Raw genomic sequence first — 57671 nt, 5'->3', positions numbered from 1 at the left:
TCGGCGATCTTGGTCTCCTTGGGGGCGGGCGTGCAGGCGGTGGTCAGCAGGACGGCGGTACCAAGGGCAAAAAGGGCATGAGGTATCCGTTTGTTCACTTTCGGCCTCTCAACTGACTGGGCGTAAGGGGAATCAGCTGTCGCGAATTGCGGTGATCAAGGCTTCCCGGACCGCGGTGAGCCCGGCGTCGAGCGCGCCGAGCAGCACCGCGTCGTCATCGAGGGTGGTGACCGCGATCGTGCTCTCCAGCGGCGCCGTCCGGCGGGCGGCGGCGGTCACCGCGGCCAGCAGCGTCTCGCCGCCGGCCTGGGCGATCGGGCCGGCCAGCACCACCAGGTACGGGTCGAGCACGGCGGTCACCGCGGCCAGGCCGATCGCGATCCGGTCGGCCAACGCGGGGATGAATTCGCCCGTCTTGGTGGTAGCGGCGCGTACCACATCGGCGGGCGTCTCCCCGGTGATCCCGTTGTCCCGGGCCAGTTCGAGGATGGCCGCGCCGCCGAACAGGTCCTGCAGGTCGAGCTTGCGGCCGGTGGAGTCCGGCGAGTACAGCGGCATGTAGCCGATCTCGCCGGCGCCGCCGCGGGCGCCCCGGATCAGCGTGCCGGCGATGTCGATCGCCAGACCCAGACCGTCCTGGCCGATCCAGAGCAGGGCGAAGCCGTCCGCGTCCCGGCCGGTGCCGCGCTCGCGCTCGGCCACTGCGGCCAGGTTCACGTCGTTGTCGACGCCGATGTGCGTGCCGAGCGCGGCGGCGATCTCCGGCACCAGCCCGGCGCGGGCGAAGCCGGGGACGTCCACGTGCCGGATGGTCCCGGTGCGCACGTCGTACGAACCGGGCACGCCCAGCTGCACGTGCCGGATCCGGTCGGCCGGGACGCCGGCCTCGTCGCCCAGCCGGGCCACCACGTCGACCAGCGCCGCGGCCGGCTGGCACGCGAGGAAGTCGACCCGGGACTCGAAGCGGGCCCGGACCGCACCGGTCAGGTCGCAGAGCGCGGCGGCCACCGACGGGGTGCCGCTGGTGCCGATGTCGCGCACCGAGACGGCGGCCGCGTACGCCGCGTCGGGGTTGGCGGCGTAGATCTCCGCGTTCGGGCCCGGCCGCCCGCTGTTGTGGCCGACGACGTTGACCAGGCCCGCGTCGGTCAGCCGGCGCAGCACCTCGGAGATCGTCGGGGTCGAGAGCGCCGTGAGTTTGCGCAGGTCGGACCGGGTCAGCATGCCCGGGTCAAGCAGGTGCGCGAGCGCCGCGCTCTCGTTCATGGCGCGGAGCAGCTTGGACGAGCCGGCCAGACGCGACAACGGAGCTCCCGATGGTGATTGGCAAACTGACTAACAGTTGCCTCGGACGGTAGGCACGGGCCCGACCTGTGTCAAGGCCCACTCCCGGCAGCCTAGACCTCACCATCGACCAAGATTGATAAAGAGCATTAACGATTGTTGCGGTTCCACGTCCAGGCGTAACCGGTGTCCTCCACGGCCAGCGCCGCCTCGCACAGGTCCAGCGGCCGGAAGGTGTCGACCATGACGGCGAGCTCGTCGAACGCCTCGACGCCCAGCGCCCGCTCGACCGCGCCCGGCTGCGGCCCGTGCGTGAACCCGGACGGGTGCAGCGAGATCGACCCCTGCTCGATGCCGGAGCCGCGCCGCGCCTCGTAGTTGCCACCGGTGTAGAACAGCACCTCGTCCGAGTCGACGTTGTGGTGGTTGTACGGCACCGGGATCGCCAGCGGGTGGTAGTCGACCTTGCGCGGCACGAACGAGCAGACCACGAAGTTCGGCCCCTCGAACGTCTGGTGGACCGGCGGCGGCTGGTGCACCCGGCCGGTGATCGGCTCGAAGTCGTGGATCGAGAACGCCCACGGGTACAGGCAGCCGTCCCAGCCGACCACGTCGAACGGGTGATGGGCGTACACGTGCTTGGTCCAGCCGGCCCGGTGCTTCACGTACACCTCGACGTCGGTCTCGTCGACGGTGAAAGGTGAGTCGGGCGCGCGCTGGTCGCGCTCGCAATACGGCGAGTGCTCGAGGAACTGGCCGCGCACCGAGAGGTAGCGCTTCGGCGGGCCGATGTGCCCGGTCGCCTCGATGGTGAGCATCCGCACCGGTCCGCCGCGCGGCACGATCCGGTGGATCACCGAGGTCGGAATGATCACGTAGTCGCCGGTGCCGATCTCGAGCCGCCCGAAGGCCGACTCGAGCATCGCGGCGCCCTCCTCGACGTACAGGCACTCGTCGCCGACCGCGTCGCGGTACAGCGGGGAGGGCCGGTCGGCGATCACGTACCCGATCCGGACGTCGTTGTTGACCAGCAGCGGCCGCCGGCCGAGCACTGCGTCGGCGGGGCCCGCGTCGACCTTGTGCGTGCGCAGGTGCCGCGGCATGAGCGGGAGGTTCGGAATCTGGTTGTCCGGCGACGGCTCGTAGAGCGAGGCCGAGACGATCGCGGTCGGTGCGTGCCGGTGATAGAGCAGGGACGAATCGGAGGAGAAACCCTCCTGGCCCATCAGCTCCTCGGCGTACAGGCCGCCGTCGGGGCGCCGGAACTGAGTGTGCCTTTTGTTCGGCACCTCGCCGACGCTGCGGTAGTACGGCATCGTTGCCTCCCACCTGGTTCAAAAACGACATAGCGGACGTGGTTGTCCGCTTCTCGAAGCGTCTATTAGGTTCAGTTTCGTGTCAACGCTGGTGCCTCCGCTGTTCGCCGGGCTGGTCGATGACGCGTCCCTGCTCCCGCCCAGCTTCATCAGCCTGCCCGACGCGGTGGCCAAGCACGCCGAGCATCGAGAGTCCTGGTTCGCCCGGCTTCTCGGGCCGCTGCTGGTGCCGGCGTCGGTGATCGGCGCCGAGCTGCCGGCCCGGAAGCTGCCGGTCGCGCTGGTCGGCGACGTCCCGATGAGCGCCGTCCCGGCCGCGGTGGAGAAGCTGCGCGCGTCCGGTGCGATGGTCTTCCATCTGGAGGCGCCGGTCGCCCGCCGCGGCGAGGACCCGCAACCCGGTCTCGCCGGGTTGCGCGCGCTGTCCGGCAACGACCAGGACCTCGAGGTGTACGCCGAGATCCCGCTCAGCTGGGGCCTGCTGGGCGCGTTGGACACGGTCGCCGAGTGCCGCGCCGAGGGTCTCCGGATCGCCCCCAAGTTCCGGGTCGGCGGCCTGGCGGCCGAACTGTTCCCGACGCCGGTCGAGCTGGCCGCGGTGGTCTGCGCGTGCCGCGACCGGGAGCTGCCGTTCCGCCTGGCCGCCGGGCTGCGGCACGCGATCCGGCACACCGACCCGGAGACCGGCTTCACCCATCACGGCTTCCTGAATGTCCTCTCCGCCGCGATCCTGGCGACCGAGGGCGCCGAGGTGGCCGAGGTCGCCGAGGTGCTGGCGGCCACCCACCCGGTGCCGCTGGTCGAGCCGGCCCGGGTGCGGCGCGACGACCCGCGGCCGCTGTTCGTCGGGTTCGGCGCGGCCAGCGTGGTCGAGCCGCTCACCGAACTGGTCCGCCTCGGCCTGATCAACGGGGGTCACGAATGAGCCGCTACGGCATCGAAAACCTGCCCTACGGCGTGTTCCGGCGACCCGGCGAGGCGCCGCGTCTCGGCGTACGGCTGGGATCAACTGTTGTTGATCTTTCGCCGTTGGGTGGCCTGTTGCATCAGTCGACGCTGAACCCGCTGATGGCGGCCGGTCGAGCACAGTGGACGGCGGCGCGCGCGGCGATCGTCGAGTACGTGTCGGCCGGGCCGGCGCGCATCCCGCTGAGCGACGTCACGCTGGACCTGCCGTTCGAGGTGGCCGACTACACGGATTTCTACTCGTCCGAGCAGCACGCGCTGAACGTGTCGGCGATCCTGCGGCCCGATTCGCCGGGGCTGCCCGAGCACTGGCGGCACCTGCCGATCGGCTATCACGGGCGGTCGAGCACGGTCGTCGTCTCCGGCACGCCGATCCGCCGGCCGTCCGGGCAGCTCGGCGCGGGCGTCTTCGGGCCCAGCCGGCGGCTCGACATCGAGGCCGAGGTCGGGTTCGTGGTCGGCGTCGGCGGGCGGCGGATCCACACCGACGACTTCGCCGAGCACGTCTTCGGCATCACGCTGGTCAACGACTGGTCGGCCCGCGACATCCAGGCCTGGGAATATCGGCCCCTGGGGCCCTTCCTCGCGAAATCCTTTGCCACGTCCGTTTCGCCGTGGATCGTCCCGCTGGACGCGCTCGCCCCGGTCCCCGCGAATCCCCAGGATCCGCAGCCCCTCGACTATCTGCTGCCCGCGGGCCCCGGCTTCGACCTGCGGCTGTCGGTCGAGTGGAACGACACCCGGGTCAGCGCCCCGCCCTTCGCCGCGATGTACTGGACGGCCGCCCAGCAACTCGCGCACTTGACCAGCAACGGCGCCTCGGTGCGGACCGGCGACCTCTACGCCTCCGGCACGGTCTCCGGCAACTCGCGGGACGAGGTCGGCTCGTTCCTGGAACTGACGCTGAGCGGCAAGGAGCCGGTGAAACTGTCGGATGGCAGCACGCGCGGCTTCCTCGAGGACGGCGACAAGGTCACCATCAGCGGCACGACCATCGGCGCGGCCGGCGTGGAGATCGGTTTGGGCGAAGTGACCGGAACCATCCTCGCCTAGTGTTTCGGGCCGTACCCTCGTAGCGTGTACGCGGGAGGTCACTCTATGTCGACGGTCGCGGTGACACGCTTGATCGAGGCGCCGGTCGCCGCGGTCTGGCAGGTGTTCACCGACCTCGGCCGGCGGCGGCAGTGGCTGTCCGCCGTCACCGCCGTCGAGGTGCTCACCGAGGGGCCGTTCGGGGCCGGCACCACCTGGCGGGAAACTCGCCGGATGGCCGACGGCGGCGAGATCACCGAGGAGTTCCGGGTCCACGAGTGCGTGATTCCCGAGCTGTTCGTGGTCACCTCGCCCGGCATCGGCGCCGACTACCGGATGACGTATTCGTTCGTCCCGATCGTCGCCGGCCGGCATCGCGGCGGCACGATGGTCACCGTGGTCCAGGACGGCATGGCCACCGCGCCGGCCGGCCGGTTCCTGGCTCTGATCTTCGGCGGGCTCGCGGCCGGCACCGCCGAGGGTGCCCTACGTCGCGACCTGGACGATCTGGCCGCCGCAGCCTGAACAGCGCCTGTGTCGAAGTGGGAGACGGGCTGCGGCGTGGCCCAGCCCCCGCCTGGCCGCACGCCGCGAACACCCGAATACAACCCCGGTATTCGGGCGCCTGCGGCGCGCACCCAGACGACGCCTGGACCTCGCCTCGCTCCGGCCCCCCTTCGACACAGGCGCTAGGCTTTCGGCGTGTTCCGGGTACTTCTGCGGTCGCTGTTCGCGCTGGTCGTGGCCGCCGCGGCGGTCCTGATCGGCTGGCGCGTGCTGCGCCCGGCCGAGGTGCTGGCCACCGTCAAGCCGCCCTACCCTCGGCCGCCGGCGGTCTGGCCGCATGCCTACGGGCGTACGCCGGTGGCCCCGCTGTTCGTCGACGACCGTGTGCGCGTCTACGCGTCGAAGCGGCAGGTCCGGGCGGACGCGCCGGTCAACGCCGACACGGTCCGTACCGCGATCTGGTCCTTCCGCCGCTGGCCCGAGCAGCTCAACGCGGTGGTGGCGGCCGGCCGTACGGTGATCAGCCGCTGGTCGGACGGCGAGCTGGTGGCCATCGACGGCGAAACCGGCAAGATCATCTGGCGTGCCCCGGGCCCGTCGACGTCCGGCTACGCCGGCCATCGCACCGGCGCCGAGACCGTCTGGGAGCCGGAAAACCTGCGGGTGGCCGGGCCGAGCGTGCTGGTGACGGCCGGTGGCCAGATCCTTGCGTACGACGTGAGCACCGGAACCCGCCGGTGGACGGCCCCGATCGCGTGCGGCAACGGCTTCACCACGGCCGGCGGCCAGGTGGTCTGCCCGTCCGGCGCGCTGGACGTGGCCACCGGCTCGGCGGTCGCCTCGTTCCCGGCCGGCCCGTACACGCCGGTCGGCTGCGGCCTGGCCTCGTCGGCGTGCGCCGGCATGCGCGACGCCGCCGGGCACGGGTGGCTCACCGGCGGGGCCACGCCGGTGCGGGCCGCCGCCCTCGACCGGCCGGACGCCACGGTCGCGGCCGGCCTGGTCTTCTACCCGGTAGGGGAGACGTTGCGCTCGGTCGACCCGCTGACCGGGGCGGTGCGGCACGACTACCCGGCCGGGCAGGTGCTGGGCGTCTCGGCGGGGCGGGTCGTGCTGCTGACCGGGGGCCGGACGCTGCTCGCGATCGACCCGCGGACGGGGCAGACCGTGGTGAGCTATCCCCTGACGTACGAGACGGAGAAGTTGACCTGGGATCCCGGCCGCTGGCAGGTCACCGACCGGTTCGTGGCCGTCGAGCGGCTGGCCAGGGACCGCCCGCCCGACCCGGACGTCTCCAGCTACTACTTCTCGGTCGACACGGTGGTGCTGGCCGAGCTGTGACTACTGTGGTCGCATGGCGGACCCGCGGGTGGTGCTCACCGGCCTGACGATGGGCGAGTCGGTGCGCTGGCACGAGGGGCGCCTGTGGTTCTGCGACTGGGGCGCCGGCTCGGTGATCCGGGTCGACGGCGGCTCGCCCACGGTGGTCGCTCAGTTCCGGGGCCTGCCCTGCTGCATCGACTGGCTTCCCGACGGCTCCCTGCTGACCCTGGACGGCCCTGCCGCTCGCCTGCTGCGCGATGGAGCGTTTTACGCTGATTTGTCGGATATAGACGGCGCGCACCCATGGAACGACATCGCCACCGACTCGCGCGGCAACGCCTTCGTCAACAACATCGGCTACGACTTCCCGGCCGGCGCGCCGGCCCCCGGCCTGATCGCCGTCGTGACGCCCGACGGCAAGGCCCGCCAGGTGGCCGACGACCTGCTGTTCCCCAACGGCATGGCGATCACCGCCGACGACCGCACGCTGATCGTCGCCGAGTCGCACGGCGCCCGCCTGACCGCCTACGACCTCGCCCCCGACGGCACCCTGTCGAACCGCCGCGTCTGGGCCGACCTGCCCGGCGACGCCCCCGACGGCATCGCCATCGACGCCACCGGCGCGGTCTGGTACGCCAGCGTCCCGGGGCGCCATTGCCGCCGCATCCGCGAGGGCGGCGAGGTGCTGGATACGGTCGCTCTCCCGGACGGCGCCTTCGACTGCGCCATCACCGACGACCAGCAGACCCTGTACGCGGTAACTGCCGACTTCACTGACCCCCAGGCCATGTTCACCGGCCAGACCGGCCGGCTCTTCGAAATCCCCCGCAACTGCCGGTAGGTCTTGGGCCGGGCCCGCCCGGCGGCCGGGGTCGGGGATGTTGATGCAGTCGGCGGCCCCTGGCACGCCGGGGACTCGGCTGTCGCTCGTACGGTAAAGGCGGTTGAAGTGCTGCTTTCGGCGAGAAGAGGCAAACGTCAGGGGCGGGCGCCGATCTGCAGGGTGAGCGCCGGCTTCGTCACCTCGGCGAAGAAGTCGTTGCCCTTGTCGTCGACGACGATGAAGGCGGGGAAGTCTTCCACCTCGATCTTCCAGACCGCTTCCATGCCCAGCTCGGGGTATTCCAGCACCTCGACGTGCCGGATGCAGTCCTGGGCCAGGCGGGCGGCCGGGCCGCCGATCGAGCCGAGGTAGAAACCGCCGTGGGTTTGGCAGGCCTTGGTGACCTGGTTGGAGCGGTTGCCCTTGGCCAGCATCACCAGGGAGCCGCCGGCGGCCTGGAACTGCTCGACGTAGGCGTCCATCCGGCCCGCCGTGGTCGGGCCGAACGAGCCGGACGCGTACCCCTCGGGGGTCTTGGCCGGGCCGGCGTAGTAGACCGCGTGGTCGCGCAGGTACTGCGGCATCGGCTCGCCGGCGGCCAGGCGCTCGGAGATCTTCGCGTGCGCGATGTCGCGGGCCACCACCAGCGGGCCGGTCAGCGACAGGCGGGTCTTTACCGGGTATTGGGCCAGCCCGGCTCGGATCTCGGCCATCGGGCGGTTCAGGTCGACCCGGACGACCGGGCCCTCGTCCAGCTCGACATCCGGGAGGAAGCGGGCCGGGTCGGGCTCGAGGCGCTCCAGCCAGACGCCGGACGGGGTGATCTTCGCCAGGGCCTGGCGGTCGGCCGAGCAGGAGACCGCGATGGCGACCGGGCAGGAGGCGCCGTGCCGGGGGAGGCGGATCACGCGTACGTCATGGCAGAAGTAACGGCCGCCGAACTGGGCGCCGATGCCGAAGCCGCGGGTCAGTTCCAGGACCGCGGCCTCCAGCTCCACGTCGCGGAAGCCGTGCGCGGACATCGTGCCGTGCCGGGGCAGGTTGTCCAGATATTTGGCGCTCGCGAGCTTCGCGGTCTTCAGCGCGTACTCGCCGCTGGTGCCGCCGATGACCACGGCCAGGTGGTACGGCGGGCAGGCCGAGGTGCCGATCAGGCGCAGCTTCTCGTCCAGGAACTCCATCATCCGCGCCGGGTTCAGCAGCGCCTTCGTCTCCTGGTACAGGTACGACTTGTTGGCGGAGCCGCCGCCCTTGGCCATGAACAGGAATTTGTACGCGTCCGGCTGGCCGCCCGGGTCCTCGGCGTACAACTCGATCTGGGCCGGCAGGTTGGAGCCGGTGTTCCGCTCGTCCCACATGGTGAGCGGCGCGAGCTGGGAGTAGCGCAGGTTGAGCCGGGTGTACGCCTGGTACACGCCCTGCGCGATGGCCTCCTCGTCGGTGCCGTCGGTCAGCACGTGCCGGCCGCGCTTGCCCATCACGATCGCGGTGCCGGTGTCCTGGCACATCGGGAGCACGCCGCCGGCCGCGATATTCGCGTTGCGCAGCAGGTCGAGCGCCACGAAGCGGTCGTTGGGCGACGCCTTCGGATCGTCGATGATCGAGCGCAGCTGGGACAGGTGCGCCGGGCGCAGGAAGTGGGCGATGTCGTGCATCGCCTCGGCGGTGAGCTGGGTGATCACCGCCGGGTCGACGGTGAGGAACCGGCGGCCGCCAGGCCCGTGCACCACGTCCACGCCCTCGTCCGTGACCAGTCGGTACTCGGTCAGGTCGTCGCCGATCGGCAACAGCGGCGAGTACGAGAATGCGGCGCCTCTGCTCATGACGGGCAAGCCTAGGACAGCGGCGCCTGGTGATGCGAACCGATCCGGCCGCACGCCGCATACCAGTTCGGTCAAGCAAACGGCAGGTACGCCATGTCACGCCCGTCGACGGCGATCATTCCGTGCGGTCCGGCGGCGAAAATCTTGGCACTTGTCCGTACCTCGGCCAGCACGCGGCCGTCCGTGGGGGAGATCGCGGTGACGCGGGCGGGCTTCGGCGTGACGATGATCACGGCGTACGGGGTGAGCGCGGCCGACGTCCCCGAGGCGGCCGGCCGGCTCCAGCCGATCCGGCCGGTGGCCATCGAGAAGCCCCGCAGCGTGGCCTGGTCCGCGCTGCGGATCACCGCGGACCCGTCGTCGACCGCCAGCACCTGCTCGCCCTTCGCGCCGTGCCAGAGCACCCGCCCGTCATGCGCGTCGATCAGCTCCTGCTTGCCGACCGGGTCGACGCCGAGCACCACGTCCTCGCCGCCGGCCGGGTCCCGGTCCTGCTTGCAGCTGGAGCCGTTGGCGGCGGTCCGCAGGTTGAGCCCGTCCCGCTTCCAGACCACGCCGTTGCCCGGCGGGTCGGTGGCCACCACGCCGTAGTAGCAGGTGCCGTCGGCGGACGTGCCGGTCACCGTGAGCACCCGGCCGCCGGCCACCGCGATCCGCTGGTCGTCGGCGGTCTGCGCGGTCTGCACGAGCTTGCCGCTGGCCGTGTCGATCACCCGTACGCTGTGGCCGTCCGGCAGCCCGATCAGGTCCGGCATGTCGCGCGGCCCGGCCACGTTGTCGTCGATGCCGTCGGCGCCGATCGGGTTGGTGTCCGGCAGGTCCGGGTTGGCGGCGTCGAGCACGAAGCCGATCCCGCCGGTGCCGACCCGCCAGCGGGCGTTGCCCTTGGTGTCCCAGGCGGTGAGCTCGCAGTCGCCGCCCTTGGCGCAGTGCAGGTCGAGGATGCCGGTGCGGTACGTCCAGACCGCGGTGGCCTGGTTGTCGGTGCGCTTGGCGACCCCGGTGCGCGGGTCGAGCACCTGGTAGCCCTTGGTGAGCAGCTTGCCGGTGACCACCACGGCGTCGGCGCCCTCGCCGGCCACGGCCGCCCAGTCGGCGCTGTTGTCCCACAGCTTGACGCCGGCGCCGAGCCCGTACGCCTCGACCGAGGTGCGGTACTCGACGATCACCGCGGTGCCGGCGATGGTGACGTTCTGCGGGCTGCCGCCGATCCGGGTCTGCCACTGGGACGCGCCGGCGGCGATCGGCTCGCTCGTGTTGATCCAGTCCCACACCTTGGGCCACGGATTCCAGACGTTCGTGGTGGCGAGCACGACGATCAGCACGATGGCGGCCAGCGCATAGCCGCGCCACGGACTGCCACCCGACGCCATGGTCGACAACCTAACGACGTCGATCACCCGCGCGAAGGATCTCGATATGTCCGTGTCGACGGCTTATGCGCCGGATGCGGCCCGGACCAGCGGCAACGTGCGATAGGGGATCAACTCGGCCAGGGCGATGATGGTCGACGCGCGCACGATGCCCTCGTAGCCGACGATCTGGTCGATCACCCGCTGCAGGTCGGCGTTGGACCGGGCCACGATCCGGCACAGCAGGTCGCCGCTGCCGGTGATGGTGTGTGCCTCCAGCACCTCGGGGATCTCCGCGAGGTGATCGGCGACGGCCTGATGCCCGTACCGCTGGCTGATCTCCAGCGTCACGAAGCTCATCACGCCGAACCCGATCGCCTCCGGAAGGACCTCCGGCCCGAAGCCCTTGATCGCGCCGCGCGCGATCAGTTTGTCCAGCCGGGCTTGAACGGTTCCGCGCGCGACCGCCAACCGCCGGGACATTTCGAGTACGCCGATGCGCGGCTCCGCTTCCAGCAGTTCCACGATCCGGGCATCGAGCGCGTCGAGCTGGACAACCTGCATGGTCATACCCGCAAGCTACCGTACGAGTTGCGCAGAGTGTCCAGCGAAAACGTCAACTGTTGCCCACTGTTCCCGACAGGGGCAGCCTCGGCACATGACGCAGACGATGGAACATACGACAACGACGTCCGACGTCTTCCCCGTCAAGGGCGTCGACTACCTCCAATTCCTGGTGGGCAACGCGAAGCAGGCGGCCCACTACTACTCGACCGCCTTCGGCATGACCTGTGTCGCCTATCGCGGGCCCGAGCAGGGTTATCGCGACCACGCGGAGTACGTGCTGGTTAGCGGCGCGGCCCGATTCCTGATCACGGGCGCGGTGCACACCGGGGCGCCCGGCGCCGAGCACGTCGTCAAGCACAGCGACGGCATCTACGACATCGCGCTCGAGGTGCCCGACGTCGACGCCGCGTACCTGCACGCGATCAACGCGGGCGCGCGCGGGGTGAGCGAGCCGTACGACGTCAAGGACGAGCACGGCACGGTCCGGATCGCGGCGATCGCCACCTACGGCGACACCATCCACTCGCTGGTCGACCGCTCCGGCTACGACGGCCCCTTCCTGCCCGGCTTCGTGACCCGCGCGCCGATCGTCTCCCCTCCGGAGAAGCGCTACTTCCAGGCCGTCGACCACGTGGTCGGCAACGTCGAACTCGGCAAGATGGACGAGTGGGTGGAGTTCTACGGCCGCGTCATGGGCTTCACCAACATGGCCGAGTTCATCGGTGACGACATCGCCACCGACTACTCCGCGCTGATGTCCAAGGTCGTCGCCGACGGCAGCCGCAAGGTCAAGTTCCCGTTGAACGAGCCGGCCGTGTCGAAGCGCAAGTCGCAGATCGACGAGTACCTCGAGTTCTACGGCGGCCCGGGCGCCCAGCACATCGCCATCGCCACCAACGACATCATCCGCAGCGTCGACGCGATGGTGGCGGCCGGCTGCGAGTTCCTCGACACGCCGGACTCCTACTACGACGACCCGACGCTGCGGGCGCGGATCGGCAAGGTGCGGGTGCCGATCGAGGAGCTCAAGAAGCGCAAGATCCTGGTCGACCGGGACGAGGACGGCTACCTGCTGCAGATCTTCACGAAGCCGGTGCAGGACCGGCCGACGGTCTTCTTCGAGCTGATCGAGCGGCACGGGTCGCTGGGCTTCGGCAAGGGCAACTTCAAGGCGCTCTTCGAGGCCATCGAGCGGGAGCAGGAGCTTCGCGGCAACCTGTAACACTGAGCGCGTGACGCAGTCTCCGGGGTACGGGCCACCGTCGGGTCAACCGGCGGTGCCCGGCGGCCCACCCCAGCCGATTCGGCCGCCTTATCCGCCTTATCCCGGTTATCTGCCGCCGCCCGGGTATTACTGGCCGATGCGGCCGCTGCCGGTCAGCCCGGCCGGCGTGCCGCTCGCCGACTTCGGGACGCGCCTCGCCGCGTACCTCATCGACGGGGTCATCCTCGGGTTCGGCAGCATGATCGTCCTGGTGCCGGCCGTCCTGGTGGCCGCACACTGGTGGCTGCCCGGCCACGGCGTCGAGGACAACGCCTCCGGCGAGGTCTTCTTCCGTGACTTCCTCCTGCCGTTCCTGCTGTTCGAGGCCGGCTTCTTCGTCTTCATCCTGCTCGTCTACTACGGGTACTTCGTCGAGTACATGCACCGGAAAGGCGAGACGCTGGGCAAGAAGATCATGAAGATCCGGGTGGTGCCGATCGATCCGTCGGCCCGGCTGACCCGCGGTATGGCGGCCAAGCGCTACCTCGTCCAGTTCATCGCCGGCACCTTCGTCCCGTTCTTCAACTATCTCGACGGGCTGTGGCAGCTGTGGGACAAGCCGTACCTGCAGACCCTGCACGACAAGGCGGCCCATACCGTGGTGGTTAAGGTTTCCGCATGAGTTCGTTGCCCGCCGGCTGGTACAAGGATCCGGCCGACACCACCACCCAGCGCTACTGGGACGGTGAGGGCTGGATCGGAAAGGCCATCCCGGCCGACGCGGTCCCGCCGGACGGCCCGCCCCCGGTCGAGGAGCCGCCGCCCGCCACCCTGGTCGGCGCGCCCGCCGAGGCGCCGGTCGAGACGCCGTCCTGGATGCCGCCGCCGCAGCAGCAGGCCCCGCCCGGCTGGGGTCCGATGCCCCCGCCCCCGCCCGGCTGGCAGCCCCCGCCCGGCTGGCAGCCCCCGCCCGGCTGGCAGCCCCCGCCGGGATGGCAGCAGCCGCCGGCCTGGCAGCAGATCGGGGCGTATCCGTATCCGGTCGAGGCCCGCCCGCACGGCTTCGCGCTGGCCGGGCTGGGCCCGCGCCTGGTCGCCCGGCTGTTCGACATTGCGGCGGTGCTGCTGCTCAACGTGGTGGGCAACGGCTGGTTCGCGTACCAGTGGTGGCAGGAGTTCCTGCCGCTCTACCGCGACACGATGAATACGATGGCGAACGGCGGCAGTGCCTTCGCCACGCAGTCCGCGGCCTTCTCCCGGATGGACGGGCTGCTCTTGGCCATGCTGATCGTGGCCACCCTGTTGTGGTTGCTCTACGAGGCGCCGGCGACCGCCGGCAGCGGGCAGACCCTGGGCAAACGGATCATGCGGATCAAGGTGGTCGCGCTGGAGAACACCGAGCCGCTCGGCTTCGGCCGCGCCTTCGGCCGCTGGGCTCGGCTCGGCCTGTGGACCCCGGCGTGGAGCTGCTACGGGATAGGGCTGGTCCTGCAGTTCATCGACTCGCTCTCGCCCGTGTTCGACCAGCAACTCCGGCAGGCGTACCACGACAAGACCGCGCGTACGGTCGTCATCGCCCTGCCCCCGCACAGCAGGCAGCCCGCCGACATTTCGGCAACCCAAGACCAGAACGAGGGACGACGATGACCCGCCTCACCCGCGCCGACCTGGACGGACTGCCCGCCTACGTGCCCGGCCGCAACCTCGCCGACCTGACTCGCGAGCTCGGCATCGCCGAGGCGATCAAGCTCGCCAGCAACGAGGTGCCGTACGGGCCGCTGCCCGGCGTCGTCGAGGCGGTGACCGAGGCGATGCTCTCCTCGCACCGCTACCCCGACATGGGCGCGGTCGAGCTGCGTGAGGCGCTGGGCGAGCGGTACGGCGTGACCGCCGACCGGATCGTCACCGGCTGCGGCTCGGTGGGGCTGACCGAGATCCTGGTCAAGGCCACCTGCCTGCCGGGCGACGAGATCGTCTACGCCTGGCGGTCGTTCGAGGCGTACCCGATCATCTCGGCCGGCTCCGGCGCGAGCAGCGTGCGGGTGCCGAACACCGCGGGGCACGCGCACGACCTCGGCGCGATGGCCGACGCCATCACCGACCGGACCAGGCTGGTCTTCGTCTGCAACCCGAACAACCCGACCGGCACCGCGGTACGCCGGGCGGAGCTCGACCGGTTCCTCGCCGACGTGCCGTCCGACGTGCTGGTGGTGCTGGACGAGGCGTACCGGGAAATGGTCACCGACCCGGAGGTGCCGGACGGCATCACCACGTACGCCGACCGGCCGAACGTGCTGGTGCTGCGCACGATGTCGAAGGCGTGGGGCCTGGCCGGCCTGCGGATGGGCTTCCTGGTCGCGCAGCCCGAGGTGGCCGCCGCGATCCGCAAGGTGCTCACCCCGTTCTCGACCAGCCTGGTCGCGCAGGCCGCGGCGCTGGCCGCGCTGCCGCAGGAACCCGAGGTCAAGCGCCGCTGCGCGCTGGTCGTCGCCGAGCGGGCCCGGGTCACCGAGGCGCTGCGCAAACTGCACGTGGACGTGCCGGAGAGCCAGGCCAACTTCGTCTGGCTGCCGCTGGGCGACCAGGCGGCGCAGTTCGGCGCGGCCTGCGAGGCGCGCGGGGTGATCGTGCGCCCGTTCCAGGGCGATGGTGTCCGGGTCACGATCGGCACGCCGGAGGAGAACGACGCTTTCCTGGCCGCCGCCGAGGTCGCCCTCGACCTAGCCTGAGGTGCCGCAGTAACCGGCGACCGGGGTCAGCCACTCGGTGAACTGCGCCTGGACCGTCCTGTTGAGGTCGGCCATCGACTTGACCTGGTCCATGTAGCGGTGGTCGGCGGCGCTGCTCTCCAGCTTCGCCGCGGAGACCCGGCCGGCCGCCTGGAACTGCGGGTCCTCGGCCTCGGCCGTCGCCGTGCGGATCTTCGTGGCCGCCGCCTTGAGCTGGCCGGCCGCGGTGGCCTCGGCCTTCTCCGCGTCGGCGGTCTGCTTGGCCTCCTTGTAGGTGACCATGCGGCCCATCGCGGTGCCGAACGCGCGCAACTCGTTGGTGTACAGCGACTGGAGCTTGCCGCAGACCAGCTTGGTGCTGGCCGAGTAGTCGGGCGCCGGCTCGCTGCTCGGCGCCGCGGTAGCGGCGCTCCGGGCGGGGTCCGCGGCCTGGGTCTTGGCCTTCGCGTCGCTGTCGCAGGCGGCGCCGGCCAGCAGGGTGCCGCCGGCGATCACGGCCAGGATGGCGCGTCGCATCAGGAAGATCCTTCTCGTCGGGGACGGGCGAACCTTGCCGACGTTACGTTCCGATGCCGGTGTCGTCCAACCGAGAGTGATCATCGCGATACGAACAGCCCGCCCGTGCTCACCGCCCGGGCGGGCTGCACCTCCCCCGTTGGGTACTGCCACGAAGCCCCACCGCGCTGGGGCGATGCCTTGGGAACATCCACGGTGGGGCGACGTTCGCCTAGACTGCCGTGTCGCGCTATCGGATCGCTGTCGATCCGCTATCGCCGGCCCGGCTAGGCTCGGGCACTTACGGATCGGAGTCGCGCACATGCGATACCGCATTCTAGGGCCACTGTCCGTCACCGAGGATGGACAGCCAGTAGCGATTACTGCGGGGCGTGATCGGATCCTGCTCGCCGCGTTACTCCTGCACGCCGGTCGGGTGGTCGACCACGCCACGCTCGCCGAGGCGCTGTGGGGTATCGGGCCACCCTCGACCGCCCGCAGCCAGCTGCAGATCTGCGTGTCCCGGCTGCGCCGCCGCCTGCCCCCGGAGACGATCGGCAGCGACCCGGCCGGCTATCGCCTGACCTGCGCTCCGGACGATCTGGACGTCGCCCTTTTCACCCGTCTGGTGGCCCAGGCCCGGGCCGGCCGCGACGCGGCGCTCTATCGCGAGGCGCTGGATCTGTGGCGCGGCGAGGCGCTGGTCGGCATCGACAGCCAACCGATCCGGGCCGGCGCCGCGGCCCTCGACGAGCAGTACGTGGCGGCCGTGGAGGAGTGGGCCGAGCTGGAGCTGGCGGCCGGCCGCGACCGCGAGCTGATCGGCCCGCTGGGCACGGCGGTCGAGCGGTTCCCGCTGCGCGAACGGCCGCGCGGCCAGCTGATCCGGGCGCTGGCGGGAGCGGGCCGGGTCGCCGACGCGCTGGCCGAGTTTCGCCGGACCCGCGACCTGCTGGTCGAGGAGCTGGGCATCGAGCCGGGCGTGGAGCTGCAGGACGTACACCGGCGGGTGTTGAACGGCGGGGAGGCGGCGCAGGTCCGCAGCCTGCCCCGGACGGTCGGCGATTTCACCGGGCGTGCGGACGTGGTCGCCCGCCTGCTGGCCGAGCTGGACCGCGGCGACCCCGCGATCGCGGTGATCGACGGCATGCCGGGCAGCGGCAAGACCACCCTCGCCCTGCACGTGGCGTCGCTGGTCGGCCCCCGCTATCCGGACGCCCATCTCTTCGTCGACCTGCACGGGCACAGCGCCGAGCAGCCGCTCGAGCCGGGCGCCGCGCTGCTGATCCTGCTCCGGCAGCTGGGCATTCCGGCCGCCGCGATCCCCGCCGAGCTGCCTGACCGGATCACCCTGTGGCGTAACGAGCTGGCCGCGCGACGGGCCCTGGTGATCTTCGACAACGCGTACTCCAGCGCGCAGCTGGCCGAGCTGCTGCCCACCGGGCCGGGCAGCGCGGCGCTGGTGACCAGCCGGCGGCGGCTGATCGGCCTGGACGGCGTGCACCCCGAGTCGCTCGCCGTGCTCTCGTCCGAGGATGCGCTGGCGTTGCTGGCCCGGATCGCCGGCGGCCGGATCGCGGCGGAGCCGGCGGCGGCGGCGGAGGTGGTGCGCCGCTGCGGCGGGCTGCCGCTGGCGTTGCGGCTGGCCGGGGCACGACTGGCGCATCGGCCACGGTGGCGGGTGGCCGATCTGGTCCGGCGGCTGGGCGAGTCGGCGCTGCCCGAGCTCGCCGCCGAGGACCGGTCGGTGGCGGCCGCGTTCGCTCTCTCGTACGGCCAGCTGGGCGAGTCGGCGCGGCGGCTGTTCCGGCTGCTGGGGGCGTACCCCGCGCCGCTGTTCGACGGTCTCGCCGCGGCGGCCCTGGCGGGGTTGCCGCTGGACGAGGCGCAGGACCTCCTCGACGACCTGATCGACGGACACCTGCTGGACGAGCCCGAGCCCGGCATCTTCCGCCTGCACGACCTGCTCCGCGAGTACGCGGCCGCGCTCGCCGGTGAGCTGCCGCCGGAGGCTGCCGAGGCGGTTCTGGACCTGCAGACGCACGCCTTCGCGGCGGCGTTGCCACCCCGGGACCGGACCAGGCTGCGACGGGACATCGGCACGCACGAGCCGATGCGCCCCGATCTGATCGCCGCGCTGACCGATCCGGTGGCTCGCTTCGAATGGGAGCGACCGCAGCTGGGTGCCTGCGTCGAGATGGCTGGTGACTCCCGGTACGCCTGGTGGATCCCGCGGGCGGCGTGGTGGTTCCTGTTCAACGGCGGCTACAACGACGACCTGCGAGCGGTTTTCGAGCAGAGCATGCGCGGCGTCGAGAAGACTGGCGATCGGCAGGGCATCGCCATCGTTGCGAACTACCTCGCGTCCGCGTACATCCGGGTGTTCGACTACCCGCGCGCCCTGGAGATGGTGGACCGCTCGATCCGCCTGCACGAGCAGCTGGGCAACTGGCGTGCGGTCGCGACCACGCTCGGCAACCGGGCCGGCGTCTGTGCCGCAGCCGGCCGATTCGCCGAGTGCGTCGCCGCGGGACAGGAGACTTTGCGGCTGCGCGCCCTTTACCCGGATGCCACCTACTCATCCTCGGCACTCACGCATCTGGCCTTTGGATATGCGCGGCTCGGCCAGTACGCGGAGGCGCTGCGGTACTGCCGGCGCGCGCTGTTCCTCTCGGTCGAGCAAGGCGACACCGGTTTTACCGCCATCGCCTTGCTCAATATCCAGAAGTACAAGCGGGAGGCCGGCCTGGGCTCCCTGGCGGCCGCCGATCGATACGTCGCCGCTGCCCTGCGGCTTACGCGTTTGAGCGGCAACCGGGCGATCGAGGCGGAGGTGCTGAACGAGAAGGCCATCGTGCTCCGTTACCGGGGCCGGCACGACGACGCCATGGCGATGCACGAGGCGGCGATCTCGATCGTTCGGCGGACCTCGGACCGGCTGTACGAGGTGGAGTTCCTCCAGGATCTCGCGAGCACCCGCGGGGCGGCCGGGGACCGCGTGGGCGCACTCGAGCTGCACCGGCGGGTACTGGGGTACGCCCAGAAGCACGGGATGGCCTATCTGGCCGCGCGCGCCGACGCCGGGATCGCCGAGTGCCTCGCCGGTGGTGATCCGGAGCAGGCCCGTCGCTCGTGGCTGGTGGCGTTGGAAACATTCCGCGAATTGGGCGTGCCGGAGCGGTTCGAGGTGGAACGGCGGCTCGCGGCGGCGTCGTGAAGTACCGCAGCTCGGCCTCGGCGACTGTCTCGCCGGCACCGATCCCGGAGCCGCCCGCAAGCAATGGCGCCTAGCGCTGGGGATCTTCACCGAGATTCAGGTGCCGGCGCGGTTCGACGCCCGGCGCCGGCTGGGTGGCGAGGATCAACTGCGGGCCGCCGCGGGGCGAGGGACGATGGAGCGGTGACTACCGAGCAGAGTGGCTACCGGGTCGAGCGGGACACGATGGGCGAGGTCCGGGTGCCGGCCGACGCTCTCTGGCGGGCGCAGACCCAGCGGGCGGTGGAGAACTTCCCGATCTCCGGCCGTGGGCTCGAGCCGGCCCACATCGCCGCGCTCGCCCAGATCAAGGGGGCGGCCGCGCAGGTCAACGCGGCCCTCGGCGTACTCGATGAAGATCTTGCCAAGGCGATCGCGACGGCGGCGGCGCACGTGGCCGCCGGGGGTTACGACGACCAGTTCCCGATCGACGTGTTCCAGACCGGGTCGGGCACCTCGTCGAACATGAACGCCAACGAGGTCATCGCCACCCTCGCGGCCCGCGAGCTGGGCCGCCCGGTGCACCCGAACGACCACGTCAACGCCTCGCAGTCGAGCAACGACGTCTTCCCCTCGTCGATCCACCTGGCCGCGACCCAGGCGGTGGTGTCCGACCTGATCCCGGCCCTGGAATACCTGGCCGGCGCGCTCAGTGCCAAGGCCGAGCAGTGGGCCACCGTGGTCAAGAGCGGCCGGACGCACCTGATGGACGCCACCCCGGTCACCCTCGGGCAGGAGTTCTCCGGGTACGCCCAGCAGGTCGCCAACGGCGTCGCCCGGCTGCACGCCGCCCTCCCGCGGCTGGCCGAGCTCCCGCTGGGCGGCACCGCCGTCGGCACCGGCGTGAACACCCCGCCCGGCTTCGCCCCCGCGGTGATCGCGCGGCTGGCCGAGACCACCGGCCTGCCGCTGACCGAGGCGCCCAACCACTTCGAGGCGCAGGGCGCCCGGGACGGCCTGGTCGAGACGTCCGGCCAGCTCCGGACGATCGCGGTCGGGCTCTACAAGATCGTCAACGACATCCGCTGGATGGGCTCGGGGCCGCGGGCCGGCCTGCGCGAGCTGCGCCTGCCCGACCTGCAGCCCGGCTCCTCGATCATGCCGGGCAAGGTGAACCCGGTGGTGCCGGAGGCGGTCCGCCAGGTCTGCGCCCAGGTGATCGGCAACGACGCGACCGTGGCCTTCGCCGGCACCCAGGGCGACTTCGAGCTCAACGTGATGCTCCCGGTGATGGCCCGCAACCTGCTCGAGTCGATCCGGCTGCTGGCCGCCGTGTCCCGGCTGCTCGCCGACCGCTGCATCGCCGGGCTGGAGCCGAACGTCGAGGTCGCGCTCGGTTACGCGGAGGGATCGCCGTCGATCGTCACCCCGCTCAACCGGTACATCGGGTACGAGGAGGGCGCGGCGATCGCGAAGGCCGCGCTCGCCTCCGGGCGGACGATCCGGGAGCTGGTGATCGAGCGCGGGCACGTGGCTGACGGACATCTGACCGAGGAGCAGTTGGACCAGGCTCTCGACGTGCTCCGGATGACCCGTCCGTGAGCAAGCTCGCTACCCTTGTACGGTGACGCTGCGCTTGTACGACACCGCGACCCGATCCGTCCGGGATTTCGTCCCGAAGACGCCCGGTCAGGTCGGGATCTACCTGTGTGGCCTGACCGTGCAGTCCGTGCCGCACATCGGTCACCTGCGGTCCGCGGTGAACTACGACGTGCTGCGGCGCTGGCTGCTGCACACCAACCACGAGGTCACCTTCGTCCGCAACATCACCGACGTCGACGACAAGATTCTCGACAAGGCCAACGCGTCGGGCCGGCCGTTCTGGGCGATCGCCTTCGCGAACAAGCTGGTGCTGGATGCGAACTATCGCGATCTCAACGTCCTGCCGCCGACCTACGAGCCGCTCGCGACCGGCCACATCCCGGAGATGCATGAGCTGATCGCCGAGCTCATCTCGCGCGGTCACGCCTATCCGGCGGCCGGCGGCAACGGCGATGTCTACTTCGACGTTCCGTCATATCCGGAATATGGCGCCCTCTCCGGCCAGAATCCCGATGACATGCGCCCGCCGACCGACGGCGGCGAGCCGGACAAGCGGGACTACCGCGACTTCGCGCTGTGGAAGGGCATCAAGGCCGACGAGCCGGCCGATGCCTCGTGGCCGTCGCCGTGGGGCCGCGGCCGTCCCGGCTGGCACATCGAGTGCTCCGCGATGGCCCGGCGCTACCTGGGTGACGAGTTCGACATCCACGGCGGCGGCCTCGACCTGACCTTCCCGCACCACGAGAACGAGATCGCCCAGTCCCGCTCGGCCGGTCTCAAGTTCGCCCGGTACTGGGTGCACCACGCGCTGCTCAACCTCGGCGCGGCCAAGATGAGCAAGTCGCTGGGCAACGTCATCGACGTGGCCGCCGTGCAGGCGATGGGCCTGCGCCTGGTCGAGCTCCGGTACTACCTCGGCACCCCGCATTACCGCTCGCGCATCGACTATTCCGACGAGGCGCTGCGCGAGGCGGCCGTGGCGTACCGGCGGATCGAGGGTTTCGTGCAGCGGGCCGCCGAGATCGTCGGCCCCGGCCGGCCCAAGGACGTGCCGCCGTCGTTCGCCGCGGCGATGAATGACGACCTCAACACGTCGGCCGCGCTCGCCGTCGTGCACGACACGATCCGCGAGGGCAACACGGCGCTGGCGGCCGGTGACGAGGCCGGCATCCGCGGCGCGCTGACCGCGGTGCGGGCCATGCTGGGCGTGCTCGGGCTCGACCCGCTCGACCCGGCCTGGAACGCCGGCGAGGCCAAGAGCGACCTCAAGCCGGTGGTCGACGCCCTGGTGAAACTCGCGCTCGAGCAGCGGGCGCAGGCGCGGACGCGCAAGGACTGGGCGGCCGCCGACTCGGTCCGTGACCAATTGAAGAACGCGGGAATTCAGGTGGAGGACACTCCGGCCGGTCCGCGCTGGACGGTAGGAGAGCACTGATGCCGGGCAATTCCCGAAATGTCAGCAAACGGGTCGTCGCCAAGAAGGGCGCGGTCAAGGGTTCCGGAGGCAAGAACAAGGACAGCCTCAAGGGCCGTGGCCGCACCCTGCCGGCCGACGAGCGCCCCTGGCACAAGGGCTACTCGGGCACCGAGAAACTGCCCAACAAGACCGCCCGCAAGCAGGAGAACGAGCGTCGCGCCGCGGCCTCCGAGGGCCGCGCGCCCAAGGTCGGCCAGCCCGGCAGCAAGGACACCACCTGGGGTCGCGGCGGCGGCCGTGGCACCCCGCAGGGCGGCCGGGGCACCCCGCAGCGCGGCCGTGGCGCCCAGTTCCGCACCGGGCCGCGGATCGCCCCGGGCCGCCGCTCCAACCCCACCAAGGAGGGCCCCGAGCTGCTGCTCGGCCGCAACCCGGTGGTCGAGGCGCTGCGGGCCGCGGTGCCCGCTACGGCGCTCTACGTGGCCCAGGGCATCGACATCGACGAGCGGGTCACCGAGATCGTCCGGACCGCCGGCGACCGCGGCATCCCGATCCTGGAGATCGGGCGGAACGAGCTCGACCGGATGACCGGCGGCGTGCTGCACCAGGGCATCGGCCTGCAGGTGCCGCCGTTCGCGTACGAGGACTTCGACGACCTGATCGCCGCCGCGCTGGAGCAGACCGCGCCGCTGCTGGTCGCGCTGGACGGGGTGACCGACCCGCGCAACGTGGGCGCGGTCATCCGGTCGGTGGCCGCGTTCGGCGGGCACGGCGTCTTCATGACCGAGCGTCGCGCCGCCGGCATCACCGCGACGGCGTGGCGGACCAGCGCGGGAGCCGCCGCCCGGGTCCCGGTCTCCCAGGTGGTCAACCTGACCCGAGCGATCAAGACGGCACAGAAGGCGGGCTTCACCGCGATCGGCCTCGACGCGGACGGCGAGACGGATCTCTACCAGCTCGAGGCCGCGATCGGCCCGCTGCTGGTCGTGGTCGGCTCCGAGGGCCGCGGCCTCTCCCGCCTCGTCGGCGAGACCTGTGACCTGCGGGTGAGCATCCCGATGGCCTCCGACGTGGAGTCGCTGAACGCGAGCGTGGCGGCCGCCGTCACCCTGGCCGAGGTGGCTCGCCGCCGGCTTTACGACCAATAAGATCCCGATACCGTACGGTTCGGCCGAGTCCCCATTGGACACCGGAGAGCCGGGTGGGTGGTTGCGCCCTCACCCGGCTTCCGGGCTGTGCGTCGCTGGTCGCGCTTCCATCCGATCGGGGACCCGACGGCCGACCGAGACGTTGATCGCCACCAGGGCAACGAGCAGACCGGCCAGCAGCTCCATGGTCGCCGGGACCAGCGGCGTGCCCAGTGCCAGCACCGCGGCCAGCGGGAAAGCCACCTTCGTCGGCCCGCTTTGGTGCGGCCGGATGTGCAGCAGCCAGACGAAGAACAGGTACACCGCCACCGGTACCGCGATCGCGTAACCGGCCAGCCGCGCGGAGATCTCGGTGTGCCCGATGGCCTGGTCGACCGCCACACCCAGGCCCGCGCCGACCGCCGCCGCCGAGGCGAAGATGAAGTAGTGGCCGTAGCCCCACATCATCGAGGTGCGCAGCGAGGTCAGCAGGTTGTGCGCCGACCGGTCGAAATACAGCCACCACAGCGAGAAGACCATCACCAGCGCGGCCACGGCCAGCCGGATCAGCGCGCCGGTGTGCGCGCCGCCCTCGTCGAGCCCCCCGTGGAAGGCGATCGTCGCGGCCGACACCGACTCGCCCAGCACGATCAGGGTGAATAGGCCGTACCGCTCGGTGATGTGGTGCGGGTGGTACGTGGTCGGGCCGCCGGGCGCGCGCTCGGCCCAGATCGGCACCGCCAGTTCCAGCGCCACCAGCAGATGGAAGGCCGGCAGGAACGACCAGGACATCGGGAGGGCCAGCCGGAGCAGCCAGAGCACCTGGACCGCGGAGACGCCGATCGCGTAACGCAGGGCGGTCGGGCGGCGCCGCGGGTCGGACTTGGCGGCGCGCAGCCACTGGGTGACCATCGCGAGCCGCATGATCACGTACCCCGCGGTGATCACTCGGAAGTCGTTGTGCTCGAACGCCCGCTCGATCCCGGCCGCCAGCACCAGCGCCCCGGAGATCTGCACGAACGTGGTGATCCGGTAAACGTCGTCGTCGGTGTCGTACGCCGAGGCGAACCAGGTGAAGTTCATCCAGGCCCACCAGATGGCGAAGAAGACCGTCAGGTACCCGGTCAGGCCGTGCCCCACCTCGTGCACGGCGATGCTGTGGTGCAGCGGCGCGGCGGCCTGCGACACGGCCACCACGAAACACAGGTCGAAGAAGAGCTCGAGCGGGGTGGAGACGCGGAACTGCTCGTGGGCGGAGCGGCCGACCATCGGCGCCAGGAACCGCCGCTTCGGCTCAGCCATCGGTGAGGCCGTCAATCAGATCCCAGCTGAGCAGCGTGAACGGGGCCTCCTCGGCGGCGCCGGCCCGGCGGTACGTGGCCAGCGCGGCGTCGTTGTCCACCTCGGTGCCGACCCACATGCCGTAGCAGCCGCTGCGCCGGGCGATCACCGCGAGCTCCGCGACCAGCCGCTTGCCGATGCCACGCAGGCGGGCGGCGGGCGCGACGCCGAGCTCGTAGATGAACATCTCGGTGCCCTTGTCCGGATGGGTCATCTCGACCCCGGAGATCATCCCGACCGGCCGGCCGTCGTCGTCGTACGCGAAGAGCAGGTGATGCCCCGGCTGCGTGAGGAATCGCTCGGTAGCCGCCGGAATCGGCGGCGCATCAAAGAGCTCGGCCGCGGCGAGCACCGCATCCGAGCTCAAGATCCGTTCGATGCGCATGCCGAGCACTCTATGGGCCGATGGTCACGGGGCGGTCATGCTTGCGCCATCGCCCGGGCGATGGCCAGCGTGTCCTGATACTCCCGCCAGTGCACGACCTTGCCGTCCCGGACCCGCAGCACCGCGATGAGGTCGGTCGCGCCCCGCTCGCCGGTGGCCGGTTTGACGCCGGCCAGCCGGTACTCCACCACGATCACCTCGGGGTCGGCGGTCTCGTGCACCGCCTCGACAGTGCACTCGTCGATCCGGATCGGCATCGCCGCCCGGGCCGGCCCGGCCATCGCCAGGAACGCGGCCCTGCCCTCGATCCGGCGCGGCCGCCCGGCCGCCGCGAACGGCCACTCGATCACCACGTCGTCGGCGAGATGGTCGCCGCTCACCTCGCCGGCCAGCGCCTCCGGTCGCATCGCCCGCTCGAACACCTCACGCGGCGTCATGCCTGTCCTCTCTTCGATAAGCTGAGTCGTGACTCAGGTAAATTATGAGTCGTGACTCATTTTGTCAACCGGGAGTGCTCATGTCGCCACGTGCCGACGCGGTCCGCAACCGGGCGAAGATCCTCGAGGTCGCCGCCCGGGTCTTCGCCGAGCGGGGCGCGGCCGCCTCGACCGAGCAGGTCGCGGCCGAGGCCGGAGTGGCGATCGGCACGATCTTCCGGCACTTCCCGACCAAGGCCGACCTGCTCGCCGCGATCATGAAGGAGAGCCTGGCCGGGCTGGCCGAGCGGCTGGCCGCGCCGGAGGCCACGCTGTTCGGCGCGTTCACCGCGCTGGTCGCCGAGGCGGCCGCCAAGCGCTCGGTGGTCGACCTGCTACCCGGGCTCGAGGTGGCCGAGTCGGTCGCGCGGTTCCGGGCGGTGGTGGCCGGCCTGCTCGCCAAGGCACAGGCGGCGGGCGAGGTCCGCGCCGAGATCGGGCCCGACGAGGTGATGGCGCTGCTCGTCGCGGTCTGCCAGGGTGCGTTGCGCGGGGGGTGGCCGCCCGCGCTGCAGCGCCGCGCCCTGTCGATTGTCTTCGACGGGCTAAGGGCCGCGCCCGTCGCCGAGTTGTCGTAGGCGGGTCGTAGCATGGCGGGGCCGAGGTGATAGCGGAAGGGCTTGGCGGCTGAAGGGGATGGCAGCGTGACCGAGATCGACGGGCCGGCCACGGCGGCGACCGGCGCGGACCCGGCGCCCCCGACGAAGACGACGCCCACCGGGCCCGACCCGGTGCCACCGATCACCGACACCCGAGCCGATCCGGCGGCCGCCACGCCGCCGCCGATCACCGACACCCGGGCCGAACCCGCAGCTCCCACGCCTCCCCACCCGGCCGGCCCCGGCGCTGGCGGCGGCCCTGGCGCTGCCGCTGGCCCCGGTTCTGGCGCTGGCCCCGGTTCTGGCGCTGGCCCCGGTTCTGGCGCTGGCCCCGGTTCTGGCGCTGGCATCGGCCCCGGCTCTGGCGCTGGCGTCGGCCCTGGCGCTGCCGCTGGCCCCGGCTCTGGCACTGGCCCCGGTTCTGGCGCTGGCATCGGCTCTGGCGCTGGCGTCGGCCCTGGCGCTGCCGCTGGCCCCGGCTCTGGCGCTGGCGTCGTGCCCGGCGTTGGCGCTGGGCCGAGCGGGGGAGGGCCAGGCGCCGGGCCGAGCAGCGGAGGACCCGCGGCGGGTTCGGCGTATGTGCCGCCCATGCGGACGCCGGAGGAGGCCGCCGACGAGCGGCTGAAGTCGGCGCCGGTCGACCCATGGGCGACCGCGGAGGCCGTCGCACTCGCCGCCGGCCATCTCGCGCCGGATTCCCTTCCGCCGCCGCCCTCGCCGCCGCCGGTGACGCCCTCGCCGCCGCCGTTCGGTGCTCAACAGTCACCAGCCGGCTGGGCTTCACCCGGTCCGGCTTACCCGACGAGCCCGCCCTACGGCCAGCTGTCGGCCGGGCCGGTGTCGGGTCAGCCGAGCGGCTCGCCCTACCCGCAGCCGGTGGGTCCGGTGTCGGGCCAGCCGTCGGGGGCGCCCTACCAAGTGCGTACCGATGGGCCGGGTGTTGGTCCTGGCCATGCAGGACAGCCCGGCGGCTGGGGTCGGGGAGCAACCACCCACGAAGCGGCCCGGAAACGCCGAGTACTGGGCAAACGCTCGTACGTCTGGATTGTTGCGACGGCCGTGACGATCGCGCTGGCCGGGGGGATCACCTGGTATTTCTGGCCGTCGGATCCGGCGCTGGACTATCAGCCGCTCAGTGAGCCGCGGCGGATAGCGCCGATCGTGCCGATCAGTTCGGACTGGTCGGATGCGGAGATTCTGGGCGGGCGGGTCTATTTTGCCAGCTCCGACTCGGCCAGCGGGAACGTCGGTGTGGTCGCGATCGGAGTCGGCGACACGAAGCCGGTCTGGACCAGCATGAAGGCCGGGCAGGCCGACCGGTGGAAGACGATGATCGCGTTGCCCGAGGGGGTGGCGCTGATCAGCGACCAGCAGGGTACCGACTCGACGCGGCGGCTGGCGGTGCTCGGCGCGAAGGACGGCTCGCTGCTCTGGTCGCGGACGCTCAGCAGCAACGACGTCGTGCTGTTCGCCGGGAGCACCGCCGTGATCGCCGACCGGAAGAGCAAACAGCTGGTCGGCGTGCGGATCAGCGACGGTGACCAGCGATGGGCGCTGCCCGACCCGAAAAGCGCCTACAGCGGCGACACCAACGTCGTCGCGGTGACCACGCCCAAGGATCTGGACGGGCCGGCCACCGTGTTCGGCCGGCCGTTCGAGCCGGACTTCGGCGACGACCCGCGGATCGTGCAGATCGGGGTGGACAAGTCGGCCCGGGTGATCGACGCCGACTCCGGCAAGATCCTCACCAGCCGGTACAACGTCGCCGACCCGGACAACGAGGTGATCGCGCACAACGGGCGGCTGATCGTGCTGCAGCCCGACAACCAGCAGATCGTCTCGTACGACCTGAAGAAGTTGGGCGAGCCGAAGGTGCTGTACACGACCCAGGCGCAGAACAGCCAGATGAAGGACCTCACCCCCTGCGGCGACGACCGGGTCTGCTTCGACGAGCAGGTCGGCTACGACTCGAAGTCGGCCACCGTGGTCGCGCTCGACGTGGCCGGCGGCAAGCAGCTGTGGCGCTACCCGCTGGCCGACACCGAGACGATCGTGCCGGTCGGCGAGGCGGTGCTGGCCAGCACCGCGAAGGACCTGACGCTGCTCGACGCCAAGGGCGCGAAGATCTGGACGCACACCGGCGAGGCGGCCCGGCTCGACGACGGGAACCTGCTGGAGTTCTCGAAGCCGCTCACCCGCTCGCCGGAGGAGACCGCGCTGTACGGCCGGCACCTCGGCGACGAGGCGGTGCCGCTCGGCTCGTTCGACGACATCCGCGCCGACACCTGTGGGTGGGACAAGTCGATGCTGGCCTGCGTCGGCGACAAGGACTTCGAGCTGCTGCGATTCGCCAAGTAAGCACCGAAACGAACGGGCGGCCCTCCCGAGGGAGAGCCGCCCGATCAAAGCGTTGCCGGCGTCAGATGCGCACGCCGGTCTCGGCGTTGAATACGTGCAGAGCGTTGACCTGCGGCTTCACGAACACCGTCTCACCCATCGACGGCATGTGCCGCCGGTCGGTCCGCACCACGAAACGCTCCGGGCCGCTGTCGAGCTCGGCGTGGCCGTAGACGTTCGCGTCCGAGCCGAGGTCCTCGACCAGGTCGACGACGATCGGGAAGCCGCCCTCACCCTCCGACACCAGGTCGGCGGCCTCGGGCCGGAAGCCGATGGTCACCTTGCCGTCGCCGCCGCTCTTCGCCGCCGCGATCTGCTCGCGGGTAAGCGGAACGGCCAGCGTACCGAAATGGCCACCCGCCTCGGTCAGCGGGACGGTCTTGAGGTTCATGGCCGGGGAGCCCATGAAGCCGGCCACGAAGACGTTGCCGGGGGTGTCGTACAGCGCCCGCGGCGTGTCCACCTGCTGCAGCACGCCGTCCAGCATGACCGCGACCCGGTGGCCCATGGTCATGGCCTCGACCTGGTCGTGGGTGACGTAGACGGTGGTGACGCCCAGTTTGGCCTGCAGCGTCGCGATCTGCGAACGGGTCTGGACGCGGAGCTTGGCGTCGAGGTTCGACAGCGGCTCGTCCATGAGGAACACCTGCGGCTCACGCACGATCGCGCGGCCCATCGCGACACGCTGGCGCTGGCCACCGGAGAGCGCCTTGGGCTTGCGCGACAGGTACTCGTCGAGCTGCAGAAGGGCCGCCGCCTCCTTGACCCGCCGGTCGATCTCCGCCTTCGAGGTCTTGCGGAGCTTCAGGGCGAAGGCCATGTTCTCGTACACCGACATGTGCGGGTAGAGGGCGTAGTTCTGGAAGACCATCGCGATGTCGCGGGACTTGGGCGGCAGGTTCGTGACGTCCTTGCCCTCGATCAGGATGCGGCCCTTGTCGACGTCCTCGAGGCCGGCGAGCATGCGCAGGCTGGTGGACTTGCCGCAACCGGAGGGGCCGACCAGAACCAGGAACTCGCCGTCGCCGATCTCGAGGTTGAGCTCGTTGACGGCGGGACGCTCGGACCCGGGGTAGATCCGGGAGGCGTGGTCATAAGTGACGGTGGCCATGGTGCAACCAACTTCCTTTCCACCGGCAGGAACGTGCCGGACGATCCGAGTGGAGGAACAGCGCTGTAAACGTAAAGCTTTTTACGCCATGTGCCAAGGCGGGACCTAACCGATGGGACGTTATGCTGGCGTCCATTGCCTCCTTAGCTCAGTTGGCCAGAGCACCCGTCTTGTAAACGGGAGGTCGTCGGTTCGAGCCCGACAGGAGGCTCGCTTCTGCCGGGTTTGTCCGGTGCGTGCCCGGAAAGGCGAATGCCCGCCCGGGACCGGGCGGGCATTCGGGCAACTGTTTCTCAGCGGTACTGGTCGTCGATTCCGGCTACCGGGCGGCCGTTGGGGGAGAACTCGCGGCGCGGATCGGTGGGCAGAGTCGCGCTCGGTGTCGCGTCGGTGTCGAGCGGCTCCTCGTGCAGCCGCGGGTCGTCCGGCGTGACCGCCGGCTTGGGCTTCCCGTGCGCCGGCGCGGCGACGGCCGGGGCGACCGTGAACCCGCCGGCCGGCAGGCCGGATACGTTCGGTACGCCGGGAACCTCCGGCAGCTGGTTCGCCGGCAGCCCGCCGCCGAGCCCGCCGAGCAGCGGCATCCCGCCGTCGAAGAGCTCCGTCTGCCGGTCGGTCGGCCGCTGCAGCAGGCTCGGCGTGCCGCCGCTGGGCAGCAGGCCGCCGAAGAGCTGGCCGACGACCGGTAGGCTCTGCAGCGGCAGGTTCTGGTGCACCTTGGTGCGCGTGGGCAGGGCGTTGCCGAGCCGCTGCGGCGCGCCGATCACGTCGGCGTCGGGCAGCTCGGTGTTGCCCAGCGCCGGGCGCGGCAGGTGGCCGGACTCGCCGGGCAGCACCGGGTTGAGGTCGGGCGTGTTCTGCCCGGACTTGAAGTTCATCACCGGCTGGGAGCCCAGCGGCGTGTTGCCGATCGTGCTGTACCGCAGCGGATTCTCCACATTGAGCCCGTTGCTCTGACCGAGCAGGTCGGTCAGCTGCTCGTCCGCCTGTTGTTCCGCCGTGCCGGTTCCGGGCAGCAGGTCGGCCTGCGCGGGGACGGCGGCCCCGAACAGGAAGATCCCGCCCGCGACGACCGCACCGGCGTACCACAACTTGCGCACTGATCTCCTCCTGGCAATTCGGGACTACCACAACTGTGCAAACTCGGACGAATAGCGTCGGAAGGGGCAACGAGCGGCCCCGCGACCGGGTTCCGGCTGGCTACCATCGCGAACGTGGCCAGCGAACCGGTGAAAGACGTTTCGCGCCGGTCCCTGGTGTCCCGGCTGCGCGAGCGCAACGGCGACGACCGGCCGCACTACCTGGTCTGCGGCGCCGATCCGCTGGTCTACACGCTGGCCGAGGAGCTGATGAGTTCCGGTCGCAGCCTGCGCCTCACCGTGATCGTTCCGCCGGACCTCCGGGGCGACGTCCCGGCTTTCGACGATCTCAAGACCCGGGGCGTACGCGTGATCACCGCTGCCCGCCTCGACGAGCGGACGTTCCGCTCCGCCGGTCTGGCCGGAGCCGTGGCGCTGGCCCTGGTGATGCCGGACGACATGATCAATTTGCATGCGGCGCTGTGTGCCCGCGCGGTCGAGGGCGATCTGCGGCTGGTGATCCGGATGTTCACCACCGGGCTCGCCCAGGGTGTGCGCCGGCTGTTCACCGACTGTGCGGTGCTCTCCGACGCCGGCATGGCCGCGCCCGCGTTCGTCGCCGCGGCCCTCGGCGGCGTCGCGCCGACCCATTTCCGGTACGCCGGCCGCACGCTCTATGTGGCCCGCCGCGGCGAGGTGGCCGAGAACCACGTGGTACTGACCCTGACCGCCCCGGCCGGCGGCGGCCAGATCGCGGTGCTGCCCGCCGAGCCCGCGCCCGGCGACCGGCTCCCGGCCGACCTGGTGCTGGCCGAGGCGGTCGGCCGGGTCGCCGAGCCGGCCGTGACCGCCCGCCGGCTGGCCCGCTCCGGCCGGCGCCGGCGCCCGCTGCTTCCGCTACGCCGGGCCATGCGGTTCGGGGTGACCCGCAAGCTGGCGATCGCCGTGCTCATCGCCCTGGTGATCACGGTGGCCTCCGGCGCCATCATGACCAGCTACACCGACGTGCACGGCGTCTGGGAGTCGATCTACACGATCCTGCTGACCATGGTCGGATCGTCCGATGTGGAGCCGCACAACCGCCCGATCGCGCAGGTCGCGCAGGTGGTGCTCAGCATCGCCGGGGTCGCACTGCTGCCGCTGATCACCGCCGCGATCGTCGACGGCGTGGTGAAGACCCGGCTGGCCCGCGACCGCGGCGAGGTGCTCGACGGGACCGCCGACCACGTGGTGCTGGTCGGCCTCGGCAACGTCGGCACCCGGGTGCTGCGCCAGCTGAACGATCTCGGCCTGGAGGTGGTGGCCATCGACCGGGCGCCGGACGCGCGAGGCGTCCGGGTGGCCGAGGAACTGGGCGTCCCGCTGATCGTCGGCGACGCGTCCCAGGGCGAGACGCTGCGGGCCGCCTCGATCGACACCTGCCGGTCGCTGCTCGTGGTCTCCACCGACGACGCCGTCAACCTGCAGGCCGCGCTGCACGCCCGCGCGGCCCGGCCGGACGTCCGGGTGGTGCTGCGGCTGTTCGACGACGATTTCGCCCGCCGGGTGGAGCACGCCTTCAACATCAACATCTCGCGCAGCGTCTCCCGGCTCTGCGCGCCGGTGTTCGCGGCCTCCATGCTCGACCGCGAGGTGCTGGCCACGATCCCGGTCGACCGGCACGCGGTGCTGGTCGCGGCCGTCCGGGTGCTGGCCGGGTCGGCCCTGGACGGTGTGCCGGTGAGCAGCGTGGACCGGCCGGAGAGCGCCCGGGTGATCAGCATGCGGGCGGCCGGCGAGGAGTGGGTCGACTGGTCGCCGGACCCGCGGCGGGTGCTGGCGGCCGGCGACGAGGTGGTGGTCGTGGCCCGCCGAGGCGGCCTGCGCGTCCTGCTGGAACAGGCCACCCCGATGAGCGAGGGCCAGTTAGACGCCGCCGGCCAGTGAGCCGACCTCGATGCCGAGGACGGCCTGCTCGTCCGGCTTCTTGGCCAGCACGTCGGTGAGGTAGGACTGCACCGCCGGGGCCATCCCGACATCCCGGCCGGCCCGCTCGGACAGCAGCCACTTGTGCTGGATGATCTGCGTGAAGATCTCCTGCGGCTCGAGCTTGCGGCGCATGCCGGCCGGCACGGCCCGGACCACCGGCTCGAAGACCTCGGTCAGCCAGCGGTGGGCGGCCTGCTGCTCGTCGGTGAGATCGCTTTCCGCCCGGTACGTGTCCAGGTCGTTGAGCAGCTGCCGGGCCTGGTTCTCCTCGGCGTCCAGCCCGGTCAGGCGCAGCAGGCGACGGGTGTGATACCCGGCGTCGACCACCTTCGGGCGGACCCGGTAGCCGCCGTCCACGGTGGACAACGCCACCTCGGCGACGTCGAAGCCGAGCTCGTTGAGCCGCCGGATGCGCCGCTCGATGCGGTGCCGGGCGTCGCTCTGCGCGACCTCCTGCTCGTACGTGATCTCGTGCCACAGCCGGTCGTAGCGGGCCACGATGTCGTCGACCACCGCCTCCGGGTCGATCGACTCGTGCAGCAGCTCGGCGGCCTGCAGGTCGAGGCACTCACCGAAGATGTTGAGCCGGAGGATCTCGATGTCCTCGCTGCGCTGCCCCTCGGACAGCTTCGGGTAGAGGTTGCCGGTCTCGGCGTCCACCAGGTACGCCGCGAACGCGCCCGCGTCCCGCCGGAACAGCGTGTTGGACAGCGAGCAGTCGCCCCAGGAGAAGCCGGTCAGGTGCATCCGGACGATCAGGGCGACCAGCGCGTCGAGCAGCCGGTTGAGCGTCTCCGGCCGGAGCACGTGCGAGAAGAGCGCTCGGTACGGCAAGGAGAACTGCAGGTGCCGGGTGATCAGCACGGTCTCCAGCGGCTCGCCGTCGGCGTCGACCCGGTCGGTGACGGTCGCCACCGCCTCGACCGCCGGGAAGTCGATCCGCTCGAGCGCGCGCAGCAGGTCGTACTCCTTTTCGGCGATCCGTTCGCGGGTCTCCTTCAGGGCGTAGACGGTCTCGTTGAGCTTGACGAACCGGACGATGTGCCGGGAGATGCCCTGCGGCAGAGCCACCAGGTGGTCGGCGGGCCACTCCTCGAGCGGGACGCCCCACGGCAGGTCCAGCAGCGCCGGGTCGATGAGGGCGGAGGTGATGCGCACCGAACCAGTGTGCCCGGGTCCACGGCGCGTCGCGGTCGCAGGTGGCTCGTTACACAGGAGCGAGAACGCCGGAATAGTACATATGTCCGTGATATGACGTGAATGGCGGTTGAGATGCGACGAAAGGCAGGCATCGCCTTCGGGGCGTGCGCCGTCCTGGTGCTCGGCACGGTGGCGGGGGTGACGGCGTGGACCACCCGGGGCGAACGCACGGTGGGCACCTGGCACGAGCCGGTCGTCGCGCGCACGCCCGTCGCCGCGGAAGTGGCGCAGCAGAGCGACCTACGGCCGCCCGCGGCGCCGCGGGCGGAGGTCACTCCGGTGCCCACCCCGACCCGGCCCAGCCTCAGCCCCAGCCGGGCCCCGACCGGCCACCACGGCCCGGTCGAGTCGGCCCACGCCGCCGACGGCCGGCAGCGCGTCGGTGAGCTGCTGCACGTCGACCGGATCCTCGGCTACCTGGGCAAGGGGCCGCAGCGGGAGTCCTTCCGCTACCCCGGCGCCTCGTACGTGAAGCTGCACTTCGACCGGATGGCGATGCTGCCCGGCGACTACCTGACCGTCTCGAACGCCGACGGCACCGAGGCCTACCGGTACGACGCGCCGAGCGTGCTGGAGACCGGGTCGGTCGACAAGTGGGCGATGTCGGTCACCGGCGACACCGCTGTCCTCGAGATGCACCGCACCGCGGATGTCCTCGGCGTCGGCAACCTGCTCGGCACCCTCGGCGTGAACGTCGACCAGGTGGCCCGCGGGTTCAGCCGTACCGAGCAGGCCCGCCGGCCGGAGAGCCAGCTCACCCGGCCCGGCACCACCGGGCGGGAGGAGTCGGTGTGCGGCGCGGACACCTCGGCCGACGCCGTGTGCTACCGCTCGGCCGACCCGGTCGCGTACACGAAGTCGAAGGCCATCGCCCGGCTGCTGATCAACGGGACCGAGCTGTGCACCAGCTGGCGGGTCGGCCCGAACAACCGGATGCTCACCAACAACCACTGCTTCACCACCTCGGCCGAGGCGTACGACACCGAAGTTTGGTTCAACTACCAGTGCGCGACCTGCGGCGGGTACGACGTCTTCCAGCCGACCAAGGTCTGGGGCAGCAAGGTGCTCTCCACCGACCACGTGTACGACTACACGCTGTTCTCGGTGGACGACTTCAGCGCCGTCCAGAAGTTCGGCTACCTCCTGCTGGACACCACCCGCCCGGCCAAGGGGCAGGAGCTCTACGTGCCGCAGCACCCGGCCGGCGAGCCCACCCGGATCGCCGGCTCGCTCGGCGAGAAGGCGGGCAACTGCTCGGTCGCCGACCCCAACTACACCGGGTACGCCACCGGCTCGGACGTCTCGTACTACTGCGACACCGAGGGCGGCTCGTCCGGGTCGCCGGTGCTGTCCCGGGCGACCAACAAGGTGGTCGCGCTGCACCACTTCGGCGGCTGCCCCAACTCGGGGGTCCGCGGCGACCTGCTCGCCGCGCGGTTGCGCAGCCTGCTTTAGTTTTGATGGCGTGACCCAGACGATCCCGGCGCCCGTCCACACCCGCCCGCTGCTCGGGTGGTGGCTCGATGCCGTGCTGGTCGCGGCGTTCGCCGGGCTGACCGTGGCGCTCGCCAAGGGCCACCTGCTGGCGCTCGACGAGCGGGTGGCCGACTGGTCGCTGGCGCACCAGCCGGCCCCGCTCCACTGGACCGCGCGGGCCTTCAACTACCTGGGTCAGGGCGGCAAGCTGCTGATGCCGGTCGCGCTGATCCTGACCGGCATCCTGGCGTACCGGACCCGGTCGTGGCGGGTGGTGCTGCCGTTCGCGGCGGCGTTCGGGCTGACCTACGTCACCATCGGGCCGCTGAAGATCTGGGCCGACCGGGCCGCGCCGACGTTCCTCGGGCCGGAGAAGGCGGTGCTGTTCAACCCGTACGCGAGCGGCGACAAGGCGATGAGTTACCCGTCCGGGCACATGGGCAACTCGCTGGTCTGGTATGCGGTGATCGCGCTGCTCATCGCCCTGCTGCTGGAGCGGCCGCTGCGGCCGTGGGAGGCTTTCGCCGTACGCGTGGTGCCGGTTGTGATCTTGTTTGTTACGACGGTCTACACCGGGTTCCATTGGCTGACCGACTCGATCGCCGGGGTGCTGCTCGGCCTTTTCCTGGCTCGGCTGATCGAGCGGGTGCCGTGGGAACGGGTCATACCCAGGCGCCGGCCCGCATCACCCGCTTGACGGTCAGGTCCGCGTCGAGCACCACGAGATCGGCCCGCAGGCCCGCCTCCAGCGCGCCGACCTCGTCGTCCAGCCCCAGTGCCCGGGCCGGGGTGGTCGAGGCCATCGCCGCCGCGTCGGCCAGCGGGATGCCGGCGTCGACCGCGTTGCGCAGCGCCACATCCATGGTCAGCGTGCTGCCGGCGATCGAGCCGTTGCGGGCCAGCCGGGCCACCCGATCGGCCACCACCACGTGCTGGCCGCCCAGCTCGTAGTCGCCGTCCGGCATGCCGGCCGCGTCCATCGCGTCGGTGACCAGGGCGGCCCGGTCCGGACCGGCCGCCCGGGCGGCGAACGCCAGCATCCCCGGGTGCAGGTGGATGTTGTCGGCGATCAGCTCGCACACCGCCACCGAGTCGAGCAGCGCGACCACCGGGCCCGGCTCGCGGTGATGCGGCGGGCGCATCCCGTTGAACAGGTGGGTGCCGACCGTCCCGCCCGCCGCGATACCGGCCCGGGCCTGCTCGTACGTGGCGTCGGTGTGCCCGATCGCGGCCAGCGCGCCGTGCTCGCGCAGCAACGCGATCGCCTCGGCGGCGCCGGGCAGCTCCGGGGCGATGGTCACCATGCGGAGCGCGCCCTCGCCCAGCTTGATCAGTTCGGTGAGCTCGGCCACCGACGGGTCACGCAGGAACTCCGGGTTCTGGGCGCCGCAGCGGGCGTCGGAGAGGTAGGGCCCCTCGTAGTGCACGCCGGCCAGCACCCCTTCCCGGACCAGCGGCAGATAGCCGGCGGTGGCGTCGCGCATCAGCTCGAACGGGGAGCTGACCAGGCTGGCCAGCATCGTGGTGGTGCCGTGCCCGAGGTGGAACGCGGCCGCGCCGCGGGCCTGGCCGACGTCGCCGGTGGTGAAGGTGTGCCCGCCGCCGCCGTGGCAGTGCAGGTCGACGAAGCCGGGGACGATGATGTCGTCGCCGGCCCGGTTGCCGGCGACCACGTCGATGATCGTGGGGCCGTCGATCTCGAGGTGCCCGGGGACCACCGCGCCGGGGCGGACGATCCGGCCAGTGATCTTCACGCGCTGTGCTCCAGGTGGTCGAGGGCGAGCAGGGCGGCGCCCTTGCAGCCGGCGGTGTCCCCGAGGGCGGCCTTCACGATCTTGGGCATGCGGTGGAAGGTGACTCGCCTCTCCATCGCGGCCTTCAGCGGGCCCAGCAGGGTGTCGCCGGCCTCGGCCAGGCCGCCGCCGAGCACGAGGACGCTGACGTCGAAGAGCGCCTGCGCGGTGATCATGCCGTCGGCGAGGGCCTGAATGGCCTCGTGCCAGACCTGTCTCGCGGTTTCGTCCGAATTTATGCGGCTAACGACGTCGAAGGCGCTCGCATCGCTCAAGCCGGATAATTCGCGGTATCTGGCCCCGATCGCCCGGGCCGACGCGATCGCCTCCAGGCAGCCATGCTGCCCGCACGGACACGAGGGGCCGCCGGGCCGCACGATGATGTGCCCGAGCTCGCCGGCCGCTCCATGCGCGCCGTTGTAGCCCGCGCCGTTGACCACCAGCGCGGCCGCGATGCCGGTGCCGATCGCCGCGAACAGCACGTGCCGTTCGCCCTTTCCGGCGCCGAGGCGGGCCTCGGCGATGCCACCGACCCGAACATCGTGGCCGAGCGCGGCCGGCAGCTTCAGCTTTTCTTCGATCAAAGACCGCAGCGGTACGTCGCGGAAGCCCACGTTGGAGGACCAGACCGCGACACCGTTCTCCTCGTCGACCACGCCCGGGACGGCGACGCCGACGGCCACCGGTTCGAGCGCGTCGGCCCGTGCCTTGGCGGCCAGACCCGCGGCGATCTCCAGGATGTTCTCGGTGACCGCCTCTGGCCCGCGGGCGGCCAGTGTGGGGTGCCGCTCCTCGTGGTGGACCGTTCCGTCCGGGCGTACCAGAGCGCATTTCATGCCCGTGCCGCCGACGTCGAGGGCAACGACGACGTGCTCGGTCACGCCAGCACTACCGACCGGGAGAGGTTGCGCGGGTTGTCCGGGTCGAGGCCCTGGGTGGTGGCGAGCAGCACCGCGAGCCGCTGGGCCAGCACCAGGTCGGCCATCGGGTCGATCGGGGCCCGGCCGCCGCACCAGCGGCCCAGCGCGGCGTACCCGCCGTGGTGCCGGCTGTGCACGAACAGCGCGCCGGTGGCCTCCACGTCGTCGGCCAGGCCCGGCGGGATCTCGCCGAGCGCCCACACCACCCGGCGCGGCCCGGCCAGCGAGATCGGCCCGTGCCGGTAGTCCATCGCCGGGTACGCCTCGGCCCAGTACGCGGCCGCCTCCCGGCACTTCAGCGCGGCCTCGTGCGCCAGCCCGATCGTCCAGCCCCGGCCCAGGAAGGTGATCTGCTCGGTCAGCGCCGGGTGCACCGGCAGCGGCAGCCGGACCGCGACCTCGGCGTCGGCGCACACCGGCTCGAGGTCCTCGCCGAGGTGGGCGCGGAGCAGGGCCAGCGCGCTGGTGGCGAACCGGGTCTGCACCACCGCCCGCTCGTCGGCGAAGTCCAGCACGATCGCGTCGGTGGCCAGCGCGGCGGCCGGCTGCCCACCATCGGCGGTCAGCACGGTCGTCGGCGTGCGGCCGTCGAGCGAGTCCAGCAGGTCGACGATCTCGGTGGTGGTGCCGGAGCGGGTGATCGCGACCACCCGGTCGTAGCGCCGGTCGTGCGGGAACTCGGAGGCCTGGAACGCGTCCGTCTCGCCGTGGCCGGACCGTTCGCGCAGCGACGCGTACGCCATGCTCATGAACCACGACGTGCCGCAACCGACCACCGCGACCCGTTCGCCGCGGGCCGGCAGCCCCGGCGAGTCGGCGAGCTTCGCGGCGAGACTCCAGCATTCCGGCTGGCTCGCGATCTCCGCCTTGACGTGCGTCATGGGCCACCCTTCACACCGTCGCGGATGCGCATAAGCGCTCGCTACCCCGCATTTTCGAGCGCCATTCTGCGCGGAACTTCCCTGCGTACGCAACCGTCGTCCCGCCACCAACGCCGCACCGAGCAGCGCGGAGCTTTGCTTCCCGGCCTTTCGCGCACTAATGTGCACACACTTATCACAGAACGTGCATTGGGGCGGCTTGGTGGACCGGTACGCGCGGTGGAATGCCCTGCTCGAGTTACTCGCCGAGAGCGGCCGGGTCAGCGTCGAGGACGCCGCCGAGCGCCTGGACGTCTCCCAGGCCACCATCAGACGCGACTTCGACCAGCTGGCCCAGCAGCAGATGATCACTCGGACCCGGGGCGGCGCGGTGGCCAACGGCGTCTCGTACGACCTGCCGCTGCGCTACAAGAGCGCCAAGCACTCCGCCGAGAAGCAGCGCATCGGCGAGGCCGCGGCCGGCCTGGTCACCCCCGGCACGGTGGTCGGCCTCAACGGCGGGACCACGGTCACCGAGGTGGCCCGCGCCCTGGCCGTCCGCCCCGATCTCAACGCCGGCGGCGAGGGCAGCCAGCTGACGGTGGTCACCAACGCCCTGAACATCGCGAACGAGCTGCTGGTCCGCTCGCGCATGAAGATCGTGGTGGCCGGCGGCGTGGTCCGGCCGCAGTCCTTCGAGGTGGTCGGCCCGCTCGGCGGCGCCCTCCTCAAGGAGGTGACCCTCGACATCGTGCTGCTGGGCGTCGACGCGGTGGACGTCGAGCTGGGCGCGGCCTCGCACCACGAGGGCGAGGCGGCGATGAACAGCCTGATGGTCGCCCGCGCGAAGCGGGTGGTGGTGATCGCCGATTCGTCCAAGCTGGGCGGGCACGCCTTCGCCCGGATCTGCCCGATCACCAAGATCGAGACGTTGGTGACCGACTCCGGCGCCCCGGCCGCCACGGTGGCCGCGTTCCGCGAGGCGGGCGTCCACGTGATCACGGCCTGATCGAGGAGTGACGCAATGTGGGCAATGGGTAATCAGGAAATAACGTAAGGTAACGTCGAGGTGCCGTGCGCGCGGGCGGCGGGGAGACCTATGCTGCTCGCGGCCCCACGCCCTCGCTTTTGGAGTGCCATGCAGCCCGCCGCCGCGGATCCCCCAGCCGACGAATCAACCGCCCAGCAGATCCCCACCCAGCGTGGCATCGAGGCCAAACCCGGGCTGACCGAGCGCGAGCTCGAGATCCTCGCCTTCGAAGCCCGCTGGTGGAAGCACGCCGGCGCCAAGGAGCAGGCCATCCGGGACACCTTCGGCCTCTCCTCGACCCGCTATTACCAGCTGCTCAACGGCCTGCTCGACAAGCCCGAGGCCACCGAGCACGACCCGGTTCTCGTCGGCCGCCTGCGGCGCCTCCGGGCCACGAGGGCACGCACGCGCCGTCGCTAACTCGCGCTTGGTTGGTGTTCGTGGGCGTACGCGGAAAGCCAGGCCACCTGGGCCGGGTCCAGCGACGCCCGCACCCGCTCGCGCGCGGTCGTCACGTTGGCCGCCGTGACGGTGGTCGCCTCCAGCGAGTCGCGCATCGCGGCCAGCGCCGACTCGCGGATCAGCGCCGCGCAGTCGGCCGCCGAGAAGCCGTCGAGGTCGGCCCCCAGCGCGTCCAGGTCGACCGACGCGTCCAGCGGCACCTGCTTCGACGAGGCCCGCAGGATCGCCGCCCGGGCCGCGCCGTCCGGCGGCGGCACGTAGACCAGCCGCTCCAGCCGCCCGGGCCGCAGCAGCGCCGGGTCGATCAGGTCGGGCCGGTTCGTCGCCCCGATCACCACCACGTTGCGCAGCTCCTCCACCCCGTCGAGCTCGGTGAGCAGCGCCGCCACCACCCGGTCGGCCGTGCCGCCGTCGGTGGCCTGCCCGCGGGTCGGCGCGAGCGCGTCCACCTCGTCCAGGAAGACCAGCGTCGGGGCGGCCTCGCGGGCCCGCCGGAACAGCTCGCGTACCGCCCGCTCGCTGTCGCCGACCCACTTGCTGAGCAGCTCGGCGCCCTTGACCGAGAGCACGTTGGCCTTGCCGGTGCCGGCGATCGCCTTGACCAGGTACGTCTTGCCGCAGCCGGGAGGGCCGTAGAGCAGCACGCCGCGCGGCGGGGAGACGCCCAGCCGGGCGAACGTGTCGGGGTAGGTGAGCGGCCACAGCACCGACTCGGTGAGCACCTGCTTGACGTCCGCCAGGTCGCCGACGTCGTCCAGGGTCACCGCGGCGACCTCGAGCATCGAGTCGGCCATCGAAGTCGGCCGGACCACGTCGAGCGCGGCCTCGAAATCGGCCATGGTCACCGTGGGCGACTCGGCTTCCTTCTGCCGTAGGGCCGCGCGAACCCCGGCCTCGCGGGCGAGCGCGCCGAGGTCGGCGGCGACAAATCCGGGTGTACGCCCGGCGACGTCGTCCAGCCGCACGTCCTCGGCCAGCGGCATGCCCCGGGTGAGCACCCCCAGCTGTTCCCGGCGCATGGCCGCGTCCGGCAGCGGCACCGCCAGCTGCACGGCGAGCAGGTCGGGCGCGCGCAGCGACGGGTCGACCGACTCGGGCCGGCTGGTCGTGCAGACCACCGCGACCCCGGCCCGCACGGTCTCTTCGAGCATCTGGTGGAACACGGTCGCCAGCGGCCCCGGCTCGTCGCGCGGGGCGAGCGCCTCCACATCCGAGAAGAGCAGCACCGACGGCGCCGAGCCGCGCGCCTCCTGGGCCAGTCTGCGCAGCTGCTGGGCGGCCGCGTCGTTGGTGAGCGCGGCCAGCGACGGCGCCCAGGCCGGCAGGACGTGGGCGCCGACCTGCGCGGCCACCGCCCGGACCAGGGCCGACTTGCCCGAGCCGGACGGGCCGGAGATCAGCACGCCGAGCGACACCTTGGTGCCGAGCCGGGCCAGCACCTCGCCGTGGTGGAAGCCGAGGTCGAGCAGCTCCTCCAGCTCCTTGGCCTGGGCGCGCAGGCCGGGCAGGTCGTCGAGGCTGGGCGGCGGCACCTCGGGGTCGGTGGTCGCCGGCGCGGTCGACCGTACGGCCGGGGTGGCCGCGGTGCCACCGGTGGTCTGGTAGCCGTCCGCCCAGCCGACCACCGTGTCCATGGTGACCAGCGCGGCGTCGGTGTCGTCGACCGCGGTCACGGTGAGCAGGGCGCTGGTCCAGCCGTAGCCGACCCGGTTGGCCAGGCTGCGCCGGGCGGCCTCGACCAGCGAGCGGTGCGCGGCGGCGGGCAGCACGTCCTGCGGCAGCAGCGAGACGTCGTCGCCGGCGCTGACCACCTTGCCGAGCAGGGCGAGCCGCAGCATCTCCGGGGAGACCACCGCGACGATCTCGGCGGGGCCGGTGAGCGTGACCCGGCGGGCCGCGACCACCGGCAGCGGCGCGATGGTGACCTGGCCGCCGTCGCGCATGCCGAGATTGCCGATGACCAGGTCGTCGGCGTAGAGCAGGGCGCGGCTGGCATCCGCCTCGGCGCGGGCGGCGACCCCGGCGGTGGTCCGGCTGCCGGCCAGGCGTACCGGATCGCCGGGGTTGATCGCGAGGGCGGCCATCACCTCGGGGTGGAGCCGGACGATGCCGCGGCGGGCGTCGAGGGCGGCCGGCCGCAAAGTTACGGTCAGCGTGAGTTCATCGGCCACCGCGGGATGCCTCCGTCTTCGTTTCCGGCCATTCCAGTGGTACACGCTATCGCCGTCATGCCCCTGAGATGACTCACAGCAGCGCCTCAGATCGGGCCGGATAGCTTTGGCTGCATGTCATTGCCGGGCCGCCTCCGTAAAGCGGTCACTCGTCGCCGTCTCCTCGCCGGCTCGGTGGTCCTCGTGCTCGTCGCCGGGCTGGTCGGCTGGGCGGTCTGGCCCGACACCCCCGGGTGGAAGGCGACCGACCAGCGGATCACCGTGCGCACCGGCCCGGCCGGCGATCAGCCGGTCGAGCTCGACACCCGCTTCTACCTGCCGCGCGACCGCAGCGGCCGGGTTCCCGCGGTGCTGCTCGCGCACGGCTTCGGCGGTACGAAGGATTCGGTCGCCTCCGACGCCGAGTCCCTCGCCGACCGGGGTTACGCGGTGCTCACCTGGACCGCCCAGGGCTTCGGCCGCAGCGGCGGCCAGATCCACCTGGACAGCCCCGACTACGAGGTGCGCGACGCCCAGCGCCTGCTCGACTGGCTGGCCGCCCGCCCCGAGGTGCGCCTCGACGCGCCCGGCGACCCGCGGGTCGGCGTGGTCGGCGGCTCGTACGGCGGCGGCCTGGCCCTGCTGCTCGCCGGGCAGGACCCGCGGGTCGACGCGATCGTCCCGTCGATCACCTGGAACGACTTCACCAACGTCTTCCTGCCGCAGTCCGCCGGCACCACGGCCACCGGCGTCTTCAAGAAGGGCTGGGCGGGCCTCTTCTTCGGCAACGGCGCGGCCACCGGCCAGTCCGCGCTGGGCTCGACCCTGGGCGCCGGTGGCGACGCGGGGGCCGGCGGCGGGGCCGGCGCGACCGACCCGGCCTGTGGGCGCTTCGCGGCCGACGTCTGCCAGGCATATCTTCAGCTGGCGACCACCGGTGTGCCGGATGCGGCGACCAGCGCGGTGCTGCGGAAATCGAGCCCGGCCACCGTGCTCGACAAGATCAAGGCGCCCACGCTGCTGATCCAGGGCGAGGTCGACACGCTGTTCCCGCTCTCCGAGGCGGATGCGAATGCCCGCGGGATCGCCGCCAACGGCACCCCGGTGCGGGTCGCCTGGTTCACCGGCGGCCACGACGGCGGCGCCGGTCCGAAGACCGATCAGGACAGGGTCAAATACCTCACCCTCCAGTGGCTCGACCACTACGTGAAGGGCGACGGCGCCGCCCCCGCGAACAGCTTCACCTACTCCCGGGTGGCCGGCTTCAGCGCGCTCGACCGGGGCCTGGTGACCAACGGCTACTCGACCGACGCATACCCCGGCCTGACCGGGACCGGTAGCACCCAGGTCGCCATCGCCGGCCCGGCGCAGCCGATCGCCAACCCGCCGAACGGCAATCCGGGCGCGCTCTCCTCGCTGCCCGGCTCCGGCGGCCGGCTCAGCGAACTGCTCGGCGGCGTCGCCGGCGACGTCCCGGGCCAGTTCGCGACCTTCGACTCGACCCCGGTGACCGGCGCGATCGAGGTGGCCGGCGCGCCCACCGTGCGGCTGCGGGCGGCCTCGCCGACCGGCGAGGCGACGCTCTTCGTCAAGCTCTACGACGTCGACCAGTCGGGCGCCGAGACGCTCAGCGCCGGCCTGGTCGCGCCGGTCCGGCTCACCGGCCTGCCGGCCGACATCGGCAAGGCGAGCGAGGTCACGGTCACCCTGCCGGCGATCGTCCGGCGGATTGACGCGGGCCACACCGTACGGGTCGTGGTCGCCGCCAGTGACCAGGCGTTCCTCACGCCCGCCCGGCCGGCCGTCTACACCGTGCAGGCCGGCTCGGCGATCACCCTGCCCACCGTGGTCGGCACCCCGATCGCCAACCCGCAGACGATCTGGCGCTACGTGCTGGCCGGCCTGGTGCTGGCGATCGTCCTCGGCCTGGCCGTGGTGCTGCTGGTCCGCCGGCGGCTGCGGCGGCGCCGGCACGACGAGGTGATCGAGGAGTACGCCGACACCCCGCTGGTCGTGCGCGACCTGCGGAAGGCGTACGGGGACGGCTTCGTCGCGGTCGAGGAGATCAGCTTCACGGTCGAGCGCGGCCAGGTGGTCGGCCTGCTCGGGCCGAACGGCGCCGGCAAGACCACCACGCTGCGGGTGCTGATGGGCCTGACCATGCCGAGCGGCGGCGACGCCCTGGTCTTCGGGCACAAGCTCGGCCCGGGCGCGCCGGTGCTGTCCCGGATCGGCGCGCTGGTCGAGGGCCCCGGCTTCCTCCCGCACCTGAGCGGGCTCGACAACCTGCGCTCGTACTGGCGGGCCACCGGCCGGCCGGAGGCGGACGCGCACTTCGAGGAGGCGCTGGAGATCGCCGGCCTCGGCGACTCGATCCACCGCAAGACCCGCAAGTACAGCCACGGCATGCGGCAGCGGCTCGCCATCGCCCAGGCCATGCTGGGCCTGCCCGAGTTGCTCGTGCTCGACGAGCCGACCGACGGTCTCGATCCGCCGCAGATCGCCGAGATGCGCCGGGTGCTGCGGCGGTACGCGACCGACGGCCGGGCGGTGCTGGTCTCCAGCCACCTGCTCGCCGAGGTGGAGCAGACCTGCACGCACGCCGTGGTGGTGAACAAGGGGCGGATTGTCGCGTCCGGCCCGGTCGACGAGATCGTCGGCGACTCGCCCTCGGTGCTGCTCGACGTCTCGGACGTGCCGGCCGCGTCGAAGGTGCTCGAGGGCCTGGGCGTGCGCTCGGTGACGCCCGACGGCCCGTCCGGCCTGATCGTGGACATGAACGGCACGCCGCGCGCGGAGGTGGTGGCCTCGCTGGTGCGGGCCGGCGTCGACGTCGACCGGGTGGTGCCGCGCCGGCGGCTGGAGGACGCGTTCCTGGCCCTGGTCGGCGACAACTCGCGGGGGAGTGGAGACAGATGAGCGCCGTCGAGGAAAGGCCTGCAGTCCGGTCAAGGGCGGCGGGCGGGGCGGTTGGCTGGAGGGCGGCCGCCACGCTGCCGGTGTGGGCCGAGGTGAAACGGCAGGCCACGCGTCGGCGTACGCAATTGGCCCTGGGTTTCATGGTTTTGTTGCCGGTCATCATCCTGATCGCCTTCGAGTTCGGCTCGAACAACAGCGACAACAACGACCAGAACGGGGGCGGCGCGTTCGGCAGCCTGGTCGACCTGGCCACCTCGGGCGGGCTGAACTTCGCCCTGTTCTGCCTCGCGGTCTCGGCCGGGTTCCTGCTGGTCGTGGTCGTGGCGCTGTTCTGCGGCGACCCGGTGGCCAGCGAGGCGAGCTGGGGCAGCCTGCGCTACCTGCTGGCGATCCCGGTGCCCCGGGTCCGGCTGCTCGCGGTCAAGCTGGTGGTGGCGCTCGCGTACTCGCTGCTCGCGCTCTTGATCTTGACGGCGACGGGCCTGCTGGTCGGCACCCTCCGGTACGGCTGGCATCCGCTCGGCAGCACCGTGGCCGCCGCGATCCCGCCGGGCCAGGGGGTGCTGCGGCTGCTCGCGGTGGTCGGCTATCTGGCGATCATCCTGATGGTGGTGGCCGGCCTGGCCTTCCTGCTCTCCACGCTGACCGACGCGGCACTGGGCGCGGTCGGCGGCGCCGTGCTGCTCTGGATCCTCTCCAGCATCCTCGACCAGATCACCGCGCTGGGCAGCATCCGGGTCGGCCTGCCCACCCACTACAGCGACGCCTGGCTCGGGTTGCTCTCCACCCCGCCGCAGGTGGATGACCTGGTCAAGGGCGCGATAGCCGCGGTCTGTTACGCCACGCTCTTCTGGTCGCTGGCGTTCTGGCGCTTCACCCGGAAGGACATAACCTCGTAGCTTCGCTCACACCTCGGGATGAGATGCGAACGATCAGCGGGGCAGGACGTAGTGTGTTGGAAACACAACTGAATACCTCATCCAGAGGGGCAGAGGGAACGGCCCGTTGAAGCCCCGGCAACCACCGCGAAGTCTCGATGAAGAGGCCGCGCGCGGCAGGTGCTAATTCCGTCCCCGTCCTGGCAGGCCGCCGGCGGGGAAAGATGAGAGGAAGGCCTCGATGACGTCTGCCGTCAGCACACCCTCGACCACCGACTCCCCGGCCCGTGGCCTCGTCTGCCGCGCGTGCGGCGCGGAATACCCGCTGATCGCCCAGCATGCCTGTTACGAATGTTTCGGCCCGCTCGAGGTGGCCTACGACCAGGCCGCCCTCGCGCGGGTGACCCGTGAGCAGATCGAAGCCGGGCCGAACAACATCTGGCGGTACGCGGGGCTGCTCCCGGCCGGACAGGACCCGGCCACCCGGGTCACCCTCGACCCCGGCCTGACCCCGCTGGTCAGCGCGCCCGCCCTGGCCGCCGCCGTGGGCCTGCGCGCGCCGCTGTGGGTCAAGGACGACTCGGCCAACCCCACCCACTCGTTCAAGGACCGGGTGGTCTCGGTCGCCCTCACCGCCGCCCGCGGCCTCGGCTTCACCCGCTTCGCCTGCGCCTCCACCGGCAACCTGGCCAACTCGGTCGCCGCCCACGCGGCCCGGGCCGGCGCGCCGAGCATCGTCTTCATCCCGTACGACTTGGAGCAGGGCAAGGTCGTCACCACCGCGGTCTACGGCGGCGACCTGGTCGCCATCGAGGGCTCCTACGACGACGTCAACCGGCTCTGCGGCGAACTGGTCGAGACCGACGAGTTCGAGGACACCGCGTTCGTCAACGTGAACGTGCGCCCGTTCTACGCCGAGGGCTCGAAGACGCTCGGCTACGAGGTCGCCGAGCAGCTCGGCTGGCGCATCCCGGCCCAAGTGGTCATCCCGATGGCCTCCGGCGAGCTGCTCACCAAGGTGGACAAGGCGTTCCAGGAGCTGGTCGAGATCGGCCTGGCCACCGCGCCGGAGGGCGGCTGGACCGTCTTCGGCGCCCAATCGGCCGGCTGCAACCCGATCGCCGTGGCGCTGCACAAGGGCACCGACGAGATCATCCCGGTGAAGCCGACCGGCATCGCCAAGTCGCTCAACATCGGCGACCCGGCCGCCGGGGCGTACGCGATCGAGTCGGTCCGGCGCACCGGCGGCTGGATGGATTACGCCGACGACGACGAGATCCGCGCCGGTATCCGGCTGCTCGCCGAGACCGCCGGCGTCTTCGCCGAGACCGCCGGCGGCACCACCGTCGCGGTGTTCAAGAAGCTGGTGGCGAGCGGAAAGCTCGACCCGGAGAAGGAGACGGTCGTCTTCAACACCGGCGAGGGCCTCAAGACGCTCGACGCGGTGTCCGGCCTGGTCGGGCCGACGCATCAGATCAAGCCGTCGCTGCGCGGGGCCCGCGAAGCCGGCCTGCTGGGATAACGGACGGTAACTGTACCTCTGCCTTAAGTTGAAGATTCCATCCTCGGAGGACTTGCGCCGGGATCTCGGTATCGGCAGGATGCTCTCTGCGGGAGGGCCGACGCCGTACGAGGCCCCTCACCTTTCGAGCTTGGCGACAATCTCTCGAGGTGCCCAACGACCCCAGTGCCGGAGGCGCTGTGCGTCAGCTCCTCCCGACCAAAAGCTCTAGCGCTCATGGTCGCCGCCTGCAACGGTGGCGGCCATGAGCCTTTTGGTGGGTCCTCTCGTCGCGCCGGCCGACGCGTACGAGATCTTCCGGGCCTGCGAGGTTCACGACAAGCCCGATATTCCGGTCATCTCCCGGGACAACTTCGTCGCCCGGCTCGTCCACCCGTGGCCCGGTTCCGATCATGAGCACTATCTGGCCTACGTGGACGGGGCGCCGGTCGGATATGTCGACATGGAAATCCCTAATCTCGACAATCTGGGCGACGTTCAGGTTCAGCTGTCGGTGCTGCCCGGGTACCGCCGCCGCGGGGTGGGCCGGGCGCTGATCGACATGGTCGTCGAGCGGGCCCGGGCGGCCGGCCGCAAGAGCGTGGTCGGCCGGGTGCTGTCCCGGCACCCGGACGGGTCGATGTTCGCCGCCGCGATGGCCGCCAAGCCCGGCCTCGAGGAGGTACGCAGCCGCCTCGACCTGCGCCGGGTAGACCAGACACGGCTCGATCGCCGGTATGCGGAGGCCTGGCGGCACGCCGCCGGGTATCGCCTGACCCACTGGACCGGGGTGCCGCCCGCGAAGATCATCCACGACGTCGCGTACCTGGACAGCCTGCTCGACGATCTTCCGCCGGCGCCGGCCCGGCCCGACGCCGAGAGGATCCGCGAGGGCGAGCTGCGCGCGGCCCGGCGCGGGCGGATCAGCTACCACGCCGGCGTGCTGTACGGCTCGCGGCTGGTCGCCTGGACGAAGATCGCCGGCGACGCGGTCGGCGAGGCGCACGCCTGGCAGAACATCACGATGGTCGAGCCCGCGCACCGCGGCCGCCGGCTCGGCACGCTCGTGAAGATCGCCAACCTCGGGCACGTCCGCTCGCTGCGCCCCGGCCTCGAACGGATCGACACCTGCAACGCCGCCTCCAACGAGCACATGCTGCGGATCAACCGGGCGATCGGCTTCCGGCCGATCGACTCGCTGACCTACTGGCAGATGACCCTCTAGCTAGATGGGCCGGCGCATGCGCAGCTCGGTCAGTGCGGGCAGCACCGGATGCGGCACCCGCTCGCCGGTGTCCTCGAAACCCAGCTTTTCGTACGCCCGGACCGCGCGCCGGTTGCCCTCCACCACCTCGAGCATGAGCCGCTCCCGCCCGCTCGCCCGGGACCATCCGGCCACCGCCTCGACCAGCTCGGCCAGCACCTTGCCGCCGCGGTGCTCGGGGGTCACGTAGACCGCGAAGACCACCGTCTCGCCGGGGGTCTCGGGCAGGACCGTGCCGCCGGCGTGCCCGATCAGCCGGGCCCGGCCGCCCGGGTCGGCGACGAACTGCGCCAGTCGCCCGCCGTGCGCCGCCTGGGCCAGCCGCTGCCGGAACGCCTCGTGCGGGCGGGCCGCCGCCTGGGCCAGCGTCTCCAGGAAGGCGATCGGATTGTCGGCCAGCATCTCCAGCCGCAGCGCGCGCATGCGGGCGGCGTCCTCGACGGTCACCCGGTGCACGCGCCAGCTGTTCACGCTGTTCTCACTACCCTGTGCCGCGCTGACCTGGCAACCCGGTTGCGCAAACCGGACGGGGTGGCCGAGCCGGCCCCGGTTGAGGCAAAGTGTGTCGATGGATTCGGGCGAGGGCCATATGCGCATGGTCCAGGGCCCGGTGGTGGAGGCCGCCGACCCCTGGGACCCGGAGTCCCGTACGGCCGAGCTCAACCGCCCCGGCGAGCCCGTCCCGCCCCTCGACGAGCCGGATACGGATGATCCGATCGTCCCGCCGCGCGACGCCGGCCTGCCCGGCTGGTTCGACCGCTGGCGCGGGGTGCTCCGCCGCTGCGCCCCCGGCCTGCTGCCGATCGGCCTGATCGCCGCGCTGCCGATGCACTTCTTCGTGGGCCGGGTGGATGACACCGTGGTGGCCGCCCCGGCCCTCTCCGACCTGCTGGGCGGCTTCGGCCTGCTGTTGCTCCCGCTGATGTGGCTGGCGTATTTCGCGGTCTCCGCCCTGCCGCTGGTGCTCGCGCTGGCCGGCACGGTCGCGGTGGCCGTTGCCGAGGCCGCGTCCGGCGCCCGGCCGGGCCCGCGCCGGGTGTGGCGGCTGGTGGCCAACCGGCTGCGCCCGCTCTGGCTCTGGTTCGCCGCGTTCAGCCTGCTGACCCAGGCGCTGCCGCTGCTGCTCACCGCCGACCGGCTGGGCGCGGCCGTGGCGGTGCCGCTCGCGATCGGGCTGGGCGCGCTCTCCACCGCCGTGCTCACCTTCATCGGCGTGCTGGGCTGCGTCGTGCTGATCGAGCGGGAGCACGGCCGCCGCCGGGCCCAGCACCTGTGCTCGCGGGCCCGGCTGGGCGGCCTGGCGGCGGCCGCGCTCGGGGTCACCGTGCTGCCCCGGCTGACCGACGCGGCCTGGGGCGGCCTCGCGGGCGGGATGGCCTCGACCGCGGTGGCCGTGGCGACCGTTCTGCTCTGGGCGATCGCCGCCCTGGTGACGTATGCGCAGGCTCGCCGGGCCGACAGCCGGGTGACCAGCGAGTCGCTGTTCGCCGAGCTATCCGCGCCCGAGCCGGAGTGACCGCGGGCCGCCTGCGCGCAAGGTGGCGTTTCCTTGCACTCGCCCCCCGGGAGTGCTAAACAGGTCATTGGCACTCGCGACCGCTGAGTGCCAAGCAGGTCGGGACGGTGGGGTTCCGGTCGCGGTGCCGCCATCGGCGCCGGGGCACGGGGCCGGTCGTCGCGGGCTATCCGGCTCGGCCTGAGGACGTCGCATCGCCAGGTGGCGACGTCCGCAGAGTTCCGCGCAGAGTTTCTTTCTGCATCGTGTCCAGGAGGACAACGCCGTATGGCCAAGATCATCGCATTCGACGAGGAAGCTCGTCGGGGCCTCGAGCGGGGTATGAACCAGCTCGCCGACGCCGTCAAGGTGACGCTCGGCCCCAAGGGCCGCAACGTCGTGCTGGAGAAGAAGTGGGGCGCCCCCACCATCACCAACGACGGCGTATCGATCGCCAAGGAGATCGAGCTCGAGGACTCCTACGAGAAGATCGGCGCCGAGCTGGTCAAGGAGGTCGCGAAGAAGACCGACGACGTCGCCGGTGACGGCACGACGACGGCGACCGTCCTGGCCCAGGCGCTGGTCCGGGAGGGCCTGCGCAACGTGGCCGCCGGCGCCAACCCGATGGCCCTGAAGCGGGGCATCGAGGCCGCCGTGGCGAGCGTCTCCGAGGGTCTCTCGCAGATCGCCAAGGACGTGGAGACCAAGGAGCAGATCGCCTCCACCGCCTCCATCTCCGCCGGTGACTCCACGGTCGGCGAGATCATCGCCGAGGCCATGGACAAGGTCGGCAAGGAAGGCGTCATCACCGTCGAGGAGAGCAACACCTTCGGCCTCGAGCTCGAGCTCACCGAGGGCATGCGCTTCGACAAGGGTTACATCTCGGCGTACTTCATGACCGACGCCGAGCGGATGGAGGCCGTCTTCGACGACCCGTACATCCTGATCGCGAACAGCAAGATCTCCGCCGTGAAGGACCTGCTCCCCGTGCTGGAGAAGGTCATGCAGGGCGGCAAGCCGCTGATCATCATCGCCGAGGACGTCGAGGGCGAGGCCCTGGCGACCCTGGTGGTCAACAAGGTGCGCGGCACCTTCAAGTCCGTCGCCGTCAAGGCCCCGGGCTTCGGTGACCGCCGCAAGGCCATGCTGGAGGACATCGCCATCCTGACCGGTGGCGCCGTCATCAGCGAGGAGGTCGGCCTCAAGCTCGACAACGCCGACCTCAGCCTGCTGGGCACCGCTCGCAAGGTCGTCATCACCAAGGACGAGACCACCATCGTCGACGGTGGCGGCAACGCCGAGCAGATCCAGGGCCGGGTCAACCAGATCCGCGCCGAGATCGAGAAGTCGGACTCCGACTACGACCGCGAGAAGCTGCAGGAGCGTCTGGCCAAGCTGGCCGGCGGTGTTGCGGTCATCAAGGTCGGCGCGGCCACCGAGGTCGAGCTCAAGGAGCGCAAGCACCGCATCGAGGACGCCGTTCGTAACGCGAAGGCGGCCGTCGAGGAGGGCATCGTGCCCGGTGGTGGCGTCGCCCTGGTGCAGGCCGGCAAGACCGCGTTCGAGAAGCTCGACCTGGTCGGCGACGAGGCGACCGGTGCGCAGATCGTGAAGCTCGCGCTCGACGCCCCGCTGCGTCAGATCGCCGTGAACGCCGGCCTCGAGGGCGGCGTCGTGGTGGAGAAGGTGCGCAACCTCGACGCGGGTCACGGCCTCAACGCCGCGACCGGCGAGTACGTCGACCTGCTGGCCGCGGGCATCATCGACCCGGCCAAGGTCACCCGCTCGGCGCTGCAGAACGCCGCGTCGATCGCCGCGCTGTTCCTCACCACCGAGGCCGTCGTGGCCGACAAGCCCGAGAAGACCCCGGCCCCGGCCGGCGCTCCGGGCGGCGGGGACATGGACTTCTGAGTCCAGCCCCTCAGCAACAACCGGAAGGCGGGTCGCTTCGGCGGCCCGCCTTTTGCGTGCCCGGGGCGCCGGCTCAGGACCGCCGCCGGCGACGTCGTGCCGGCGGCGTCGCGGTGGGGTTCCGGCTGGGTCCGGCGAGCCGCGTCCCGGCGGGGTCCCGGTGGCGTCCGCCGAGCCGCGTCCCGGCGGGGTCCCGGTGGCGTCCGCCGAGCCGCGTCCCGGCGGGGTCCCGGCGGCGTCCGCCGAGCCGCGTCCCGGCGGGGTCCCGGCGGCGTCCGCCGAGCCGCGTCCCGGCGGGCTCCCGGCGGCGTCCGCCGAGCCACAGTCCGGCGCCGGTGAGGATGGCCAGGAAGCTGGCCCGCGCTACGGCCAGCACGTTGTGGCCGGTGGTGGGCAGGGCGGCGACCGGCACTATGTGGATCCGCACGCTCGCGGTGGCCCGGCCGCCGTGGCGGTCGTCGACCGTGTAGCCGATGGCGTCGCTTTCCGCGGCATCGGTGCGCGCGGCATTGTTTCCCACGGCGTTGGTTCCCACGGCCTCGGTACCCGGCGCGTCGGTGCCCGGCGCGTCGGTGCTATGGGCGTCGGTGCCGGCGGCGTCGGCGCGGTAGGTGATGGTCGACGCGGTCATGACGGCCGTGCCGTGCCGTGGGGGGCGGATCGCGACCAGCCGGAGCGGGTCGCCGTCCGGGTCGTGGTCGTTGAGCAGCGGCCGGATCACCACGGTGTCGCCGGCGACGAGCGTCACGGAATCGTCGGCCGCTGTCGGGGGCCGATTGCGATGAGCCGGGGGCGCGCCCGCCGGGGGCTTGGGCGACGGCGAGAGGGACGGCGAGAGCGACGGTGACGGCGAGACCGATGAGGAGAGCGACGGGGACGGAGACGGCGATGGGGACGGCGTCGGGGAGGCCGGGACCACCACGCGGACGATCGCCAGAGCCACGTTGCCGTTGGCGTCGATCACCTCGTACGTGAAGCTGTCGGTCCCGGCGAAGCCCGGATCGGGGACGTAGGTGACCGTCCCGTCCGGGTTGAGCACCGCCGTGCCGTGCGCCGGGCGGCCGACCCGAAGCGGGACGACCGTACGCCCGTCCTGGCCGGTGAGTGGCAGCGAGATGTCGACGTTGCGGCCGTTCACCACGGTGACCAGCTTGTTCGGCACCGAGGGCGGCACCCCGACGAGGATCTCGACCGTGGCCGCGGTGCGGTGCCCGGCGTCGTCGGTCGCCGTGTACGTCAGTGTGGCCGGGCCGGCGAACCCGGCCGGCGGCGTGTAGATCACCGTGCTCGCCGTGAAGCCGGCCGTGCCGTGGTCGGGCGCGCCGACCGAGGTGACGGCCAGCGAGCCGGCCGGGTCGAGGTCGTTGGCCAGCACGTTGATCACGGCCGGGTGTTCGTAGGGGGTCGTGACCGAGTCGGGCACCGCCACCGGTATGCCGTCGGAGACCGTGATCGTGACCGTCCCGGTCGCCGTGCCGCCGTTGCCGTCGTCGATCTCGTACGGGAACGTGTCCGGCCCGACGTAACCGGCCGCCGGCGCATATTCGACCTTGCCGGCCGTGATCGAGGTGGTCCCGTGGCCGGCCGGCCCGGCCGAGTCCAGGGTGATCGTCTGGCCCGGGTTGGCGTCGCTGTCGTTGGCGAGCACGTCGACCAGCACGGTCCGGTCGGAGAGCAGCGCCGCCGTGTCCGGCCGGGCCACCGGCGCCGCGTCCGCGACCTGCACGGTGACCCAGGCGCTGTCGGTGTTGCCGACGTCGTCGACGATCGTGTACCCGAAGACGTCGGTCCCCATGAAGCCGGGATCGGGCCGGTACTCGACCGTCTGGTTCGGGTTGAGCCGGGTGGCGCCGTGCCCGGGCCGGCCGGCCGAGGTCACCGTGAGCGGCCCCGACTCCGGGTCGGTGTCGTTGGCCAGTACCGGGATGTCGACCGCGGTGTCGGCCGGCACCGCCACGGTGTCGTCGACCGCCGAGGGCACGCCGTTGATGGCGATCGTGACGTGCGCGGTGTCGGTCGCCCCGAGGTCGTCGCTGATCACGTAGTCGAAGCCGTCCGGGCCGGCCGTGAACGGGTTGGCCCGGTAGGTGAGCGCGCCACCGGCCAGCGTGAGCGTGCCCATGGCGGGCGTGGTGACCGAGTCGATCTTGATGGTCTGCCCGGTGTTCGGGTCGTGGTCGTTGGCCAGCACCGGGAGCGCGACCGGGACGCCGGGCCGGGCCGCGAAGTGGTCGTCGTGCGCGACCGGCGCGCCGTTGCGGACCGTGACCGTGACCATCGCCGTGTCGGTGAGGCCGGCCGGGTCCCGGATCGAGTAGACGAAGAAGTCGTCGCCCAGGTAGCCGCTGTCCGGGTCGTACGTGATCGTGCCGTCGTTGTTGGCGGTGACCGTCCCGTGCCCGCCCGTCGCGACCGCGGAGAGCGTCACGAGGTCGCCGTTGGGGTCGCCGTCGTTGGCCAGCACCGGCACGATGACCGCGGTGTTCGTGTCGGTGGTCGCCGCGTCGTCCCGGGCCACCGGCGCGGTGTTCACGACGGTCACCGTCACCGTGGCGCCGACCGGGGTGCCGTGCCCGTCGTCCAGCGTGTAGTGGAACGTGTCGTTGCCGAGGAAGTGCGCGGCCGGGACGTACGTGATCCGCCCGTCCCCGCCCACCGCCGCGCTGCCGTGCCCCGGCGGAACGTCGACCGCGACATCGAGGGTCTCGCCGTTCGGATCGTCGTCGTCGTTGGCCCGCTCATTGATCACCAGTGGGGTGCCGCCGATCCCGGTCACCCAGTCGTCCCGGGCCACCGCCAGCCCGTTGTCCACGGTCACCGCGACGGTCTCGGTGTCGCTGCCGCCGTTGCCGTCGTCGATCGTGTACGAGAACGAGTCCGCCCCCGAGTAGCCGACATCGGGCAGGTAGGTGAGCGTGCCGCCCGGGTCGCGGGTGACCACCCCGTGCGCGGCGGCGGTCGTGCCGGAGACGTGCAGCGTGTCGCCGTTCGGGTCGGTGGCCACGGCCAGCACGTCCAGGGTGAGCGCGGTGCGGTAGCCGGTGGTCTCGGTGAACGGCTGGGCGACCGGCGGCGCGTCCGCGACGGTCACCGTGACCTGGGCGGTGTCCGTGCCGCCGTGGCCGTCGCTGATCGTGTACGAGAAGGTGGCGTCGCCGGAGAAGCCCGCCGGTGCGGTGTAGGTGACCACCCCGCCGGCCAGCGCGCCCGGCGAGCCGACCGCGGTGACGGTCAGCGTGTCGTGGTTCGGGTCGGTGTCGTTGGCGGTCACCGGCACCGTCACGCCGGCCCGTGCGGCCGCGTACGACACGCTCAGCCCGTCGTTCGCCGCCGTGGGCGCCGCGTTCTCCACGTCCACCGACACCGTCGCCGTGTCGGTCAGGCTGCCGTCGCTCACCGTGTAGCCGAAGGTGGCCGTCCCGGCGAAACCCATGGTCGGGGTGAAGGTGACCCCGGTACCCGTGAAGGTCACCGTGCCGCCGCCCGCCGGCTGGGTGACCCCGACGACGGTGAGCGGGTCGTGGTTCGGGTCCACGTCGTTCTGCCGTACGTCGAGCGTGACCGCGGTGTTGGTCGGCGTATTGATCATGTCGTCCTGGGCGATCGGCGCCGCGTCCTGCGTGGTCACCCTGACCGTCGCGGTGTTCGAGCCACCGTTCGGATCGTCCAGCTCGTAGGTGAACGTGTCGGTGCCGGCCCAGTCCGGGTCGGGGGTGTAGGTCACGGTCTGGTCGGCGTCCACCACCGCGGCGCCGTGCGCCGGGCCGCCGGCCACCGAGACGACCAGGCTGCTCGCCGGGTCGTCCGGGTCCGAGTCGTTGGCGCGTACGTCGATGATGACCGGGGTGGCGAACGGGGTGCTCGCGCTGTCGTCGACGGCCTGCGGCGAACTGTTGACGGCGAGCGCGGCGGAGCCGGTGTCGTTCGCCGCGTTGGCGTCCGAGCCGGTGCCGGAGGCGGTGACCGACGCGACCGCGCTCGCCGCGGCGGTGTTGTCCACCGTCGCCGGCACGACGGCGCTCGCCGAGCTGCCAGCCACCAGCGGGCCGAGCGCGCAGGTGACGACCTGGCCGGCGACCGAGCAGTCGGGCGGCATCGTGTCGGCCGAGACGCCGGTGGGCAGGGTGAGCGTGGCGACGGCGGCCGGCTCGAGGTCGCCGCTCGCGTTGGTGACGGTGGCCGTGTAACTCACCGCCACCGGGGTGGCGGAGCGCGACACGAACGACGGGGCCACGGTCAGCCCGGCGGCCAGATCGTCATGCGGCTGCAGCACGGTGGTGGCGGACGTGCCGCCGGCCGCGGCGACGCTGACCCCGGTGGTGCGCCCGGTGTAGCCGACGTTCACCAGGTTGGTGATCGCGTACCCGACCGGAACGCCGGTCTGCACCACGACCCGCAGCGTCACCCAGGTGGTGCCCAGATAGGGGATCGAGCCCAGCGTCCAGCTCGCCGCGCCGGAGCCGTACGAGCCGGCGTCGCCGTCGCCCGCGTCGGTGACCGGCGTGCCCTGCACGGTCAGCGAGCCCGGCACGTAACTGGTCCAGGGCGGGATGGCGTCGTCCAGGCGTACGGCGTCGGCGGTGTCGCTGCCGTCGTTGCTCACGGCGATCTTGTATTCCAGGATGTCGCCCGGCAGCAGGTCGCCGCCGTTGAGATCGGTGCCGGTGAGGGTGGTGGTGATCTTGGGGGCGTAGAGGTCGATGGTGAAGGTGAGCACGCCCGGGTAGTACTGATCGCCGCTGGTGGTCAGGGTGAGCGTCGTCGAGGTGACGTTGTTACCGAACATCCCGGACGCGTCCACCTGGTCGACGTCGAAGCCGAGCAGGTTCGAGTAGCCCGGATTGCGCCCGCCTACCGCAGTGGCCGAGTCGCTCACCGTGCTGTTGAAAAAGTTGTTCGACGGGTTCTGGCCGTCGCTGAGCGGCTGGCCGTCGACCTCGAGGCTGTCGCCGGTCGTGCCGCGATCTCCCTCGTACGTGACCGCGCCGATCTTCGCGTGCACCGCGCCGGCGTGCGGGGTCTCGAAGCCGGTCACCGGGATGTTGGTGTTGCCGCCGGAGACCTGGCCGAAGCCGTCGTACACGCGCAGCGCCCGCATGTCGTCGGCCGAATTGTGGTAGGCGATCACCAGCGCCCAGCCCGCGTACGACCCGGCGGCCGTCGACGCCTGGATGTTCGCCACCCCGTACACCCCGTTGCCGACCGCCGCCACCTGCGCGGTCACGTCGGCGAAGCCCTGGTAGATGCTGCCGTTCGGAAAGAGCGTGCTCGCCGTGACCGGGGCGTAGGTGGCACCCCCGTCCGTGCTGAACTTCACCTGGTTGCGCAGTGCCGAGGCCGAGTCGGCGCCCCAGTACAGCCCGGCGAACAGCACCGTGCTGCCGACCGGCATGGTGATCGTCGCGGTGCTGTCGTTGAAGGTGGCCGGGTTGCCGTCCGCGTCGGTGTAGGCCATCGCGTACGTGTTGTTGTTGAGGTTGGCCCCGACGGCCGTGCCGTTCCGCGCCGAGGTGCAGTTGGCCAGCGCGGTCACGCAGGTCAGGTTCGAGTTGCCGCGTAGCAGGATCGCGCCGTTGGTGTTGGTCTGGAACCGGATGCCGAACGGCGTCGTGATGCTCGCCTCGGCGCGGCCGGCGACCAGAACCGTCCCGGTCAGCAGTACGGCAAGCACGACCGCCAGGGCCGCGACGGCC

The 57671-nt window shown here is 71.7% G+C and carries 45 protein-coding genes, 1 tRNA gene and 1 riboswitch (2 of these 47 cut by a window edge); of the genes, 27 read left to right on the top strand and 19 right to left on the bottom strand.

Features of this window, described 5'->3' with window-relative positions:
• From IH26_RS0138320 to IH26_RS0138310, 3 genes are all read right to left on the bottom strand, one after another.
• Window positions 1–98, bottom strand: partial view of an ABC transporter substrate-binding protein gene (locus IH26_RS0138320; RefSeq protein ID WP_030441189.1) — the 5' portion only. It extends 1219 nt beyond the left edge of the window; 98 of the gene's 1317 nt are visible here — the first part of the coding sequence; its start codon is at window positions 96–98; its stop codon lies beyond the left edge, outside the window.
• 34 nt (window positions 99–132) lie between these two features.
• The gene (locus IH26_RS0138315) at window positions 133–1305 is read right to left on the bottom strand and encodes an ROK family transcriptional regulator (RefSeq protein ID WP_030441188.1); all 1173 of its coding nucleotides are present in this window, start codon (window positions 1303–1305) and stop codon (window positions 133–135) included.
• A 128-nt stretch (window positions 1306–1433) separates the two neighbouring features.
• Entirely contained in the window at window positions 1434–2600 is a 1167-nt protein-coding gene (locus tag IH26_RS0138310) for a homogentisate 1,2-dioxygenase (RefSeq protein WP_030441187.1), read from the bottom strand.
• A 79-nt stretch (window positions 2601–2679) separates the two neighbouring features.
• Between IH26_RS0138310 and IH26_RS0138305 the strand changes: the two genes are divergently transcribed.
• The 5 genes from IH26_RS0138305 (at window position 2680) to IH26_RS0138285 (ending at window position 7269) form a co-directional block, all read left to right on the top strand.
• Window positions 2680–3525, top strand: coding sequence for a hypothetical protein (locus tag IH26_RS0138305; RefSeq protein ID WP_030441186.1), 846 nt, complete (start codon window positions 2680–2682; stop codon window positions 3523–3525).
• Entirely contained in the window at window positions 3522–4619 is a 1098-nt protein-coding gene (locus tag IH26_RS0138300; RefSeq protein ID WP_030441185.1) for a fumarylacetoacetate hydrolase family protein, read from the top strand. Before IH26_RS0138305 ends, IH26_RS0138300 begins: the two co-directional genes overlap by 4 nt.
• 45 nt (window positions 4620–4664) lie before the next feature.
• A complete protein-coding gene (locus IH26_RS0138295; protein WP_030441184.1) occupies window positions 4665–5123 on the top strand; it encodes an SRPBCC family protein in 459 nt (152 codons plus the stop codon).
• A 177-nt stretch (window positions 5124–5300) separates the two neighbouring features.
• The gene (locus tag IH26_RS0138290; protein WP_030441183.1) at window positions 5301–6446 is read left to right on the top strand and encodes an outer membrane protein assembly factor BamB family protein; all 1146 of its coding nucleotides are present in this window, start codon (window positions 5301–5303) and stop codon (window positions 6444–6446) included.
• 13 nt (window positions 6447–6459) lie between these two features.
• Window positions 6460–7269 carry an SMP-30/gluconolactonase/LRE family protein gene (locus IH26_RS0138285; protein ID WP_030441182.1) on the top strand — a complete coding sequence of 270 codons (810 nt, stop codon included), beginning with the start codon at window positions 6460–6462 and terminating at the stop codon, window positions 7267–7269.
• A gap of 137 nt (window positions 7270–7406) precedes the next feature.
• Here IH26_RS0138285 and IH26_RS0138280 read toward each other — a convergent pair whose 3' ends face one another.
• From IH26_RS0138280 to IH26_RS0138270, 3 genes are all read right to left on the bottom strand, one after another.
• Complete coding sequence (locus IH26_RS0138280) at window positions 7407–9074, bottom strand: fumarate hydratase (RefSeq protein ID WP_030441181.1); 1668 nt, start codon at window positions 9072–9074, stop codon at window positions 7407–7409.
• A gap of 71 nt (window positions 9075–9145) precedes the next feature.
• Window positions 9146–10447 carry a PQQ-binding-like beta-propeller repeat protein gene (locus IH26_RS0138275; protein ID WP_030441180.1) on the bottom strand — a complete coding sequence of 434 codons (1302 nt, stop codon included), beginning with the start codon at window positions 10445–10447 and terminating at the stop codon, window positions 9146–9148.
• Window positions 10448–10510: 63 nt separating this feature from the next.
• Entirely contained in the window at window positions 10511–10996 is a 486-nt protein-coding gene (locus IH26_RS0138270; RefSeq protein WP_030441179.1) for an Lrp/AsnC family transcriptional regulator, read from the bottom strand.
• An 88-nt stretch (window positions 10997–11084) separates the two neighbouring features.
• Here IH26_RS0138270 and hppD point away from each other — a divergent pair, with 88 nt between their 5' ends.
• The 4 genes from hppD (at window position 11085) to hisC (ending at window position 14926) form a co-directional block, all read left to right on the top strand.
• Window positions 11085–12215: a 4-hydroxyphenylpyruvate dioxygenase gene (hppD, locus tag IH26_RS0138265; RefSeq protein ID WP_030441178.1), complete on the top strand. Its 1131-nt coding sequence runs from the start codon at window positions 11085–11087 to the stop codon at window positions 12213–12215.
• A 139-nt stretch (window positions 12216–12354) separates the two neighbouring features.
• Entirely contained in the window at window positions 12355–12879 is a 525-nt protein-coding gene (locus IH26_RS0138260; protein ID WP_034216801.1) for an RDD family protein, read from the top strand.
• The gene (locus tag IH26_RS0138255) at window positions 12876–13844 is read left to right on the top strand and encodes an RDD family protein (protein WP_030441176.1); all 969 of its coding nucleotides are present in this window, start codon (window positions 12876–12878) and stop codon (window positions 13842–13844) included. The genes IH26_RS0138260 and IH26_RS0138255 overlap by 4 nt, the downstream gene beginning before the upstream one ends.
• On the top strand, window positions 13841–14926 hold the full coding sequence (gene hisC, locus IH26_RS0138250) for a histidinol-phosphate transaminase (protein ID WP_030441175.1): 1086 nt from the start codon (window positions 13841–13843) through the stop codon (window positions 14924–14926). Before IH26_RS0138255 ends, hisC begins: the two co-directional genes overlap by 4 nt.
• On the opposite strand, the gene IH26_RS0138245 is transcribed toward hisC, so the two are convergent.
• Window positions 14918–15442: a hypothetical protein gene (locus IH26_RS0138245; protein WP_030441174.1), complete on the bottom strand. Its 525-nt coding sequence runs from the start codon at window positions 15440–15442 to the stop codon at window positions 14918–14920. The genes hisC and IH26_RS0138245 overlap by 9 nt on opposite strands.
• A gap of 301 nt (window positions 15443–15743) precedes the next feature.
• Here IH26_RS0138245 and IH26_RS0138240 point away from each other — a divergent pair, with 301 nt between their 5' ends.
• The 4 genes from IH26_RS0138240 to rlmB all read left to right on the top strand — a co-directional run bounded on the left by IH26_RS0138240 (window position 15744) and on the right by rlmB (window position 22784).
• A complete protein-coding gene (locus IH26_RS0138240; RefSeq protein WP_030441173.1) occupies window positions 15744–18638 on the top strand; it encodes an AfsR/SARP family transcriptional regulator in 2895 nt (964 codons plus the stop codon).
• A gap of 225 nt (window positions 18639–18863) precedes the next feature.
• The gene (locus IH26_RS0138235) at window positions 18864–20219 is read left to right on the top strand and encodes a class II fumarate hydratase (RefSeq protein ID WP_051809261.1); all 1356 of its coding nucleotides are present in this window, start codon (window positions 18864–18866) and stop codon (window positions 20217–20219) included.
• 22 nt (window positions 20220–20241) lie between these two features.
• A complete protein-coding gene (cysS, locus tag IH26_RS0138230) occupies window positions 20242–21654 on the top strand; it encodes a cysteine--tRNA ligase (RefSeq protein ID WP_030441171.1) in 1413 nt (470 codons plus the stop codon).
• Window positions 21654–22784, top strand: coding sequence for a 23S rRNA (guanosine(2251)-2'-O)-methyltransferase RlmB (gene rlmB, locus IH26_RS0138225; protein WP_030441170.1), 1131 nt, complete (start codon window positions 21654–21656; stop codon window positions 22782–22784). The genes cysS and rlmB overlap by 1 nt, the downstream gene beginning before the upstream one ends.
• Window positions 22785–22853: 69 nt before the next feature.
• Here rlmB and IH26_RS0138220 read toward each other — a convergent pair whose 3' ends face one another.
• The 3 genes from IH26_RS0138220 to IH26_RS0138210 are packed head-to-tail and all read right to left on the bottom strand — an operon-like array spanning window position 22854 to window position 24926.
• The gene (locus IH26_RS0138220) at window positions 22854–24065 is read right to left on the bottom strand and encodes a low temperature requirement protein A (RefSeq protein ID WP_034216798.1); all 1212 of its coding nucleotides are present in this window, start codon (window positions 24063–24065) and stop codon (window positions 22854–22856) included.
• Window positions 24058–24489, bottom strand: coding sequence for a GNAT family N-acetyltransferase (locus tag IH26_RS0138215; protein ID WP_030441168.1), 432 nt, complete (start codon window positions 24487–24489; stop codon window positions 24058–24060). Before IH26_RS0138215 ends, IH26_RS0138220 begins: the two co-directional genes overlap by 8 nt.
• 35 nt (window positions 24490–24524) lie before the next feature.
• A complete protein-coding gene (locus tag IH26_RS0138210; RefSeq protein WP_030441167.1) occupies window positions 24525–24926 on the bottom strand; it encodes a nuclear transport factor 2 family protein in 402 nt (133 codons plus the stop codon).
• A gap of 80 nt (window positions 24927–25006) precedes the next feature.
• Between IH26_RS0138210 and IH26_RS0138205 the strand changes: the two genes are divergently transcribed.
• Both IH26_RS0138205 and IH26_RS0138200 read left to right on the top strand, forming a co-directional pair.
• Window positions 25007–25543, top strand: a complete 537-nt coding sequence (locus tag IH26_RS0138205) for a TetR/AcrR family transcriptional regulator (RefSeq protein ID WP_030441166.1) — start codon at window positions 25007–25009, stop codon at window positions 25541–25543.
• 1080 nt (window positions 25544–26623) lie between these two features.
• Complete coding sequence (locus tag IH26_RS0138200; protein WP_030441165.1) at window positions 26624–27922, top strand: outer membrane protein assembly factor BamB family protein; 1299 nt, start codon at window positions 26624–26626, stop codon at window positions 27920–27922.
• A gap of 61 nt (window positions 27923–27983) precedes the next feature.
• Here the strand turns inward: IH26_RS0138200 and IH26_RS0138195 are convergent, their stop codons facing one another.
• Window positions 27984–29072: an ABC transporter ATP-binding protein gene (locus tag IH26_RS0138195; RefSeq protein ID WP_030441164.1), complete on the bottom strand. Its 1089-nt coding sequence runs from the start codon at window positions 29070–29072 to the stop codon at window positions 27984–27986.
• A 137-nt stretch (window positions 29073–29209) separates the two neighbouring features.
• On the opposite strand from IH26_RS0138195, the gene IH26_RS0138190 reads away from it, so the two are divergent.
• Window positions 29210–29283 (top strand) — tRNA-Thr (locus IH26_RS0138190).
• 82 nt (window positions 29284–29365) lie between these two features.
• Here IH26_RS0138190 and IH26_RS0138185 read toward each other — a convergent pair.
• Window positions 29366–30172 carry a hypothetical protein gene (locus IH26_RS0138185; protein WP_030441163.1) on the bottom strand — a complete coding sequence of 269 codons (807 nt, stop codon included), beginning with the start codon at window positions 30170–30172 and terminating at the stop codon, window positions 29366–29368.
• A 114-nt stretch (window positions 30173–30286) separates the two neighbouring features.
• Here IH26_RS0138185 and IH26_RS0138180 point away from each other — a divergent pair, with 114 nt between their 5' ends.
• On the top strand, window positions 30287–32077 hold the full coding sequence (locus IH26_RS0138180; protein WP_342668334.1) for a potassium channel family protein: 1791 nt from the start codon (window positions 30287–30289) through the stop codon (window positions 32075–32077).
• On the opposite strand, the gene IH26_RS0138175 is transcribed toward IH26_RS0138180, so the two are convergent.
• Window positions 32057–33277 carry a DUF4032 domain-containing protein gene (locus tag IH26_RS0138175; protein WP_030441161.1) on the bottom strand — a complete coding sequence of 407 codons (1221 nt, stop codon included), beginning with the start codon at window positions 33275–33277 and terminating at the stop codon, window positions 32057–32059. The two genes, IH26_RS0138180 and IH26_RS0138175, sit on opposite strands and share 21 nt — an antisense overlap.
• 114 nt (window positions 33278–33391) lie before the next feature.
• Between IH26_RS0138175 and IH26_RS0138170 the strand changes: the two genes are divergently transcribed.
• Together IH26_RS0138170 and IH26_RS0138165 are read left to right on the top strand one after the other, a co-directional pair.
• Window positions 33392–34774 carry a trypsin-like serine peptidase gene (locus tag IH26_RS0138170; protein WP_034216816.1) on the top strand — a complete coding sequence of 461 codons (1383 nt, stop codon included), beginning with the start codon at window positions 33392–33394 and terminating at the stop codon, window positions 34772–34774.
• A gap of 10 nt (window positions 34775–34784) precedes the next feature.
• Entirely contained in the window at window positions 34785–35492 is a 708-nt protein-coding gene (locus tag IH26_RS0138165) for a phosphatase PAP2 family protein (RefSeq protein WP_030441159.1), read from the top strand.
• Here the strand turns inward: IH26_RS0138165 and nagA are convergent.
• From nagA to IH26_RS0138150, 3 genes are read right to left on the bottom strand one after another with little or no spacing between them, the layout of a single operon-like run.
• Window positions 35458–36549 carry an N-acetylglucosamine-6-phosphate deacetylase gene (nagA, locus tag IH26_RS0138160; protein ID WP_030441158.1) on the bottom strand — a complete coding sequence of 364 codons (1092 nt, stop codon included), beginning with the start codon at window positions 36547–36549 and terminating at the stop codon, window positions 35458–35460. The two genes, IH26_RS0138165 and nagA, sit on opposite strands and share 35 nt — an antisense overlap.
• Window positions 36546–37469: an ROK family protein gene (locus IH26_RS0138155; RefSeq protein WP_030441157.1), complete on the bottom strand. Its 924-nt coding sequence runs from the start codon at window positions 37467–37469 to the stop codon at window positions 36546–36548. The genes nagA and IH26_RS0138155 overlap by 4 nt, the downstream gene beginning before the upstream one ends.
• Window positions 37466–38389: an SIS domain-containing protein gene (locus IH26_RS0138150; protein WP_030441156.1), complete on the bottom strand. Its 924-nt coding sequence runs from the start codon at window positions 38387–38389 to the stop codon at window positions 37466–37468. Before IH26_RS0138150 ends, IH26_RS0138155 begins: the two co-directional genes overlap by 4 nt.
• Window positions 38390–38591: 202 nt before the next feature.
• Between IH26_RS0138150 and IH26_RS0138145 the strand changes: the two genes are divergently transcribed.
• On the top strand, window positions 38592–39377 hold the full coding sequence (locus IH26_RS0138145) for a DeoR/GlpR family DNA-binding transcription regulator (protein WP_030441155.1): 786 nt from the start codon (window positions 38592–38594) through the stop codon (window positions 39375–39377).
• Window positions 39378–39506: 129 nt separating this feature from the next.
• On the top strand, window positions 39507–39818 hold the full coding sequence (locus tag IH26_RS0138140) for a DUF3263 domain-containing protein (RefSeq protein WP_030441154.1): 312 nt from the start codon (window positions 39507–39509) through the stop codon (window positions 39816–39818).
• On the opposite strand, the gene IH26_RS0138135 is transcribed toward IH26_RS0138140, so the two are convergent.
• Entirely contained in the window at window positions 39815–42031 is a 2217-nt protein-coding gene (locus tag IH26_RS0138135) for an AAA family ATPase (protein WP_030441153.1), read from the bottom strand. The two genes, IH26_RS0138140 and IH26_RS0138135, sit on opposite strands and share 4 nt — an antisense overlap.
• Before the next feature lie 114 nt (window positions 42032–42145).
• Between IH26_RS0138135 and IH26_RS0138130 the strand changes: the two genes are divergently transcribed.
• The 4 genes from IH26_RS0138130 to IH26_RS0138115 all read left to right on the top strand — a co-directional run bounded on the left by IH26_RS0138130 (window position 42146) and on the right by IH26_RS0138115 (window position 48533).
• The gene (locus tag IH26_RS0138130; protein WP_030441152.1) at window positions 42146–44929 is read left to right on the top strand and encodes an alpha/beta fold hydrolase; all 2784 of its coding nucleotides are present in this window, start codon (window positions 42146–42148) and stop codon (window positions 44927–44929) included.
• A complete protein-coding gene (locus IH26_RS0138125; protein ID WP_051809249.1) occupies window positions 44926–45828 on the top strand; it encodes an ABC transporter permease in 903 nt (300 codons plus the stop codon). Before IH26_RS0138130 ends, IH26_RS0138125 begins: the two co-directional genes overlap by 4 nt.
• A gap of 74 nt (window positions 45829–45902) precedes the next feature.
• A riboswitch (SAM riboswitch) is annotated at window positions 45903–46038 on the top strand.
• A gap of 10 nt (window positions 46039–46048) precedes the next feature.
• Complete coding sequence (thrC, locus tag IH26_RS0138120) at window positions 46049–47329, top strand: threonine synthase (RefSeq protein WP_030441150.1); 1281 nt, start codon at window positions 46049–46051, stop codon at window positions 47327–47329.
• A gap of 244 nt (window positions 47330–47573) precedes the next feature.
• The gene (locus tag IH26_RS0138115) at window positions 47574–48533 is read left to right on the top strand and encodes a GNAT family N-acetyltransferase (RefSeq protein ID WP_030441149.1); all 960 of its coding nucleotides are present in this window, start codon (window positions 47574–47576) and stop codon (window positions 48531–48533) included.
• Here the strand turns inward: IH26_RS0138115 and IH26_RS0138110 are convergent, their stop codons facing one another.
• A complete protein-coding gene (locus IH26_RS0138110) occupies window positions 48534–48995 on the bottom strand; it encodes a GNAT family N-acetyltransferase (protein WP_084599439.1) in 462 nt (153 codons plus the stop codon). It lies immediately after the preceding gene.
• A 145-nt stretch (window positions 48996–49140) separates the two neighbouring features.
• On the opposite strand from IH26_RS0138110, the gene IH26_RS0138105 reads away from it, so the two are divergent.
• Both IH26_RS0138105 and groL read left to right on the top strand, forming a co-directional pair.
• On the top strand, window positions 49141–50088 hold the full coding sequence (locus IH26_RS0138105; protein ID WP_157437581.1) for a hypothetical protein: 948 nt from the start codon (window positions 49141–49143) through the stop codon (window positions 50086–50088).
• Window positions 50089–50355: 267 nt separating this feature from the next.
• Window positions 50356–51978, top strand: a complete 1623-nt coding sequence (gene groL / locus IH26_RS0138100) for a chaperonin GroEL (RefSeq protein WP_030441146.1) — start codon at window positions 50356–50358, stop codon at window positions 51976–51978.
• Window positions 51979–52051: 73 nt separating this feature from the next.
• Here the strand turns inward: groL and IH26_RS0138095 are convergent, their stop codons facing one another.
• Window positions 52052–57671, bottom strand: the 3' portion of a protein-coding gene (locus IH26_RS0138095) for an Ig-like domain-containing protein (RefSeq protein WP_169789876.1). Its footprint extends 14 nt past the window's final position; the window shows 5620 of its 5634 coding nt (coding positions 15–5634); its start codon lies off the right edge, out of view; it ends in the stop codon at window positions 52052–52054.

The organism is Actinoplanes subtropicus, from assembly GCF_000721705.1.
Lineage (GTDB): Bacteria > Actinomycetota > Actinomycetes > Mycobacteriales > Micromonosporaceae > Actinoplanes > Actinoplanes subtropicus.
The sequence above is the reverse complement of the archived record's forward strand: the minus strand, read 5'-3'. Positions and strand labels throughout refer to the sequence as shown.

Excerpts from the sequence above, each read along its gene's own strand:
- IH26_RS0138205 (WP_030441166.1), top strand. The coding sequence starts at position 25,007 with ATGTCGCCACGTGCCGACGCGGTCCGCAACCGGGCGAAGATCCTCGAG.
- IH26_RS0138115 (WP_030441149.1), top strand. The coding sequence starts at position 47,574 with ATGAGCCTTTTGGTGGGTCCTCTCGTCGCGCCGGCCGACGCGTACGAG.
- IH26_RS0138110 (WP_084599439.1), bottom strand. The coding sequence starts at position 48,995 with ATGCGCGCGCTGCGGCTGGAGATGCTGGCCGACAATCCGATCGCCTTC.
- IH26_RS0138310 (WP_030441187.1), bottom strand. The coding sequence starts at position 2,600 with ATGCCGTACTACCGCAGCGTCGGCGAGGTGCCGAACAAAAGGCACACT.
- thrC (WP_030441150.1), top strand. The coding sequence starts at position 46,049 with ATGACGTCTGCCGTCAGCACACCCTCGACCACCGACTCCCCGGCCCGT.
- IH26_RS0138280 (WP_030441181.1), bottom strand. The coding sequence starts at position 9,074 with ATGAGCAGAGGCGCCGCATTCTCGTACTCGCCGCTGTTGCCGATCGGC.
- IH26_RS0138260 (WP_034216801.1), top strand. The coding sequence starts at position 12,355 with ATGCGGCCGCTGCCGGTCAGCCCGGCCGGCGTGCCGCTCGCCGACTTC.
- IH26_RS0138220 (WP_034216798.1), bottom strand. The coding sequence starts at position 24,065 with ATGGCTGAGCCGAAGCGGCGGTTCCTGGCGCCGATGGTCGGCCGCTCC.
- IH26_RS0138140 (WP_030441154.1), top strand. The coding sequence starts at position 39,507 with ATGCAGCCCGCCGCCGCGGATCCCCCAGCCGACGAATCAACCGCCCAG.
- IH26_RS0138125 (WP_051809249.1), top strand. The coding sequence starts at position 44,926 with ATGAGCGCCGTCGAGGAAAGGCCTGCAGTCCGGTCAAGGGCGGCGGGC.
- IH26_RS0138295 (WP_030441184.1), top strand. The coding sequence starts at position 4,665 with ATGTCGACGGTCGCGGTGACACGCTTGATCGAGGCGCCGGTCGCCGCG.
- IH26_RS0138210 (WP_030441167.1), bottom strand. The coding sequence starts at position 24,926 with ATGACGCCGCGTGAGGTGTTCGAGCGGGCGATGCGACCGGAGGCGCTG.
- IH26_RS0138300 (WP_030441185.1), top strand. The coding sequence starts at position 3,522 with ATGAGCCGCTACGGCATCGAAAACCTGCCCTACGGCGTGTTCCGGCGA.
- hisC (WP_030441175.1), top strand. The coding sequence starts at position 13,841 with ATGACCCGCCTCACCCGCGCCGACCTGGACGGACTGCCCGCCTACGTG.
- IH26_RS0138255 (WP_030441176.1), top strand. The coding sequence starts at position 12,876 with ATGAGTTCGTTGCCCGCCGGCTGGTACAAGGATCCGGCCGACACCACC.
- IH26_RS0138130 (WP_030441152.1), top strand. The coding sequence starts at position 42,146 with ATGTCATTGCCGGGCCGCCTCCGTAAAGCGGTCACTCGTCGCCGTCTC.
- groL (WP_030441146.1), top strand. The coding sequence starts at position 50,356 with ATGGCCAAGATCATCGCATTCGACGAGGAAGCTCGTCGGGGCCTCGAG.
- IH26_RS0138275 (WP_030441180.1), bottom strand. The coding sequence starts at position 10,447 with ATGGCGTCGGGTGGCAGTCCGTGGCGCGGCTATGCGCTGGCCGCCATC.
- IH26_RS0138170 (WP_034216816.1), top strand. The coding sequence starts at position 33,392 with ATGCGACGAAAGGCAGGCATCGCCTTCGGGGCGTGCGCCGTCCTGGTG.
- IH26_RS0138240 (WP_030441173.1), top strand. The coding sequence starts at position 15,744 with ATGCGATACCGCATTCTAGGGCCACTGTCCGTCACCGAGGATGGACAG.
- IH26_RS0138285 (WP_030441182.1), top strand. The coding sequence starts at position 6,460 with ATGGCGGACCCGCGGGTGGTGCTCACCGGCCTGACGATGGGCGAGTCG.
- IH26_RS0138105 (WP_157437581.1), top strand. The coding sequence starts at position 49,141 with ATGGATTCGGGCGAGGGCCATATGCGCATGGTCCAGGGCCCGGTGGTG.
- IH26_RS0138195 (WP_030441164.1), bottom strand. The coding sequence starts at position 29,072 with ATGGCCACCGTCACTTATGACCACGCCTCCCGGATCTACCCCGGGTCC.
- IH26_RS0138245 (WP_030441174.1), bottom strand. The coding sequence starts at position 15,442 with ATGCGACGCGCCATCCTGGCCGTGATCGCCGGCGGCACCCTGCTGGCC.
- IH26_RS0138150 (WP_030441156.1), bottom strand. The coding sequence starts at position 38,389 with ATGACGCACGTCAAGGCGGAGATCGCGAGCCAGCCGGAATGCTGGAGT.
- IH26_RS0138215 (WP_030441168.1), bottom strand. The coding sequence starts at position 24,489 with ATGCGCATCGAACGGATCTTGAGCTCGGATGCGGTGCTCGCCGCGGCC.
- rlmB (WP_030441170.1), top strand. The coding sequence starts at position 21,654 with ATGCCGGGCAATTCCCGAAATGTCAGCAAACGGGTCGTCGCCAAGAAG.
- hppD (WP_030441178.1), top strand. The coding sequence starts at position 11,085 with ATGACGCAGACGATGGAACATACGACAACGACGTCCGACGTCTTCCCC.
- IH26_RS0138235 (WP_051809261.1), top strand. The coding sequence starts at position 18,864 with ATGGGCGAGGTCCGGGTGCCGGCCGACGCTCTCTGGCGGGCGCAGACC.
- IH26_RS0138270 (WP_030441179.1), bottom strand. The coding sequence starts at position 10,996 with ATGACCATGCAGGTTGTCCAGCTCGACGCGCTCGATGCCCGGATCGTG.